Genomic DNA, 57671 nt, shown 5'->3' with positions numbered 1-57671 from the left:
GTGCAAAGCCACCTCGATAAAGACCCGCGCACGGGAGAAAATGACTGGCTAAAAGTCACTGCGTGGTTACGTCAAGGCATGTTACCTGCGGGTATTGATATGTATCGTGAAGATATGGATAAACTCAATACCAAACGCCCTGTAGTCCTGTTCTCCAATGACTGCCATACGCTATTAGCCAATAGCCGAGCGCTCGAATTATTTGGGATCACTAAAGACACCCCTGAGCCGCCAGATGGCAAAATTGGTAAGTACGAGAATGGTGAACTCAATGGTATTCTCGAAGATGCTCCAGCCATGCGTGCTGCCGATAGCATCCCATCGATCCGCGATGAACAAGCAGTAGAAGTCGCTGAGTTAGTTCAAAAAGTATTAAACCAACAAGGTGTCACGATGGTGATGGATGCCCGTGTTTCTGAGCAGCAATTAGATGCATTCCACCAACTTCAACAACGTGGCGAACTGACATTACGTTTCCAAGCTGCGCGAGAAATCACGCCTGATGATACGCCAAATGTTGCTGCGGTTGCCGCTGCGGTTGATAAAGCTGTTGCTTTCGCCAAAAAATGGCACCAAGCCGAATGGACGCCAGCACCTGGCATCGGATTACGTAACATCAAAATGTTTGTGGATGGCGTGCTGCAATATCCAACCATGACCGCATCATTGCTACAGCCATATCGTGTGAATAAAGGCACCGATGGCGCCCCTAATTGGGTTGAAACCGATAACTACGGTGACCTCTATTTTACCGCTGAGATCCTCAATGAACTGCTCGAAAAAATCGCTGCGGCAGGTTACGATCCTCACTTACATACTGTAGGAGAAGGTGCCGTTTCTATCGTGTTAGATGCGATTGAAAAAATGCGAGCTGCACATCCTGAAAAAGATATTCGCCCAGGACTCGCTCACAATGAGCTGGTTGACGCTAAAGACTATGCGCGTTTTGCACGTCTAAACACTATCGCCTGCTTATCATTCCAGTGGGCTGCTCCAACACCTGAACTGGCTGCATTCGAGAAAAACATGCTCGGTGAAACCCGCTTCCAGCAACTAGAGCCTATTGCTAAGTTTATTGATGCAGGTGCCGTGGTTGCTTTTGGTAGTGACTGGCCAATCGATGATTTTGACGAATGGTATGATTTGAAAGTCGCAGCCACACGTCGTGGACGCGATATTAATGGTCAACCCGCGCCAAGACTCGATAATGATCGGGACATGACTGTGATTGAAGTTTTGCGTTCTGCAACAATAGATTCCGCTTATGCACAGCATCGTGAAGATGTTGTCGGATCCCTTGAGGTGGGTAAATTTGCAGACATGATCGTGTTAGATCGCAATGTATTTAAAATACCTGCTGATGACATTGAAAATGTGAAAGTCTTGCGCACTATTGTTGGCGGTAAAACTGTTCATATTGCTTCGTAGTTTTTTAATTAGTTAAAATAGTAAAAAGTGCCCCAATTATATTGGGGCACTTTAGTTTGAGTGCTTGATATCCCAACCGGTAATAAGAAAGAAGAAAGAGTGGGGAATTCATTGTCATTAAATTGAATTAATTAAAATTCTCTCCCCACTCGGTGATTAATTGATTTCGTAATCCAATTTCACCTGAACGACTGTATTGTCATTATCAATATGCAAATAGCTTAATCTATCCTTTATTAAAAATGAGCAACCCAATATTGTTACGCAAATAGAAACTACAGCTATCATTGCGTACTTTGTCATTTCTCCTTGACCTCTCTTTTATTAAGAGGCACACTCCCGATTGTGTGGTTGGGAGTGCAGCCTCGTTGGTGAATATCACTAACGGGGCTTTTTCTTTCCCAGACCAAAAATAAATGCTTGAACTGAGCAAGATCAAGCACCCAGCAAAAGAGTAGCAAAGTTACAATAGCGAAAATATACCTGTTTGCACTTATCTTAATGAAATATTTTAATAATATTCAAATCTGTAATTAAATATCAATTTTCGTTTTGGATTATTATTTATCATAAAAATAATTAATTTCTAATTTATTAATTACTTTAGGATAAAGATTAATTTTACTTTTTTCCTCTTTTCTCTCTTGCAAAAGAAAAAAGTTCCCGTTAATATCCGCCGCGTTTTCATTCATTCAATCAATTCACTGCAAGGAGGTTCATCATGACAACAATTAATCAAACTCTTTGCGGGCAGACCCAGAAATAGTCTTAAACGTAAAAATAATCTTAAACGTTAGTCCAGCTATCTTCTCAAAACTTGCCTGCTAATTACCTTATTTTTCACTTTAGAAATGAGTCAATAGCTTATGGGCAATACCCTTCATTCTGTGAGCGAACATGTTAATTACATCGCTACAGAATCTACATGGATTGAAAGTAAAGCAATCCAACAATTACAAACAACAGCAAATTTACCCAACATGCTTGCCGTCGTTGGTATGCCAGATTTACATCCTGGTCGAGGTTATCCAATTGGTGCCGCATTTTTCTCAGAAAAACGCTTTTACCCTGCACTGGTAGGCAATGATATTGGCTGTGGAATGAGCCTATTCCAAACAGATATTAAGCGAGCAAAAGTTAACTTAGATAAGCTAGAAAAGCAGCTTTCTGATATGACTGACCACGCTTCCCAAGAATGGCTAGATGAGCATGTGCCTGACAAAATGAAATCCCACCGTTTTATGGCGTCACTTAGCTCGATTGGTGGTGGTAATCATTTCGCAGAATTTCAAGCCGTTGATAAGATTTTGAACACTGAGCTGTTCGAGCAAAGCGGTCTTGATAAACAGAAATTACTCTTGTTAGTACACAGTGGCTCGCGTGGTTTAGGGCAGTCTATTCTGCGCCAACATGTCGAACAACATAGTCACAACGGGCTCGATGAACATTCCGATGAGGCCGCAACTTACCTAAATGCTCATCAAGATGCATTGGATTTTGCGCAGCTCAATCGCCAGTTAATCGGGCTACGCATGATGCAACAAGTGAAAACGTCAGGCGAACAATATTTGGACTTGAATCATAACCTTGTAGAACCTTGTCGTATTCATGAGACAGATGGCTGGTTACACCGCAAAGGCGCAACCCCCGCTGATCGTGGTATGGTGATTATTCCCGGTTCTCGAGGTGATTACAGCTATTTGGTCGCACCCGTAGCTAATGAAATTAGCTTGAATTCCCTCGCGCATGGCGCCGGTCGAAAATGGATGAGAACTGAGTGTAAAGGGCGATTATCTCACCGCTACACGCCACTCCAATTGTCTCGAACATCCTTAGGTAGCCGAGTCATTTGTGCCAATAAGCAATTGATTTATGAAGAAGCTCCACAATCCTATAAATCAATTGATACCGTGATAGACAGTATGGTTGATGTGAGGATTATTCAAGTCATCGCACGTTTAACCCCCGTAATCACCTATAAAACCAGCGGAGACTGCGAATGATCTTATTACAGTTTTCTTCTGCTCAAGGTCCTGAAGAATGTTGCATTGCAGTAGAAAATGCATTTGCATGTTTTGTAAAAGAGGCTGCTTTACTCAAGGTGAATGCCGAATTACTAGAGTCATGCCCATCTAAGCAAGGGCTAAAATCAGTGCTGATTGCTTTAGACGGTATACATGCCGAAAAAATGGCAGAACGTTGGAGTGGGACGATTCAATGGCAATGTCAAAGCCCGCTGAGACCACGCCATAAGCGCAAGAACTGGTTCATCAGTGTGATGATGTTTACACCAATACAACCTTTAGAAGACAGTGAAATCGAATATGAATTTACTCAATCTCAAGGTGCAGGGGGGCAGCATGTGAATAAAACATGTTCCGCCGTTCGTGCCAAACACGTAGCAACCGGAATTAGTGTCAAAGTACAATCGGAGCGTAGTCAACATGCTAATAAAAAATTAGCCAAGGAGCTCATCCATTGGAAGCTTTGCGAATATCAATCTCAACGGCTAAACACGTTAGATAAACAACGCCACCTTTCTCACTACCAGATTGAACGAGGAAATGCGGCATTAATTTTCACCGGCAAAGAATTTAAGCAAATGAACTAAAAACAGGGGCGCCACACTATTGCGTGGCACCCCATGATTACGCATTAAGCACAAACAGGATAACCAAGATAAATATCACAAGTAGGATACGTCGAGGCAAATGAGCTGATGGTATTATTACCCATAAAGCTGCTATCAGCAGAATCCATCGCTGTGATCTGCTCAACTAATCGTGTTGCACGTGAAGAACCAAAGCAATCAGGTAATTGAGGTTCATTCAACGCATCTAGCTCTGCGCCCACCGTCTTAGAAAAACGAATACGCTGCGCCTCTAACGTTGCGAATTCTCCATTTATCCATTGATTTTGGATATATAGCGATATTACCGCATGGCGCACAAAGGGTGAATCTGAAGGGATTACTGAAGGGAATGGGGATTCCGTATTCGAAAATGACGCCAAACTCAGCTCTAGCGCATTAATACTGTCCATAACTTTATCAAAGTTGTCTGCATCACCAATAGTATTAATATATTTTTCTATTTCCACGATGTTATTTTTAATAATTGAAAGTTTTTCTTTATTATTATGTAAATTCATCTTTTCCTGATATATGAACTTATCGGTGGGTTTAATCTCCCGGGTTGTTAACGTATCTAAACTTCTGCCTGTATGTTCTCTTAAAATATTAATATTTATTTCCAGCTCTTTTTCATAAACCGCAAACTTTGCACTATAATCTTCAAATTTCAACTTAAACGAATTGAACTCGATTTGTGACTTAAATTTATCATTTAAACTCATTATATAATTCATCCTTTATTTATATTTTGAAATAGAAAATAAACTCATCTGATTTTCATTAGAAATCAAAATTAAAATAATCTAAAATATGAAAAATGACAAAATCATAGTTTATATACTACGTTTAGTTTTATTATTATGATGATTATATAACAACCAGCCCCCTAACGGGGGCGGCATACAAGGAGAACGTTAAAGTATTTTTTCAGTTAAAAACCAACCCGCTATACTTTCACGCTTATTTTCTGTGGGTAAGACTTCATGAGGAAAATTTTCTGACATAAAAAAGATCATTCGCCCTGCAACGGGTTCTAACTTAAACAAATGATTATCTTCATGGTCATAAACAACCAATTCTCCACCATCTTGAGGCTGCCATCGCTCATTCATATATAAAACCGTTGTGATTTTACGACGTCCAACCCCTCGCGGGTTATCAACATGTTTTTTATAGAATCCGCCATTGGGATAGCGGCAAAAATGGGTTTCAAAATCACGTAAACCAAGATAAAGCTGGCGATTTAATGCTTGCCTGATGTGCTCCATCTTATCCATATAACGAGCAACAGCATCTCCCATCTCGGGTTCTAACCAAATTGTTTGGTCGCCACGAATACTTTTATTGCCCTGCAATGAATCACGATGCCCAATGCGGGCGTCTTGTAATTTATCGGGGATACAATCTTTAATGGTATGAATCTCTGACAGATTCAGAAAATCGTCCCACACATACCAACCTTGTGAAGCAAGTGAATCAATAAGTTGATCAATCGACATGATGAATTTAAGAGTGATTACTAGGTAAGATTTTATACTTTATTAGTGGAAAAATTTAAAATTAAAAACTCAAATCCTAATGATTCAATAACCCTATCAATGCGAATCACTAAAACATTATGATTGCGAGAGTAAAATAAACAACTCCTTTTATATCATTAGCATAGAAAAACTGGAAACAAAAAAAGGACTTAAACAAGATTAAGTCCCTTATCTCATCAGCGAGAAATTAGTTCACTAATTGTAAAACTATTTAAAATTAAGCGCACATTGCTGTTCGACCAACACCGCCACAGTCACAGAAAGGAATTGATGCTTTCATAGAATTTATAGGCATAGAATTGATTGGGTTCTCTGCTGAAAAATAGCCTTCATTCGTGGGTTCAAAGCCTGACTGCTGTTCGGAAAGCATATCCAATAATGCAGGTTGTACATCTAATTGTACGGGATCTTTCATTGCCTTAAGCGTATCTAACTCAATATTCAAACGTTCTTCATTTATCTTTTTAACTAAAACGTCAATTTCATAGCGCACTTTGGCTAGTTCATTATTTTTTTATTAAAATGAGCAATAGGCGTGAAAATCAGCCCTTTCAATCCGTCATGATTAGTGAAGTCTATTTTTTCAAAATTATTTTTTTGGCTGATTCCAAATTTCATTATTCTTTAAATCTTGTTGAGCTTGTTTAATATAAAAATCAATTTCATTTTGACTATAAAATACATTATTTTCTTTCAAATCAGTAAGGATGGATTCTTGTTCCAATAGGGTATTATGGCTTAGGCTTACTTTATTCACTTGCTCACGCAAGCTATTATTTATTTCATTCTTAACTGCATCCATAGTTTGTTGCATTTTATTAACACCATGCCTTCCAGATATTAATAATTTTTCACTCACAGAATTCATATTCTCTATGGCTGCATTGGCTCTATCATTTAATTCAGCCAATAATTCTTTACTTCTTTTTATTTTCACTCTAAGTAAATCTAATTTTTATCTAAATTAACAAATCTGTCCATTTCCATATGATAAATCTCCATTGATTATTTTGATTAATTAAAATTCAATCGGAGACTATAGTAATTTAACATAGAAAAAAATATTTTAATATTATGTTTTTAATATAAAAATAAAGAGAATTTATTATAATTTTGGGGGATTTACTTTTGAGTGAGCACCGCGATTCTTTGCGGTGCTATATTTAATCTGGATCTACAACATTTCTAACCGAGCATAAGATGCTACCAGCCATTTAATACCTTGTCCCTGAAACGCAATTTGTAATCGGCAATGCTCACCACTTCCCTCAAGGTTAATGATGGTGCCTTCGCCAAACTTTGCATGTCTGACTCGCTGCCCTAATGCATAACCTGAATCATTCTGGCTGATTGGCGTACCAAGACGTTGATGACTGACAGGACGAGAAACTGTCGCTCTTAAACGTACCTCTTCCACACATTCTGTTGGCAACTCACCAATGAAGCGAGAAGGACGATGATAAACTTCTTTACCATATAAACGACGGCTTTCTGCATAGGTAATCGTCAGCTTTACCATCGCACGAGTAATCCCTACATAAGCCAGACGACGCTCTTCTTCAAGGCGGCCGCTTTCGTCCATAGACATTTGACTTGGGAACATACCTTCCTCCATTCCCACGATAAATACCACAGGAAATTCAAGCCCTTTAGCAGAGTGCAGCGTCATCAATTGAACAGCATCTTGGTTGACATCAGCCTGTCCTTCACCAGACTCTAATGCAGCATGAGATAAAAACGCCTGTAATGGCATTAAATCTTGGTCTTCATCTTGATAGCTAAAGTCACGTGTCGCGTTGACTAACTCTTCCAAGTTTTCAATTCGAGCTTGGGCTTTCTCACCCTTTTCTTGCTCATACATTGCTCGTAAACCGGAATCATTGATCACTCGGTCGGCTTGAACATGTAATGGCATCTCTTGGGTCTCTTTCGCTAATGCTTCGATTAACTCAAGAAAACGTTCAATTGAACTCGCAGCCCTGCCGCCCAAGACCTGTTCGCGAAGTAAGTACTCACAACTCTCCCATAAAGTCAGTTGCTGATCCCGAGCAGTTTGACGAACTGTATCCAATGTTCTCTCACCAATGCCTCGCGTTGGTGTGTTCACCACACGCTCAAAAGAAGCGTCGTCATTACGGTTAGCAATCAATCTCAAGTATGAGAGCGCATCTTTAATTTCTTGGCGCTCAAAGAAGCGCTGGCCGCCGTAAATACGGTATGCCATCGCACCTTGAATTAACGCTTCTTCCATGACACGAGATTGGGCATTACTTCGGTAGAGGATCGCGCAATCTTGTAAAGCACCACCGTTTTCATGCCATTGCTTGATGCGTCCAACCACATAGCGGGCTTCATCAAGCTCATTGAAGGCACAATAAAGGGAAATAGGTTCGCCATCGCCGCCCTCTGTCCACAAATTTTTACCGAGTCGGTCACTATTATTGGCGATGAGCGTATTCGCTGATTTCAAAATATTATTGGTTGAACGGTAATTTTGCTCAAGACGGATAGTTTCAGCGCCGGGAAAATCATTCAAGAAACGCTGAATATTCTCAACTTGTGCACCACGCCAACCATAAATTGATTGGTCATCGTCCCCCACGATCATCACTTTGCCCGTATCGCCAGCTAATACCCGAATCCAAGCATATTGAATGCTGTTGGTATCTTGGAATTCATCCACCAAGATATTAGTAAAACGCTCACGGTAATGCTGGAGAACATGAGGCTTGTTCAGCCATAACTCATGAGCACGCAACAGTAATTCAGCAAAATCCACCAGCCCAGCGCGATCACAGGCTTCTTGATAGGCTTGGTATACCTTCAACCACGTCGCCTCTACTGGATTACCATAACTTTCAATATGCTGAGGACGCAGCCCTTCATCTTTTTTACCGTTGATGTACCACATACCTTGGCGAGGTGGCCACTGTTTCTCATCGAGATTCATAGCTTTAAGTAGACGGCGGATCAAACGATATTGGTCGTCACTGTCTAGAATTTGAAAATCTTGTGGCAAATTGGCATCTAAATAGTGCTGACGGAGTAAGCGGTGTGCTAAACCGTGGAAAGTACCAATCCACATTCCACCTTCGCTGGTTCCCACTAACTGATTAATACGATGACGCATTTCTGCGGCAGCTTTGTTGGTAAACGTCACAGCCATAATCGAAAACGGAGACGCATTTTCCACCGACATTAGCCAAGCAATGCGATGTACCAACACACGCGTTTTACCGCTCCCCGCCCCAGCGAGTACCAGTAAATTAGTTCGCGGGGCGGCAACCGCTTCGCGTTGTTTGTCATTAAGACCTTCGAGCAGATATGAGACGTCCATAGTTACCATCAAAGCAAAAACAGTGACTTGCACCACTGTGGGGTTACTGACAAAGAGGGAGTAAAATGTGGTTTTTTCACTCTTTGTGTTATTAGGCGAAAATCAATAAATGATTTTCCTCGTTTATTTTCATAAACCCAAGAAGCCATTTCAAAACCCGATGGATTTGGAAATAGTTTAACAGTGGCTTACACCACTGTATTTTTATACAGAGAAAGGATTATACCAATGACAAAAGAGAATCCAACCGACAAATTTCTACGTGAGGTAATAAATGCCCTTCCTTCTCGTTCATCAACGTTGAATGGTCCACGTTAAACCAGCAAGCTTGCATTCCACTTTTGATTGCCCCTTCCACATCCGTTAGTAGGTTATCCCCAATATGTAAAATTGCGCTAGGCTCAATGTTTAAGCGCTGAGAGGCTAGATGGTACATATCACAATACGGTTTTGAGCGCCCATCAGGACCTGCTTTTAAGACAAACTGGAAATATTGCCCTAACCCACACTCTTGTGGTTCTGCATTACCGTTAGTGATGGCTACCAGTGGTAATTTTTCGGCTAATTTTGCTAACGTTTCATGTGTTGATTGCGGCACATCGATTTGGTTACGCCAGTAAGTAAAGTGCGACATAATCTCATCCGCACCTTTCAGAGCATCTTCTTTACTGTAACCATAGTGGCATAACATCATTTTCGACGATAACCAGCGCCAACGGGTAATATCATGGCGAATATTGGGTTCTTGCTCTTCAACTAAATAACGAAATGCATAAATATCATCGTTAGTAAAATGATGAAAACGCGGGTCATATTCACGGATAAACCGTAAAACTTCCTCTTCGGTTTTATCAATTACTGGGTGGTTGTCGTACAACGTATCATCCAAATCAAACGTCATCGCTTTGATGGGTGATAACGGACGGTAAAAGTGCATTAAGATTTCTCCCTCTTCGCTCGCGGATGCGCCACATCATAAACATTTGCGAGATGTTGGAAATCAAGGTGGGTATAAATTTGGGTTGTTGAGAGATTGGCATGACCCAATAACTCTTGTACCCCGCGTAAATTACCACTTGATTCGAGAATATGCGTTGCAAAAGAGTGGCGTAATTTGTGGGGATTGATATGGCTATTCACCTCTTGTTTGATTCCCCATTGTTCGAATCGCTTTTGCACATTACGATTCGAGATACGTTTACCACTTTGCGTCGAAATAAATACCGCACCATCAACTGGCTCATACAATTCACGCATTTCAAGCCAGCGCTTTAACCAGCTTACCGCTGTTTTTCCTAGGGGAATTTTACGTTCTTTGCTACCTTTCCCCATCACCCAAACCTCGCCTAAATCGAGATCTAGATGCTTCACATCTAAGCCAACTAACTCAGATAGACGTAATCCTGCGCCATACATCACTTCTAACATCGTCCTATCTCTCACGACGAGAGGGTCACCACTGTCCATATTCAATAATTGAGAGATTTCATCCACATCCATATTTTTGGGCAGACGTTTTTTGGCTTTAGGTGCATGGAGAGTTTTCACCGGATTTGCAGGTAGCTCCCCTTGCTGCACCATCCAATCACAAAAACTGCGAAGGGCTGAAAGCCTTAGTGCCATACTCGCGGCTTGTAAGCCAGTTCGACGGCTTTTCGCCGCAATACTGCGCCCTAAGGTAATATCCAGTTTTTGCCATTGATTGACTTTTAGCTCACCCAAAATTTGGCACACGACACTTAATTGACGACGATAATTGGTGATAGTCACTGGACTTAACCGCCGTTCGACGCGCAGATAGCGAAGAAAGGCTTCGACTTGGATCATCAGCCCTTCTGGCTGAACGTCTACAGACGCTCTATCCATTGACATAATAACCTCGGTAGGATTTGAGCCACTTTTTCCAGCATCACTGTTCCCATACCATGTTGATAGTGTTCACGGTCGCGGCTACTAAAAATAACCATACCTGACTCACCATGATGACCAAACAGTGAAATCGCCACTGAACCTACATTTTGTGCATCAGGCAGTAAAAGTTGAAGTTCAGGACCATTAAGACGACCAAGATAATTGAGGCGATCCCCAAAACGCTGAATACGTACAGGCTCGAAAATACGACGCGGAAGCACTAATTCGTGAGCATCTAATGGGGCGGATAACCGCCAACTGTCACTAAACAGACGTACTGACGCGCCTGATAAACCCAGTTTTTTTGCCCAACGGTTTAATGAAAATAACATCTCCCGCAAACTGTTTGCAGAAGACATCTCAATCACAAGATACAGAAGTTCATCGAACAGCAGCCCATTTTCATGCGCCTGTTCCACCATGAAGCGAATATCCTGTTCAAGATTTTTAATTTTTTGACGTTGACGACTCATCACGAGCTCAGGAAGCGAAATAGCCTCCTGAACAACGTGAGGAACCTTGATTTGCTCAGCAAGAGATACATTGCGAATAAAGAAATAAGGGTTCTGTTTTAAATATTGCACCACATCCTGCTCATCCATTCGCTGAGCAATCTCTGGCACCGTTTCACGCTTATCCATTATTCCCCTCTTTGCACTCAATCAAGATTAAATTTGGATCACTCCATCATAGACATGGGTTGCAGGTCCCGTCATGTATAACGGCGATCCGGGACCATCCCAACTAATATCCAGAGAACCGCCTGGTAAATCCACGCGAACTCTGTTCGCTAACAACCCCTGCCCAACACCGACGGCCACAGCCGCACATGCCCCACTCCCGCATGCTTGGGTTTCCCCTGCACCACGTTCATAAACACGCAGACGAATGTAATCCGCACTGACAACCTCCATAAACCCGATATTGGCACGTTCAGGGAAGCGCTCATGGCTTTCTAGTGCAGGACCTAAAACTTCCACTTCAGCGGTCTGTACATTATCGACTTGTACAACACAATGGGGGTTTCCCATCGAAACAACCCCCGCAAACACTGTACGTTCTTGTGCTCGAATAATATAGGTTTTTTCCGCTTTCACGGCGCGAAATGGAACGTTTTGTGGCTCGAAATCAGGCTCGCCCATATTCACGCAAACATCATCATTTTCATTAATGGTAAGAGTCATGCGCCCTGATTGAGTGCTCACTTTAATTTTTTGCTTGTTCGTCAGTCCTTTTAAGCGCACAAAGCGGGCAAAACACCGTGCGCCATTGCCACATTGTGCCACTTCGCTACCATCCGCATTAAAAATACGATAATGGAAATCAAGATCGGGGTCATAAGGGGCTTCCACCAGCAAAAGCTGATCAAAACCAACGCCAGTATGTCTATCTGCAAGGCGGCAGATCAGCTCTGGTGAAAAATAGACGTTCTGTGTGACGCCATCTACCACCATAAAATCATTGCCTAGACCATGCATTTTTGAGAACTGCAATTCACGTTCCATAGCAGAGGCTTACTGTTTATTCGCAGCAGGCTCTTTGTTTGAGCTGCTTGGAGCTTTAGGTTGCACGTCAGATTTAGCAGGCGCAGCTGCATTGTCTTCAGGCGGAAAATACAACGGACCTTTTAAGCCACAGCCTGAAAGGGTAAGTAAAACGAGGAGTGCACTAAGCCCAAATAAACTTTTTTTCATTATGTTTCGCCTGTAAGACTAAATTTTGCAATCTGATATTTCACACAGTAACAGGAGTCGCTTTTCAAATCACGCCTGTTTATCAAACATATTAATATTATATACGTTAAATAATTCAAATGGCATCTCACATCTGAGATGTGAGCCGTTTGACCCCTGAACACATTCAACCCTATAATTTCGCCTAAATAAAAGTATAAACAGGAAATACATCATGAACGATAGCGAATTTCATCAGTTGGCAGAGCAATTGCTTAGTTCGATTGAAGAACATTTAGATAATTACGATGGCGATGCAGATATTGATAGTGAAATTAATGGCGGCGTCATGACATTGAGTTTTGAAGATGGCAGTAAGATTATCATCAACAAACAAGAAGCGTTCCACCAGATCTGGTTAGCGACAAAACAAGGTGGCTATCATTATGATTACAAAGATGGAAAATGGATTTGTGACCGCTCAGGTCAAGAGTTTCTGTCTATGTTAGGCAATGCAATTACCTTCCAAAGCCACTTCCCTTTTTCGTTCTAAACACGCACTGATTCTAAAACCACAGGCAGAGGCAATAATATACTCTGTCTGTCGTTTATCACGATTAAAACCAATAATCATATTACGCGTGCTGTTTAGATAGGCTTAGCGGCTCAGGCGAGCTTAATGGTGGTGCAGAGGGGTAATCATCATTATCTTCTTCGTCTGCAGTAAATGGCCAAGTCGCATCAGAAAAGACCATGACTTGCTTTTTGCCTGCCTCTTCTACAATTTGATAAAACTGAGGTAAATTGAAATTAATAAAGTTCGCACCGTAAGTAAAACGGTCATGGGAAGATGAGTAAAATTTACTCACATCACGCACCAATTCTTCTTTTGAACCTTCGCAGTGAGAATAGATTTCCACGCGATTGGCTTCATCCAACACGTAAATATTAAAGCCAGTGTTGTCGTCAGTATTTTCAAAGAAAAACTGCACAATACCTTCACTTGCGTAGCCATCAACAACCGCAGGAAGATGATTATCCCCCTTCGCTTGTAATTTTACTGGCCAACCATGCAATTTGTTATGGGAGATAGCGCCATAGAACTCAACCGCATTTTCAAGCTTTTGCACAGAAACGTTTAAACGTTCAAAGAACAGACCCCATGTTTGCCCAGCGATACGCAGAGCCTTAAAGCGCCCTGGCTCATTATGGTTACTGGATAAACGCAGCTCAATACACTCTGATACCAACTGTTGGACACGAGTACGAATAAGACCGCGTAAATGTTCGCTATAACAAAATACTTCAACTGCCTCTGGCGGCGCCGCGTCTTGGTGCATTTTGCCAAGGATGGTTTTCAGCGCTTCTAACATACACTGCTCACCACTGAAATGCAGAGTACGAACCTCATTCCATGAATTACGGTACAGCAGGTCAATGCTGCTAATCAGGCATTTTTGTGATTCACCAAAGCTGAAAATATCTAGCTTTCTAAAATCCACATGCACCACTTGCTCAGAGTAAACCTGAGTCGGGTCTTTCTCCAAGTTAACAATAATGGCTAAGTGGCGGATTTCACATGGGCTATACAATGCTTTAGGGGTTGGAGCTGGCAATCTTATTGGGAAATGGCTCGATACATCATGCATTAATTCCAATAACTTACGCTCATCGCATTGGGACTTGCCATGATGCATATGGACTTGCGTATTTTCAGTCAGTAACCCATTAAAATAGGCCCACGCCACTAACTTATTCAAATAGCGGTTATATTCTAAAGGTTGATGACCAATAATGGTGTCAATTTGCGGTGCTTGGTTATACAGGTACCAACCACTGCGATTTGCACGACCTTCAGGGACATAAATAAACGTCAGATGCTCTTCACTGAGGTCTGGCGAAATCTGAGGGTTAACCAGAGTCACTTTCCCTGGTAGCGCTTCAAAGGCCGCATATAACTTACGGGTTAATACCCCAATATCTTGTGGGCTAGCACTAACACTTAAATTATTACGGCGCGCAAACCGAATTAAATTACGGTAACTTTGCATCATCGTATCGAGCAGCTCATTATGCGCTTCACGTACTCGCTCAATTTTCCATTGGTTACGCGTATCCAATAATGCCAAACGCTCTGAACTCCATCCCCACGATTCCACTAACTGAGACAACACATCACGACGCCAACCTGAACACGAATTACCTTCATCTTCAGACAGTTTTTCACAGACTTTGAGATAGAAACAGCGGCGAATTAAATCTAAACGTGTTGAGTCGTTAATTTCAGTCAAATAACGAGTAACACGTTCCAACATCAAACAGTATGAATCCAGCCCGTAACAGACAATTTCGCCCGCATGTAAATGACGTTTGAATTCTAACGCTAATAATTTACCGTGTGGATAATCCCAAGAATAGGATTCCAGTAAAATGCTTTTTAATACCGCTTTATAAGGAGAATCGACACTTTTATACAGCTGCCACAGGCTCGCGCCAAAGTATTCCGCAGCTGAAAGTTCACCAAGGCCCCCTAAATCTAGCCATTCGTTTGGTGTCAGAACGCCTTGCGCATAGAGTCCCATGACATATTCGTCATAGTGTTGCTCTTCCTCAACAGGGACCATCGTCCACAATAAGCGTTTTCCGGCCATTCTTACCGCAGTACGGTAAAATTCATCCAGCAGTAAAATATGTTGAGTAGAACCGCAATCTTCACCACCGATATGTCCACTCGCATTATGGCGAAAACGGTTTTCATCAATTAAAAAAATCGTGACATCAATCCCCAGAGAAGTTGCCCACTGTTCGATTAATGTGCATTTTTTCTGTAGGAATCGTTTCTCTTCGTTATCTAACCAAGAAGGATGACAGACCCAAACGTCAATATCTGAACAGTGACTTTGGCCCACTGAAGACGTACTTCCCATCGAGTAAATGCCCGTAATTGGCAATTCACCATTCGCTTGGTTTTTGGTGGGTAAAAAACGTTCTAAAGGTTGTAACCATTTGAGTTGTTCTGCATCGGGAGAAAAGAAACAGACACCATGAGGGACGTTGCCTTCAATATAACCTGGCATCATTGGATGATGATAATGAAACAAAACCGGCAACAAGTTGTAAACCTTCGAAAAGGTTTCACTCATAGAAGCCGTCGCGCGTTCCAACCGCAGTTGGTTTATCGCATCAAGTCTTTGCTTTAAAGTTTCAATATAGAGGTACAAAGGTTACGCCTGACTGAATGAATGTAATGACAAACCTGGGGGAATTTTCCCAGCACCCAACAGATAGAGAAAAACTTAAATTACTTTTCAAAGGGATTGTCGGAAACGTGATCAATTTAACACCTTGGAGCAAAAGGGTAAAGTAGATCACAGAATTTTTCCCGTCTATTTTTAGTACAAATTATTTTTCAACATATTGTATAAAAAGACTTTTTATTTTTGCATCACGGAAATATCCCTTGTTTTTCAATGGAATAATATCAGTGCCGTCGATTGTCTAACAAAAAGGCAGCCATAATCTAAATCCAGCTTAGTGCTGTCCGGCTCTACGCTTACTCGCTTCAACAAAAATCGCTTAATCCGCTCTCCATTTTATTTTAAAAAAAGCACGAATAGCTAAAGAATTTTGTTATGTAGATCCTTTTTTTACCCGTTTTTCTTCACTCTCTGCCCCAAAAAGATGTAAAAAAGCGAACGTAAGATTATTCACTCTCTCTGCACACTCACTGAATATCGTTCATTCTGCGACCAACTGGAAAAATGGCCGCTAACATGTTAAAACTAACGCCAATTGTATGGTTAATCTGCGGCAATATTCGCCTGAGAAAACAGTGAAATGACATCAACAAATATCGTACGCATCGCGACGCGTAAAAGCCCTCTCGCTCTATGGCAAGCTTATTTCGTCAAAGCGAAACTCGAGCAACTCCACCCAGGTTTACAGGTAGAGTTAGTTCCAATGGTCACCAAAGGGGACATCATTTTAGATACCCCATTAGCAAAAGTGGGTGGAAAAGGATTATTCGTCAAAGAGTTAGAGTTGGCTTTACTCGAAGGGCGTGCAGATATTGCCGTTCACTCCATGAAAGACGTCCCCGTTGAATTTCCTGAAGGGTTAGGTTTAGTCACCATTTGTGAGCGAGAAGACCCACGGGATGCATTTGTTTCAAACCATTATGCCAATATTGATGCGCTTCCTGCGGGTAGCATCGTCGGAACATCCAGCTTACGTCGCCAATGCCAATTAAGAGAATTACGCCCGGATCTCGTTATCCGAGACTTACGCGGCAACGTGGGTACCCGCCTATCCAAGCTTGATAATGGCGAATATGATGCCATTATCCTTGCAGTCGCTGGTTTAAAACGCTTAGAGCTCGATGAACGTATCAAAACCGCGTTGGAACCAGAACAATCTCTACCTGCGGTAGGACAAGGCGCGGTAGGCATTGAGTGCCGTTTAAATGATCAACGTACTCGCGATTTATTGGCAAAATTGAACCATGATGCAACATCGATTTGCGTTCTCGCGGAACGTGCAATGAATATGCGCCTCGAAGGGGGTTGCCAAGTCCCTATTGGCAGTTACGCCATCTGGCAAGGCGATAAAATCTGGTTACGTGCCCTTGTGGGAGCGCCAGATGGTAGCCAAGTCATCCGTGGTGAGCGTTTAATCGCACCTGCGGATGCAATCCAAGCCGGTATTTCTCTCGCGGAAGAGCTGCTTAATAAAGGCGCGCGCAAAATTCTAGCTGAAGTCTATAAAGGAAATGCACCAGCATGAAGGTCCTTGTTACTCGCCCTGAGCCATCAAGCTCAGCGTTGATAACAGCCATTAATGCAATAGGGGCACAAGCTTATGCTGCCCCCCTAATTACGATTGAAGCTGGCGCGGAACTGAATACGTTAATCCCACGCTTAGATGGATTATCGAAAAACGACCTCGTCTTTCTTTTGTCCAAAAATGCCGTCTGGTATGCAAATTTAGTGCTGCAACAAGCAGGACGAGACTGGTCAGATAAGTTATCCTATTATGGTATAGGACAATCGACAGGACACTATTTTCAACGGTTAACTGGACAGACTATCCATTGGGCTGAAGCGGGTGAAACCAGCGAAGTGTTACTCACTCACCCTGACCTACAAAATTTAACCGGAAAATGTGCCATACTCCTGCGAGGAAATGGTGGGCGTGAGCTTCTTGCCTCAACATTGCGCGCACGAGGTGCCAATGTTGATTACTGCGAATGTTACGCAAGACGCCCTGTGCCGTATGATAAAACTGAGTTTAACCAAACTTGGTTTAACGCTGATATCACTGACATCGTCATCACCAGTGGAGAAATGTTAACGTTGCTTAATGATTTGCTCTCTGAAGAGATGAAACAATGGTGGTATTCCCGCCGACTACTGGTTGTCAGCGAACGAATTGCAGAAAAAGCCCACCAAAGTGGGTGGCGTCGAGTCTGCGTAGCAACTAGCGCAGAGAATAACGCTTTACTTGAAGCATTAATTTCAACCGATATGGGATGCTAATTTATGACGGAACAAGACAAAATTACCGATACTGTTAATGATGAAGTGGTCACCGAGAAGCAAAAATCTCGCCAGCCTGCACCTTCATCCAAGCAGAAACGCTCTGGTCTTGCAGTCAGTGCGATTGCTATCGCAATCCTCGTCGTCATGGGCGGCGGGATGTACTACTTTACTCAACAAAGCAATGCGCAATTAGTTCATGATAACAATCAACTGAAACAGCAAGTTAGTGAGCTAGTTGAGCAACAAAATGCCGATAGACAACGTGTTGATGCGCTCATTGCCACCAATACCGAACTGAAAAACCATGCTCGTGATTACGAAGATCAACTCAATCGTCGCATGCAAGAATTACAAGCCCATGTCACCGCACTTTCCAGCTCTGATGTAAAAAACTGGCTGATCGCACAAGCTGATTTTATGGTGAAAATGGCAGGTCGAAAATTATGGAATGACCATGACCCTGTTACAGCAGCGGTCCTCTTAAAAAGTGCGGATACCAGCCTGGCGGAAATGAATGATCCGAGCCTACTCGATATCCGTAAAGCCATCGCTAATGATATGAATCGTTTAGCCGCTATCAATCAAATTGATTATGACGGTATTATTTTGCGCCTGAATCAATTAAGTAATGACGTTGATAACTTGCGTCTTGCTGATTTAAATAATGGTGATGCGCCAGAAGAAACTGGAACAGATGTTAGTGAGGACATCGCTGACTGGAAAGATAACCTCGCGCGCAGCTGGAAAAGCTTCACGAGTGATTTCATCACCGTTCGTGCTCGTGATGGCTCTGAAGCCCCACTGTTAGCGCCGAATCAAGATATCTATCTACGCGAGAATATCCGTTCCCAACTGCTTATTGCGGCACAAGCAGTACCTCGTTATCAAGAAGAGACCTATAAACAGTCCCTTGAGCAAGCCTCAACATGGGTGCGGGCGTATTTTGACGTGGATGCTCCAGCAACTAAGGCATTTTTGACTGAGCTTGATGATTTAATCAATCAACCTATCGACGCAGATATGCCTGAAGCCTTAGAAAGCCAAGCTAAGCTGGAAAAAGTGATGCAAACGCGAGTACGTAATTTGTTATCTCAAAATCCAGAACCAACTGGTGCCTCCGAAGATGCCGCGCTTGAGGCGGTAAAAGAATCTGACAAAGCCGCCCAAGAGGCAACGGCTCCTGCGGATACGCAAACCAACAAACCGGACGTTGCCGTCGAAGCTCCTGTAACGGATGCGGCAAACGCCCCTGAGCATAAGGGGTGATCATGATTAAAGTCTTTGTTCTGTTTATCGTTCTGATTGCTGGCATTATTTTGGGTCCCCTGCTCGCTGGACACCAAGGTTATGTGTTTATTCGTACCGATAGCTACGATATTACGACCAGCGTCACTAGCCTTGTGTTGTGCTTTATCTTGCTGCAATTTGTCTTGTTATTCTTAGGCTGGTGTTACCGCCGTTTTATGAGTACTACCTCACGGACAAAGGGTTGGTTTACGGGTCACAAATACCACAAAGCCCATACCCAAACCCAAAAAGCGTTGCTCAAATTAGCGGAAGGGGATTTAGAACAAGTTGAGAAGTTGATGAGTAAACATGCTGATTTCTCGCAGCAACCCGTCATTAACTACTTGATGGCTGCAGAAGCAGCGCAACAACGTGGTGATAGCTACCGTACTCATCAATATTTAGATAGAGCCGCCGAAGCCGCAGGAAAAGACCAACTCCCTGTCGATATTAGCCGCGTTCGAATTCAGCTAGCAGAAGGTGAAATTCATGCTGCGCGTAATGGCATCGATAAATTACTCGACCAAGCACCACGCCACCCTGAAATTTTACGCCTAGCAGAGCAAGCTTACCTTGGTACTGGCGCATACCAAGCATTAATCGAGCTGCTACCAATCATGGCGAAAGTTCAATTACATAGCGAAGATGAGCTTGAAGCCCTAAAACTCAAAGCTTACAAAGGGCTAATGAACCAGTGCATGGCTGAAGGTGGAAGTGATGGGCTAAAAACGTGGTGGAAAAACCAGCCTCGTAAAGTCCGCCATGAAGTCCCTCTACAATCATTCCTCGCTGAACATTTAATCGAGTGTGGGGATGCCCGTAGCGCAGAGAAAATGATTATTGAGGGATTAAAACAGCAATATGATGAGCGTTTACTCCTCCTGATCCCAAAATTACACAGTGATCAGCCAGAAGCTATTGAGAAAACGTTACTAAGCCTTGTAAAACAGTCTGGCGCAACGCCATTACTAAATAGTACATTGGGCATCCTTGCACTACAGCATGCCCAATGGGAAAAAGCAGAAACCTACTTTAAAGCTGCATTAGCACAGCGTTTCGATGCCTATGATGCAGCTTGGTTAGCGGACGCTTATGATAAGCTACATAAACCACATGAAGCGGCGAAGATTCGCCAAGAAGCGCTAACGCACTCTCTGAAACAAGAGCGAACATAGTCTTAAATTTCTACGCATACCTATTTAAAAACGCCTCCTAATCCGAGGCGTTTTTTTGTGATTAAAATCGAGTCATCTTTAAAAGATAATCGTTCTAGGCGTCATTTTTAGGCAATCGAGGTAAACCGCATATTGCTATGTTATAAAAGAGACACATAGTGTATAAATGGTCGTATACATTTTCGTTTTGAATGGTTTTAGGATAAAGATATGAATGTAGTGAAAACTCTCTGGCGTTGGATTGTAGCGAGTCAAAATCGTTTACAGATCTTTTTTGACCTGCTACTTCTGATTTTATCTCCATTTATTTTTATTTCGATCATTGGATTCAATACCGCCGATCTGAATAAAGATATCTTTATTATTACCTTTATTATTATTGCCTACACATATGTAACTCGCTGGATCAGCAAGTGGTTAAGCAAAGAGAAAAAAGCGTAAGTACGATAATGACTTTTCTTTCCTAATGCTAATCAGGTTAGGAAAGAAAATAAAAACGCAGATTAATACCAAAAAAAACACCTGCCGAAGCAGGTGTAAATACAATCAGGTCTACAGACGGATGGTGCCTCACTCAACGTTTCGCCCGTTCGCTGATGGTAAGAGGATTAGCTCTTGATCATCTAAATTGGACAATAGGCACCGATAATCGGCTTTGCGTCATCCCTGGGTTTATGAAGCTAGGCTGTCATAATAAGTGGGATGAGCATCTACATAATAGATAATGCAGAATACGTGCCAACTTTTCTCACTCCTGCATTCTTTCTTTTCACTTCCCGTATCTGTGCTATTTTAAACGAGATTTTTATCTCTTACTCTTTGTGATTCTTTCATACTCATTTCATACCAAATCATCTTCTGTTCGATTCAGCAATTTTGTCTCAATTTAGAGACAGCTTATCATCACTATCACTTTCTCTATATAAATCAAACAGTAAAATGTCTCTTTTTGACGACATGAAAATAGGGGTTTGTATCAGATCTGAGACAACCTTTTTTATCCATTAAAAACATAGCATTACAAATATCATTAGATACGAATCATTATTATTCGATGACCCTCAACGAATCCCCGAAATAAAGATAATGAAATACTCAATGAAAAAGAAAAAAGGAGGGAGTGAACAAGAAATTGGAATGAGGATTTTTACGAGTGACAGAAAAGCAAAAACCCCACTCGATTGAGCGGGGTTCTTTAAATTGGTCGGCGAGAGAGGATTCGAACCTCCGACCCACTGGTCCCAAACCAGTTGCGCTACCAAGCTGCGCTACTCGCCGAAATTTAACTGCTTAAGGCAGTAACTCGACATCATTTTTTTCGTGGTGCGAAAGGGGGGACTTGAACCCCCACGTCCATAGGACACTAACACCTGAAGCTAGCGCGTCTACCAATTCCGCCACCCTCGCAATATCACAAAAAAAATGGGGTGGCTAATGGGACTCGAACCCACGACAACTGGAATCACAATCCAGGGCTCTACCAACTGAGCTATAGCCACCATAACTTCACTTATTTCAAAGCGTTGTTATACTACTACATACAACCTTGTTTTGCCACCGTAGCTTGTCACCTTTTGATGGTGCGCCCGACAGGATTCGAACCTGAGACCTCTGCCTCCGGAGGGCAGCGCTCTATCCAGCTGAGCTACGGGCGCTTAACGCCGTTGCGGGAGAGGATAGTACGGATTTATCCCCCTGCTGTCTAGTCCTTTTTTCAATAAAATTATCGATTGCTTGCCTTTTATCCATTTCGTCGAGAAAGAGAGCATTTTTTCCCTCTTCCTCGCTTATTTTGATGTTTTTTACTCACAAAATATTTTTACGATGGGCTTTTTTCATTGCGCCTAAAGCAACGGATCACAAAATATAACCCAGAAACGGTCAATAAAAAGATAGCGCCGACAATCAGTGACAATCGCGTCTCAGGATTAATTGCCATTCCGACCAGTACGCAGGCTAAAAATAATAACGTCGCATAGTTAACCCATGGAAATAGAATCGATTTAAACGTATGCCCAGCCATATGTTGCTGGTTCTGCTTACGAAAACGTAGCTGGCTGGTTAAGATAACTAACCAAGGCACCATTCCGGGTAAGACACTGGCGCTATACACATACACGAAGACTTGTTCTGGGTTTGGAATGATGTAATTCAAACTTGAACCTGCCACTAAGCATAAGATAGTAAAACCGACACAACGCGCTGGAACGCCATTTTTCGTCAGTTTTAATAGTGAGCTAGGTAACTGTTTATTTTGAGCCAGTGCATACAGCATGCGCCCGCCGCTATACATTCCGCTATTACAACCAGATAATGCTGCCGTCAGAACAACAAAGTTAATCACCGCAGCCGCAGAAATAATACCCACTTTAGCGAAAGTCATGACAAACGGGCTACCTTGTTGCCCAACTTCTGTCCACGGGAATAAGGTCACAACAATAAAAATTGCCCCGACATAGAAAATTAAAATTCGCCACAAAATATTATTGATGGCTTTTTTCAACGTTACTTGTGGATTTTTTGCTTCGCCCGCGGTGATCCCAACTAACTCAACACCTTGGTAAGACGCCACCACAATACACAGCGCAAACAGGAAACCTTTCCAGCCCCCCGCAAAGAAACCGCCATGCTCTGTTAAGTTGGCAAGCCCAATCGGCTCAAAGTTATTGCCAATCCCAAAGAAAATCAGCCCCAGACCAATCAAAATCATCACGACAATCGTGGTGACTTTGATCATCGCAAACCAAAACTCTAATTCACCATATAATCTCACTGCCGCGAGGTTTGCCAGTGCCACTAAGGCAACCGCAATCATCGCAAATATCCATTGGGGGACATCAGGGAACCAATATTTGGCATACTCCCCTATGGCTGTAATTTCTGAAATGCCAACAGCCACCCACATAAACCAGTAGCCCCAAGCCGTTAAGCACCCCCAGAATGGGCTTAAATACTTATAACCAAATGACGCAAATGACCCCGTGACGGGCTCAAGAAATAACATTTCTCCCATGGAACGCATGATGAAAAAGACAAACAATCCCGCAATGATATAGGCTAATAACACTGACGGACCGGCCCACTTCAACGTACTCGCTGAGCCCATAAATAGCCCAACCCCAATTGTTCCGCCCAAAGCAATCAGCTCAATATGACGGGCTTCTAGCCCTCGCTGAAGACCTTGCTGTGGCTTATCCATAATTTCCCCTGTCGATAATAATCATTCGATATTCGCAGCTTTAATTGCAATAAACTTTTTAGTAATCGCGGCTTGTTATCGAAAATAAGATAAAAAATACAATCCCCCAAGATACCGTGAGATCCCTTAGGTTGCATCTATTTTTGAAAAATTGTAGGTATATTTGAAGACAGAATAAAGCATCATTGATATAAATAAACCCGCATTGCGCGGGTTTATTCAGTTAAAAAGAGGCTTAAAGCTTACCACCGTAATAGTAGCCTAAAAACTTCAACAACTTAAACTGTCGTTTGATTCGAGTTGGCTGCGAAAGCAAGCGATACAGCCATTCTAATCCTAAGTTTTGCCAGACTTTTGGTGCACGCTTAACGTGTCCAGTGAACACATCATAAGTGCCACCAACACCCATATACAGTGCATCTGGATGGACTACACGGCAATCACGCATAAATATTTCTTGCTTAGGAGAGCCCATCGCTACCGTGACAATTTTTGCGCCACTCGCATGAATACGTTCAAAGAGCGCATTGCGATCTTCCGCTGTGAAGTAACCATCTTGAGAACCGGCAATATTCACATTCCATTGCGCACGTAACTTCGCTTTAGTTTGTTCAAGAATTTCAGGCTTTCCCCCCACCAAAAACACTGGCGTGCCTTCTTTTCCTGCGCGTTCCATCAAGCCTTCCCATAAGTCAGCCCCTGCCACGCGGGAAACGTCTGCTTTGGGATATTTACGGCGAATCGCACGCACAATGCTAATCCCATCAGCATAAAGATATTCTGCCTGCCCCAACAAAGTATTCAGTGCAGTATCTTGCTCAGCAATCATCACTTTTTCTGCGTTGATAGCGACAAGTGTGCCGGTTTTAGTCTTACCGTCAGCAAATAGATAGTCCAAGAAATGGGACATATTTTTAAAGCCCCAAATGTTATGACCTCTGATGCTATATTGAGGAATTGACGACTGTTCCATAATGCTCCTTTTAACGGCTTTCCCGTTGACCACTTTTGAAATAGGAAGTGGCTTTAATACGAATAAGACCGGCACTTTCAAATAACCAGTACAGTAATTTTGCTAACACTAAACATAGTCCGAAGACTAAACAGAAAAAGACCACGCGCGAGACAAAGGAATCAACTCCTTCACGGGCTAGGACGATCATATTGAAGATGGCACCGAAACAAAATGCCTGCATGATAGCGGCTTTATAGCGGTTAGATTCTTTCAAACTCAAACCATAAATCCAGTCAAACCATTTAATAATCAAACCAACTACGATGGCACCTAATGGGATAAACAGGACACCGCCCATCACCACCAGCGAGCCAATTAAGGTCGGAGAAATGGCTAACCCAGAATGGTTATTGAGCACTTCCCAAGTAAAATAGTTAGCCGAATTTAATACGGTATCTGGACGTTCTGGCCATACCCATGATGGAATAAACACATAGAAATCACGGATAATCGGCGCTAAGCCTTGGAAATCCATTTGGTCATAGTAACTGAGCAGTAACCCGAGGTTTTCCCACGGAGAGAACGTATCGCGGGTTAGATACAAGAAAGTGTAAAATGCCTCCGCACCGCTCACATCAAGACCGTAACGCTTGAGAGCTAACCAGAACATTCCAACAATACTCGCCACACCCGCTGCTGCCAGCATCCAAAGTGTAATCCAACCGCGAACAATCCCAATAAATAAAAACAGCGCAAAAGCCAAAATAATATTCGCGCGCGTTCCACCGACGATCACATAGGTTAAAAAACCAAATGACACGGTACTGACGAGGAAGAAAATCCAGCGTTTTTGCGTTGGCTTCAGGAAGTAAACAATCAGCATGGCGGGGATAAAGAAATAGAAGAAACGCTTCAACGCCACGCCGGATACCTGACTCGAGAATATCTGACTATAAGACTTCAACTTAAACAGTAAGAAGCCATTGTCCATGAAGAAAATGCCCACGGTTACCACAGCAACTGCGATTAACAATAAGCAAGTTAAGTTGGTTTCCACTTTATTCATGCTAAATACCGCACGACGCTGAACATCAACGCGCTTCGTTAAGCGGGTTTTGTACGTCACATAGTAAATAGCATAGAAGCTTGTTGACGCTAGCATGGCATACATCAGGTAATCTGCGGGAACTATCGCCACATCAAACTGGAAAACCAATGCACATGTCAGAGGAAAGCCGAAATAAAATGTCAATAAATACAACAAAGTAAAGAAAATATTAAAATTAAAGCGCACACGAAGAAACTCTTTGTACATCAGTGTGCCAATAAAAATAATGGAGATCAGGTAGATCAGTGATAATCCCCCCAATTCAAGCAATGTCATACTTTCGCCTCCGCAATGCTGAGGATCTGTTTCCAGCCATCAGTAAAGTTAGGTGCAAAGAATTCAATATCTTGCTTATTAAGGGTATTCATTTGACGCTGAGCTTCATCCACTAACGGTAGTGTGAGCTTGTCACCATAGAAAAAGACCGGGACATTCTGTGCCGTTAAATCTTGCCAGAAGGTATTTTGACGGCTAATGACAAAAGGAATAGAGAACTGGATAAGCAAACAAACCGTTCCAACCCCTTGTTGGCGATTAAAAATAAAGTAGCCAAGGTCGCAGGTTTTCAGCAAATTCAGGTAATCATCGAACGCCATACGTTCTTTAAGAATATCCACCTGCCCCTGAGGGAATTCACTTTGTGCTGCTTGTTCGACTTCCGCAATATAGTTTTGGTTATTGGCAGGGTAGCCCATTGGCACTATCACCTTAACGTTATCACCAAACTGCTGTTTAATCGCACCCAGTGCTTCCACATGACGATTAGAACGATCCCCCGAGTTACCAAGCAATATTGTTAATTGCTCGCTCTCACGAGGCTCTCGTTCACTTAATGTCAACGCAGGGTCCATACGTGTTGGGAAATAGAGCACCGACGATTGCACATTCGGATTCGACTGATGAAAATAAGACAGGTCTCCCCGAGTGGCACACACATGCCCTACTTTCTTTTGCGCCAAGCGACGTAAAATATAAAATAGCTTAAATTTCAGTGAACTAGACTCTTCATATAAGTCTGCTCCCCAAATATGCCACCAAAATTGATGGGATTTTATCTTACCAAAGAGCAGCGCTAACCAGATTGGCGCATTAAATTGCCCATGGAAGAAAAAGCGCGTGCGGCGCTCTGCTTTAGCGCGACGAATAACACTATCGGCAATCGATTTTTTGCTGTTAAAAACTTCAATTTCGAGCTTTGGATAGGCAGCAGCTAGCTGCGCATCTTGGCTCACCACCATAAAATGCGGCTTTTGAGACGGTGCCATTTCTTGGCAAATAACGTCATTAAAAAACGTTAAAACCGTCTGATTATGATGCGGGAGGTCAGATCCCAGTACATGTATTAAGGTTGTCATGCTCGCCTACGGTAGATCAAAAATACGCAACAACAGAGAGTAAAATATACGATATACGTTGCCATATAGGCTTGTGTTGCCCCGACTGCGCCGTGTTCAGGAATAAACCAATGGGCAAAACCTGTTAACAGAACAAATTGGCTAACTTCCGTGAGAACATAAAAGCGCAATGCCGCTTTCGCGATGACTAAATAACCAAAAACGTAAGCACCCACTTTCAATACATCGCCGACCAGCTGCCAAGCAAACAGGTCTCTCATCCCTGTAAACTCTTTTGAAAATAGCAACCAAATCGCAAAATCACGCAGTAACCATACCGTAAAGCTCACGGCAGCAACCGCAGGTAAAACAAACTTCAGCGCCTTAATAATTTCGGCAGAAATTTCATTTTTATGCTGTAAACGCGACAACGTTGGCAATAAATACACTGAAAACGTTGCGGTGATGAATTGTAGATAAGCGTCCGAAATGGTTGTCACACCCGTCCATAATCCAACTTCATCCCAGCTATAGGTTTGTGCCAATAAGTTTCGCATCATGATATAGGCAACAGGCAGTGTGATTGCCGTTAACATTGCCATGATGGTGAACTTACCGAGATTGGTGGCTATCGCTTTGTCCCATGCAGGCTTTAAGGATGACAACGCAAATTGCTTACGTCGTATAATCAGACCTGCGGCGGGCAACACCACCAATGCGGGAACCAATGCAAGCCCCGCCAACGCACCGTCATACCCTCCCATGAGATAGCATAAATAATAGGCGACTACACCGATTATGCTACCAAAAATGATGGCCGTCGCATTCCCAGCTGCATCTCGGTAACCCTTTAAAATCGCCAAAAAATAGTTCGCATATGCGATACCCATCTGAATTAAGGCGACCATACGGATCACAGAGCTATATTGCTCAGTATCAAATAACGCGGCACTAATAGGCGCGCTGCATAACAAAAAGACAATGGCCAGTAACGTCGAGAACCCAAGAATAATCGTTGAAGACGTTCCCAGCACGGCTCGTAATTTTTGAGGATCTTGATGGTGCTCTGCCACATATTTTGTGACGCCATTGAAGATCCCTGCGCCAGATAAAACACCTAGCACGGTAATTAATTGACGAAAATTTCCCGCCAGCCCAACACCGCTAGGGCCAAATGAGACTGCAAATAATTTCACGATCAACAGGCCCACCCCGATTTTAATCAGGGTAGACCCAGCAGTCCAAACCGATGCTTTAGCTAATGACATTAGGCAAAGAACGCTTTAATTCGCTCAATGACCACTTGCTGCTCGTCATCTGTCATGTTGTAGAACATCGGCAGACGCACTAAACGGTCACTTTCAACCGTGGTGTATTTATCTTCACCGTGGAAATAACCAAACTCCATTCCAGCTGGGCTGGTGTGCAGTGGCACGTAATGGAAAACAGTTAAAATACCGTGAGATTTCATATAGTCATTAAACGCTGTACGCTCTTCCACATTTTTCAGTTTGATATAGAACATATGCGCGTTATGTTTCAAACCGTCTGGTACAGTTGCTAATACTAAACGACCCGCAGTAACCAGAGGTTGTAACGCTTGATAATAGCGATCCCACAGTAATAAACGGCGTTCATTAATTTTGTCTGCTTCTTCTAACTGAGCCCATAAATAAGCCGCTTGTAAGTCGGAAAGCAGATAACTTGAACCGATGTCACGCCATGTATATTTGTCAACTTGACCACGGAAGAATTGGCTACGGTTAGTACCTTTTTCGCGGATCACTTCTGCACGGTTAATCAACGCTTTATCATTGATTAACGTTGCTCCACCTTCACCACCTGAAGAGTAGTTTTTGGTTTCATGGAAGCTGTAGCAACCAATGTGACCGATGGTTCCCAATGCTTTGCCTTTGTAAGTCGACATCACACCTTGCGCAGCATCTTCAATCACAAATAAGTTGTGTTTTTTCGCAATCGCCATGATGGTGTCCATTTCACAAGCCACACCTGCGTAGTGAACAGGAACAATTGCACGTGTACGATCAGTAATTGCAGCTTCAATTTTGGTTTCATCGATATTCATGGTATCTGGACGAATATCCACAAACACAATTTTAGCGCCACGTAACACGAATGCGTTAGAGGTCGATACGAAGGTAAAGCTCGGCATGATGACTTCATCGCCCGGCTTAATATCAATCAGGATCGCGGCCATTTCTAATGAAGCGGTGCAAGACGGCGTTAACTGGACTTTCGGACAGTTAAAACGTTTCTCCATCCACTCTTCACAACGTTTAGTGAAACCACCATCACCGCACAGTTTGCCACTTGCCATAGCCTGCTTCATATACTCAACTTCAGTGCCTACAACGGGTGGTTTATTAAATGGAATCATGTTGTCCCCTGTATAACCAATATGCTGTGCTGGCAATCGCCGCACCGCTGCGTGAATAAAGATTTAACGCCGCAACATTACTCATTTGCGTGGCAACATTTAACTGTCTTTTTTGGTGTTGCACACACCATTGATAAGCCGCTGACATTAATTTCCGACCGATACCGCGCCCTGTTGCATTTGGTATTGCCGCTAACAACCCAATTCGCGCTGTATCAGCATCAAGACTACGTAGGCTAACGAAACCTAAAATATCACCTGCTTGATCTCTAAGGAGTAAACAGGTGTGGTCAAATGTCCCAAGAACCGCTTTTTCTATCCATAATGCATAAAACCGACCGCTATCCCCTTCTCGATACCAAGGCGTACGAAAGCGGCTGTTACTAAACACAGCTGCCGCGGTGTCGCGCAGAAAAACAATATCCCCTGTTTGTGCGACAACCACATTATCCGTCTCTGATAACGCTGTGTTTAGATAAGCATTTTCTGTGCCAACCGTTAACGCAAAATCGATTTCACCTTCAACAAAACTGAATCCCATACTGGCAAGATTATCAATTCTCGCAGTCTCAGATGCCGCAACTTTCGCTTGCACAATTTCAAACTTATCCAGTTGATAAGCTAAGATAATTTGCGCATCTGTTGCGGCGAAATCCAGTTTCGCCGTAGAACGTTTAAAAAAATCAGATTCCCAATCTAAGGGATCAATATTGGCGCGGACGGACACGAAGTAAGTCCTCTAAGTATTTGCCATAACCTGTTTTATTCAGGCGAGCGGCGGCGTCTTTAACTTGGTCATCAGATAACCAGCCATTGCGCCATGCAATCTCTTCTAAACAAGCCACTTTGAAACCTTGGCGTTTTTCCACAGTTTGAACAAAGGTTCCTGCTTCAATCAAGCTGTCATGGGTACCCGTATCTAACCAAGCAAATCCACGACCGAGTAGCTCAACGCTGAGCTCACCACGTTCCAAATACATTTGGTTGATAGACGTAATTTCTAATTCACCACGTTCAGAAGGCTTTACTTGTTTAGCAAAATCAACCACTTGATTATCATAGAAATATAAACCCGTCACCGCCCAATTAGATTTTGGCTGCTTTGGCTTTTCTTCAATAGACAACGCTTTAAAGTTGTCATCGAATTCCACGACACCAAAACGTTCTGGATCCATCACTTGGTAACCAAAGACCGTCGCACCTTTTTGACGCGCAGCAACTGACATTAATTTAGGGCTAAATGAATGACCAAAGAAAATGTTATCGCCAAGCACTAAGCAACAGGAATCCCCATTGATAAACTCTTCACCAATGATGAATGCTTGCGCGAGCCCATCTGGAGATGGCTGCTCTGCATAACTCAGTTCAATACCAAATTCATGACCATCACCCAATAAACGCTGGAACATCGGCAAATCATCGGGCGTCGAAATGACCAAAATTTCACGGATCCCTGCCAGCATTAATACCGACAGCGGATAATAAATCATTGGCTTATCATAGATAGGCAGCAGCTGTTTTGAGATACCGCGTGTAATCGGATGTAGACGCGTTCCCGAACCACCAGCCAGAATAATACCTTTCATGCTTCCTCCTAGCTACCTAAGCCCAGACGCTCGCCTGCATAGGAGCCATCTTGCACACGACGCCACCATGTTTCGTTGTTTAAATACCACAGTACCGTTTTACGGATACCAGATTCAAACGTTTCTTCAGGTGTCCAGCCTAATTCACGCTGGATTTTATCGGCGTCAATGGCATAACGCATATCGTGACCAGGGCGGTCTTTCACATACGTAATTAAATCACGGTAATGCGTCACACCTTGAGGTTTCTGCGGATGCAACTCTTCGAGTAATTCACAAATTGTTTCAACAACTTGGATATTACGGCGTTCGTTGTGCCCACCAATATTGTACGTTGAGCCCGGTTGCGCTTGAGTGGCAACTAAATGCAGTGCTCGAGCATGATCTTCCACAAACAGCCAGTCGCGAATTTGTTCGCCCTTGCCATACACTGGCAGTGGCTTACCAGAAATCGCGTTCAAAATAATCAATGGGATCAACTTCTCTGGGAAGTGATACGGACCATAGTTGTTCGAGCAGTTAGTGATCATGGTGGGTAAGCCATATGTTCTTTGCCATGCTCGGACTAAATGGTCGCTCGATGCTTTTGACGCTGAATATGGGCTACTTGGCGCATAAGGTGTTGTTTCTGTGAAGAAACCTTCTGGCCCGTCCAAATCTCCATACACTTCATCAGTTGAAATGTGGTGGAAACGAAAAGCCGCTTTTTGGCTCTCTTCAAGTGCAGACCAATAATGGCGTGCTGCTTCTAACAGTGTATAAGTACCCACAATGTTAGTTTCGATGAATGCCGCAGGACCATCAATAGAACGGTCAACATGGCTTTCTGCGGCTAAGTGCATCACCACATCTGGTTTGTGCTCAGCAAACACTTTATCCAGTGCTGTGCGGTCACAAATGTTTACTTGTTCAAAGGCATAGCGTTCGCTATTAGCAACTCCCGCTAATGACTCTAAATTGCCCGCATAAGTCAAGCAATCAACCACAATGGCATGGTCTTGTGTATTCTCAATCACGTGGCGAACAACGGCGGAGCCGATAAAACCGGCACCACCTGTAATTAAAATGCGTTTCAACGCCATACTCCTTTTGTATCCACAACCCATTTTTGAGGGATAGCAGAACCTTGGATACCTTTAAACAGGTTATGGTCAACCAACATTAGGATCACATCAGCTTCGCTAACCGCTTTTTCAATTGAAACCAGTTCAGCAATGCCTTTCAGCGCTGTTGGTAACTCATCAATGTGCGGTTCAACTGCAAAAGTCTTACCTGGGTTCCAATTAGCAACCATCTTAGTGATGTGCATTGCAGGGCTTTCACGCAGGTCATCGATATTTGGTTTAAATGCCAAACCAAAGCAGGCGATTTTGATTTCGCTCGCTTTTTTACCTGTTTCCGCTAAGCAGTCTGCGACAGCTGCTTTCACTTGATCCACCACCCAAATTGGTTTGCCATCGTTAACTAAACGCGCAGTGTGGATTAAACGAGATTGTTTTGGACTTTGCGCCACGATAAACCATGGGTCAACTGCGATGCAGTGACCACCCACGCCAGGACCTGGTTGCAGAATGTTCACGCGAGGATGACGGTTCGCTAAGCTGATCAGTTCCCAGACATTGATATCTTGTTCTGCGCAAATCAGAGATAATTCGTTAGCAAATGCGATATTCACATCACGGAAGCTGTTTTCCGTTAGCTTACACATTTCAGCCGTTCTTGAGTTAGTGATTACACACTCACCTTCTAAGAAGATATTGTACAGCTCGCTCGCACGCAGAGATGATTTAGGCGTCATACCGCCGACAACACGGTCGTTTTTGATCAGCTCAACCATCACTTGACCTGGCAGTACACGCTCTGGGCAGTAAGCCACATCGATATCAGCCTGTTCACCTGCTTGGTGAGGAAAAGTTAAATCAGGACGTGCATCCGCTAACCACTGGGCCATCTGCTCGGTAGTCCCTACTGGAGAGGTTGACTCAAGGATCACTAAGTCGCCTTTCTTCAGGACTGGCGCGATAGACTCAGCTGCCGCTTTCACGTACACCAAATCAGGCTCGTGTTCACCTTTGAATGGTGTCGGAACGGCAATCAGGAATGCGTCTGCAGGTTGTGGCTTCGTGAAGGCTTTTAAGTGACCTTCTTCAACCGCTTTTTTCACCACTACGTCCAGCTCAGGTTCCACAATATGGATTTTACCTTGATTGATAGTGTCAACCGCATGCTGGTTAACATCTACGCCGACAACCTGCTTCTTACGAGATGCGAAGGCTGCCGCTGTTGGTAAACCGATATAACCAAGGCCGATAACAGAAATAGTTTCAAAACTCATAATTTCACCTGATTGCTTTTTAATGCTGCAAGAATACGCTGACAAGCATGACCATCACCATAAGGGTTATGTGCGCGGCTCATTTCGTGATATTCCGCTTCATCTGTCAGTAACCGATTAACTTCATTTACAATGGTTTGTGTATCTGTACCCACTAAACGAACTGTCCCTGCATCAACAGCTTCAGGGCGTTCGGTGGTATCTCTCATAACTAAAACAGGTTTGCCTAAAGATGGCGCCTCTTCTTGAATACCGCCGGAATCCGTTAAAATCAGATACGCGTGGTTCATCAAATAGACGAACGGCAGATATTCCTGAGGACTAATTAAGATAATATTATCAATGCCATGCAGAATTCGTTTTACTGGTTCACTCACATTTGGGTTCAAGTGAACAGGGTAAACCACTTGAACATCAGGATGCGCTTGAGCGATATCCGCTAAGGCATGGCAAATACGCTCAAAACCACCACCAAAGCTTTCACGACGGTGACCCGTTACAAGGAGCATTTTTTTATTTGGGTCGATAAATGGGTAATTTCCGGCTAATTCGGCCATCATATTTTGGTTACCCATCACCTTCTCTTTCACCCACAACAGCGCATCAATGACTGTATTGCCAGTCACAGAAATATGGCTATCGGGAATAGATTCGTTGAGTAAGTTTTGGCGCGAGTTTTCTGTCGGCGCGAAATGGTACTGAGCAAGGTGCCCCGCAATTTTACGGTTACCTTCTTCTGGCCATGGCGAATAGAGGTTTCCTGTGCGCAGTCCAGCCTCAACATGCCCTACAGGGATGCGATGATAGAATGCCGCAAGGCTAGTTGCCATCGTCGTTGCAGTATCGCCATGAACAAGGACAACATCGGGTTGGAAATCTGCAAATACTGCCTTTAATCCTTCCAAAATACGGCAAGTAATGTCGGTTAAATCCTGACCTGGTTTCATAATATTGAGATCGTAATCGGGAGTGATCTCAAATAAGTTCAGTACTTGATCTAGCATTTCACGGTGCTGAGCGGTAACACACACTTTCGCTTCAAAATCTGCATCATCAGCAAGTGCATGAACCAATGGAGCCATTTTAATAGCTTCAGGTCGTGTGCCGAATACAGTCAATACTTTCACAGTGACTCTCTTATATTTTCTTCGCAGTTTACTGCTTTATTTAGTTTTAATGATGCAATCTCGCCACCGACCTTTCCGTCAGTGGCGAGTAAGACATTACGATGGGCGACGGCGAGACAGTACCACTCCGGCACCTACTAACACACCAATTGCACCCCACAGAACCGCAATGAATGCTCTGCGCGGACTATCGCGTTTGATTGGATCTTCAGGAGTTCGCAGATAACGATACGCGTGAAAATTATCTTGAAGAGCTGGACCAACATCCAGTGTCGCTAGCATCGCGACATTTTGGTCATAATCCGTATCAAAATCAGGACCTGTTGCTTTTAAAGTCTCGATTTGAGCTTGCAGTAATGGAACCCCTAACATGAACATTTTTGAGTCAGGAATTTCATCTACTGGCGCAGTCGTTTGATTACGAGAGATACCTTGTTTTTCAGCAACTTTAAGTGCTTGCTCAAGGCTGTTTAGACGACGATCATACGCGGCATTTGCCACCATGGCTTCACGCTTGACCAACGCTTTCATAGATTGGGTTTTTGTTGCCCAAGCCCCTTTCAACTCATCATTCAGGTTGGTGGTTGCACGTTGATTAGCAAACTCAATATATTCGCGTAATAGCTGATTAGAATCAGTCGCTGTTTCAGCCACTAACTTCACACTATCTGTTGGGTTTTTGAGTGCATCTGCCGGTGTATACTCAATGTTGTTGATCAATTCATCCAACAAGGCAGCATCTGCTTTCGGGTCATTTTCCAAACGTTGCTTATAATACTCAGTACCTAACCAAAACTGGCGACGAGTATCGTAAGAGCCTAATTGTTTGGTAAATTCTTCATAAGCTTCTTTCGCAATGGTGGGTAACTGTCCTTCTTGCCCTACGACATTAATGCGAGAATCAAGGTTGCGCAGAAACTGTTGCTGAGAATAATAACTTCCCAGATTGTTCACAGTTGGTAGATCCGTGATAGCCGTTGTACTCCACTTCGGCTGCATAAAATAGGATGCTCCCAGTGCAACCGCAGCAAAAATCACTGCACATGCGACGATCCAAATTTTACCCTGCCATAATGAACGGCATAAATCACGAATATCTAACTCCGCTTCAATCGGAGTTTGATGCTGACTAGGTTGTGTTTCTGAGTTATTCACTGCACAGAACCTCTATAGTTCGTTTGTCTTTACCGGACCGCACTCTTACGCGCACGACGTCTAATTCGTTTGATAAAACGGGCGACTTTCCATGCTCGTTTGATGCAGTAACCATACATCATAAATACAAGCAAAAATAATGCCAACATTACCCATTCTGGGATGAATGATAGGCGTTCGCCAAGAATACCAATGCACGCAAGTATTGCCGCAGCCAATGTGATGATTACAAATGCCCCTTTCGGGGTAAATCCTGAACGCATAATCAAGTGATGAATATGCTGACGATCCGGTGAAAATGGACTCATCCCTTTACGAATACGGCGGTACATAATTGCCACCATATCCATAAGCGGAATAGCAATAATCCATAATGCAGTCACAGGATTAATTGGATGAACATCTTCTTGCGTCGATGCAACCAAGATCCAAATAATGGTAAAACCAATCAAAGTACTTCCCGCATCGCCCATGAACACTTTAAATCGACGACCTAAAACACCTAGGTTCAGCAGGATATAAGGAAGAATAGCCGCTATAAACGCAAAACACCAAAACGCTAACGCGTAGTTACCATTTTGATACAGTAAGAAACCTAAAGCACCGAAAGAGACCGAAGACAGGCCGCCTAACAGACCATCAATACCATCAACCATGTTGAAAGCATTGATTGCAGCCCAAACAGCAAATAGGGTCACAATGTAACCAAATGGTCCAAGCACCAGTTCCCAAGGGCCGAATGCATGCCCCAGTGACTCTAATGAGAGCCCGCCTGCCGTCATCATCACGACAGCAACAATAGCCTGAACGCCAGCGCGTAATTTCACGCTAATGTCGAATCTATCATCCAGTGCACCAACGAACACTAAGAGCCCAGCACAAGCGATATATAACCACTTATGGGGAATGTATTCTTCCGTGATCATAAACGCGAAGCAAACGCCAAAGAAAACAGAGATCCCTCCAACGAGAGGTACCAATCCTACGTGTTTCTTCCTGAAATTCGGTTTATCAACCAAGCCAATTTTTTTTGCCACAATACGTGCGACAAAAATAAAAGCTAAGGTAAACAAAAAGACATAGAAGAGATTACTCATAAAGTGTGTGCTATCCACTGTTCTACTCTCTTATATTTCTATCTAACTTTTAAACACTAACAATCTGGGTTGCTGTGATAAAGTACCGCGCCAACATAGTATCCGAGCAAAAAAATCGTACACTAAAACAGAATCATTCTTTTTTGATATGCACAAAACATGCCGAAAAGTACAATAAGGCGTAATATAGTTTTGCGTTACAAACTTACCTTAACGATTTTATCCTTTAACATTGCAAGATGCATGCCATAAAAAACAATCTCAACCTGATTAATCGACCTTTACCATCAATTTTTATCTAACCGAGTAAATATCAATCATTGAGTAAATTTAAGTATAAAAATTAATCTAGAAAATACCATCTTCTTATGAATAATCTAGCATCCGTTTATTATTTCATTTTACTCATGAATAAAGTAATTTGTGCTCATATTGTTAAATAATAAAGACTATTATTTTATGAGCGTTAATAACATACGGATAAAAAAATAGGCGCCCTATTAGAGCGCCTATTTCTATACTTATAATCCTAACGATTATGCTCTTTTCATGAAGTCAAAGAACTCTTCGTTAGTTTTTGTCATTGCTAATTTGCTGATGAGGAATTCCATCGCATCGATTTCGCCCATTGGGTGAATAATCTTGCGTAGAATCCACATTTTTTGCAGCTCATCTTGGGAAGTGAGCAGCTCTTCTTTACGTGTACCTGAACGATTGTAATCAATTGCAGGGAAGACGCGTTTTTCAGCAATTTTACGAGACAGGTGTAATTCCATGTTACCTGTTCCTTTAAATTCTTCGTAGATAACTTCATCCATTTTCGAGCCAGTATCAACCAGCGCGGTTGCGATGATAGTTAAACTACCGCCTTCCTCAACGTTACGAGCAGCACCGAAGAAACGTTTCGGACGATGTAATGCGTTTGCGTCCACACCCCCCGTCAGAACTTTACCAGATGAAGGCACAACGGTGTTGTATGCACGAGCAAGACGAGTAATGGAATCCAGTAAGATGATAACGTCTTTTTTATGTTCAACTAGACGTTTCGCTTTCTCGATAACCATCTCAGCAACTTGAACGTGGCGTGCAGCTGGCTCATCAAATGTTGAAGCAATCACTTCACCTTTAACAAGGCGTTGCATCTCGGTAACTTCTTCCGGACGCTCATCGATCAGCAGAACCATCAATACACAATCAGGATAGTTGTGAGCAATGTTAGCCGCAATATTTTGCAGTAACATTGTTTTACCCGCTTTCGGTGGTGCAACGATCAGACCACGTTGTCCACGACCGATTGGTGCGGCTAAATCTAATACACGAGCGGTTAAATCTTCAGTAGAACCATTACCACGTTCCATGCGCAGACGATTATTAGCATGTAACGGAGTTAAGTTTTCAAAAAGGATTTTGCTGCGGGCGTTTTCAGGTTTGTCGAAGTTAACTTCGTTAACTTTTAAGAGGGCAAAGTAACGTTCACCTTCTTTCGGGGGACGGATTTTTCCTGAAATGGTATCGCCTGTGCGTAGGTTAAAACGGCGAATTTGACTAGGAGAAACATAGATATCATCAGGACCTGCGAGGTAAGAACTGTCTGCTGAACGGAGGAAACCAAATCCATCCTGCAATATTTCCAGTACGCCATCGCCGAAAATATCTTCTCCACTTTTAGCATGCTGCTTCAAAATCGAGAAAATAATATCCTGCTTTCTCATACGGGCTAAGTTCTCTAGCCCCATGTTTTCGCCTAACGTAATCAGTTCTGATACTGGCGTATTTTTTAATTCGGTAAGATTCATAATGGTGGGTTCTTTAACTCGGGGTATTTCTCGAACTATGAACGTAAATTGGAGGCAACTTTTATAGTGAACCTATGAAGTATAGTGAACCTATGAAGTGCCAGTTTAACTTTATAGTGCCCTGTTGATAGATATGGATTCATAACCAACAACAATGCATTAAAATCTGTGCTAGCTACAACTAATATTGCTGTGAAGGTGCTGTGACTAACGAAAGCGTTATTATCATCGAGATGATATGCTGCATATTATTAGAAACGTAATCAATATTAGCAATAGTTTTTTATACATTTTAGGACAACATCTTATCCCTAATACAGACCATTTACCTTATTCAAGACTTAAGTCACAGTGATACAACCATGGATTTATCAACTTTAGATTAGTCATAAGTCACGCTAAAATTGTCACTGAACAGAACTGTAAGCTAGACGGTTAAGAAAAGAGCAAAGGAAAATAAGGTAAATCTTATGGGTACTCTATGAGGAATGCGGATAACTTATCATGCTTAAATGGGGACGTCTAGCGGCTCTCTATATAAAATAAATGCGCCGCTAAACGTTTTGGCTTATATAAAGCTATAACTTACAGATTTTCGTCTAGAAATTCTTTCAGTTGAGTTTTAGATAATGCGCCAACTTTAGTTGCTGCTACACTACCGTTTTTGAATAATAGAAGTGTAGGAATACCACGAATACCAAATTTTGGTGCCGTTGCTGGATTATTATCAATATTCAGTTTTGCGATGGTCACTTTGCCTGTATATTCTTCAGCAACTTCATCCAAAATAGGTGCGATCATTTTACAAGGACCACACCATTCTGCCCAGAAGTCTACCAGAATTGGTGAATTTGCATTTAGAACGTCTGATTCAAAACTCGCATCAGTAATATGTTTAATTTTGTCGCTCATGTTGTACTCCAAAGGATCATTTTTACAGACATAGTGTAACATTAATTGGCGGCAGTATGCTTTATTTCAAAAGATACACTTTCGTAAACCAACCGATAACTGATATTCTAACATACTATGAGTAAAGCACACTTGACAGAAAAGAAGTTTTCCGACTTCGCATTGCACCCAAAAGTCATTGAAGCACTTAACAAAAAAGGCTTCAACTTTTGCACGCCTATTCAGGCGTCTACCCTGCCTTATACTGTCGAAGGCAAAGATGTTGCGGGGCAAGCGCAAACAGGTACAGGTAAAACGTTAGCATTTCTAACGTCTACATTTCATTTTCTCTTAACTCACCCAGCTATTGAAGGGAAAAAAACCAATCAGCCACGTGCGCTGATCATGGCTCCTACTCGCGAATTAGCGGTGCAGATTTATTCCGACGCGAAAGAATTAGCAGAGTACACCGGTTTAAAAATGGGTCTAGCCTATGGTGGTGATGGCTACGACGAACAATTACGCGTATTACAAGACGGCGTTGATATTCTCATCGGAACAACAGGTCGTCTGATTGATTATGCCAAACAAGGTCACGTTGATTTAGCGGCTATCCAAGTTATTGTATTGGATGAAGCGGACCGTATGTATGACCTTGGTTTTATTAAAGATATTCGTTGGTTATTCCGTCGCATGCCTAGCGCAACGGATAGACTAAATTTACTGTTCTCCGCAACACTCTCTTACCGCGTGAGAGAATTAGCATTCGAACAAATGAACAGTCCAGAATATATCGAAGTTGAACCGCTGCAAAAAACAGGTCACCGCATTAAAGAAGAACTGTTTTATCCATCCAATGAAGAAAAAATGCGTCTGCTGCAAACGCTGCTTGAAGAAGAGTGGCCTGAGCGCTGTATTATTTTCGCAAATACCAAGCATCGTTGTGATGATATTTGGGCTCACCTTGCTGCCGACGGTCACCGTGTAGGATTACTCACAGGTGATGTCGCACAGAAAAAACGCCTGCGTATTTTAGAACAGTTCACCCAAGGTCAGATTGATATCTTGGTTGCGACTGACGTTGCCGCTCGCGGACTACACATTCCATCAGTAACTCATGTCTTTAACTATGATTTACCTGACGATTGTGAAGACTATGTACACCGCATCGGACGTACTGGTCGTGCAGGTGAAAGCGGAAACTCCATCAGCTTAGCTTGTGAAGAATACGCACTGAATTTACCTGCAATTGAAGAATATATTCAGCACTCCATCCCTGTCAGTAAATACAACAGTGATGCACTCCTGAGCGACCTACCGGCACCGAAACGCCGCCATCGTCCGCGCCCAAGTGGTCCACGCCGCAATTCAAATGCACCGCGTCGCCATAATGGTCCACGTAATAACCATAAACGTGCAGGCTGAGTAAATACCCTATGCTGAAATCTTCTTCTCTGTATGCTGCTATCGATTTGGGTTCCAACAGCTTTCATATGCTGGTTGTTCGTGAAACCGCCGGTAGCATTCAGATTATTTCTCGGGTTAAACGAAAAGTTCGTCTGGCTGCTGGCTTAGATAAAAATAATATTTTATCTGAGCAAGCCATGGAGCGAGGCTGGCAATGCCTGCGCCTTTTTTCTGAACATCTGCAAGATATTCCTAACTCGCAAATTCGAGTTGTAGCAACCGCAACGTTACGCCTTGCTAAAAATGCCGATGTTTTTATTGAAAAAGCCAGCCAAATCCTCGGTAATCCCGTGAGAGTCATCCAAGGAGAAGAAGAAGCTCGCTTGATTTATCAAGGCGTCGCCCACACGACTGGGGGACCAGAACAACGCTTAGTGGTTGATATTGGCGGCGGTAGCACTGAACTTGTCACCGGTACAGGCGCCAAAGCACAGTTGCTCTATAGCCTTGAAATGGGCTGCGTCACTTGGCTTGAACGTTATTTCAGCGATAGAACGCTGACAGAAGAAAATTTTGCTCAAGCAGAAGCGGCGGCTCAACACGTTGTTGCGCCTATCGCAGATGCGCTTAAAAATCACGGTTGGAAAATTTGCGTCGGCGCATCAGGTACGGTACAAGCAATTCAGGAAATCATGATTGCCCAAGGAATGGATGAACTCATCACCCTCGGGAAATTACAGCAGCTGAAACACAAAGCTATCCAATGTCATAAGTTGGAAGAGCTTGAAATCGAAGGGCTCACTTTTGAACGCGCCCTCGTTTTTCCAAGCGGTTTATCTATTTTGATCGCTATTTTCAAAGCCCTAAATATCGAGAATATGACGCTAGCCGGTGGTGCTCTTCGTGAAGGGCTAGTATATGGCATGCTTGAACTGCCTATTGAGCAAGATATTCGTGCTCGCACACTGCGCAACATTCAACGCCGCTTCCTTGTTGATATCGAGCAAGCTGGTCGAGTACGCCAGCTCGCTGAACACTTTTATCTTCAGGTTGCCAAAGAGTGGGAATTAGATAGCCGTTGCCGCGATTTATTATCCAGCGCTTGTGCATTACATGAAATCGGGCTGAGTGTTGATTTCCGTAAAGGTCCTGAGCATGCGAGTTATTTGATTACTCATCTTGATCTTCCGGGCTTCACCCCTGCGCAAAAACGCTTTCTTGCTGTTCTTCTCAAAAACCAGCAAGGTCAAATTGACCTTTCATCTTTGAGTCAACAAAACGCACTCCCAATTCAGCAAACCTATGCATTGTGTCGTTTATTACGCTTAGCCATTATTTTTGCGAGCCGTAGGCGAGACGATACATTACCAGCATTGCGCCTGAATGCGGACGGTCAAAATTTAACAATTGCTCTGCCATATCGCTGGCTTGCTGAACATCCTCTACGTGCAGAAAATTTACAGCAAGAAGTTCAATGGCAAGGGTATGTAAATTGGCAATTAGCACTAGAAGAACGCAATAGCTCCAATTGATAACACGATGTTCCCACCAGCTCGTGGGAACATACCCGTCATGAATCCGTTTTCTTATTCAATCCTAAACGCGCTTTAATATCAGCCAGAGCAGACTGACCTTTTTGCATTCGCTCCTCGGCAGTCACCACTTTTCGTTGTTGTTCCCACACCAAATCGTCTTGTGGTAATTCCATCAAAAAACGGCTTAATTCAGGGCGGATCAGCTCACCATATTGTCGACGTTCACGGCTATGCGTAAAAAATAATTCTCGCTGCGCTCGCGTGATCCCCACATAAGCTAGACGACGCTCTTCATCAATATTATTTTCGTCAATACTACTTTGGTGAGGTAATAATCCCTCTTCCATCCCTACTAAGAAAACATAAGGAAATTCAAGACCTTTCGACGCATGTAACGTCATCAATTGAACCTGATCTGAATCTTCATCATCTTCCCCACGCTCCATCATATCGCGCAGCGTAAAGCGCGTGACAACCTGATTGAGCGTCATTGGATCATTCAGATCATCCCCTTCAATCATTTCGCTCATCCATGTAAACAATTGATTGACGTTTTTCATTCGCATCTCAGCTGCTTTAGTGCTGGTCGACGTTTCGTATAGCCAGCTCTCATAATCCATTTCTCGCAGTAAATCTCGAACTGCGATCAACGGCTCGCGCTCAGAAGTTTTAACAATGCCATCCATCCAATGGGTAAAACGTTGTAATGCCTCCAAACCTTTACCGGTTAGAGTCTGCTCTAGACCTAAATCAAAGCTGGCTTGATATAAACTTTTTCCGCGCTGATTCGCCCATTCACCCAATTTTTGAATAGTTTTAGGTCCAATTTCTCGACGTGGTGTATTTACGATACGCAAAAAAGCACTATCGTCTTCAGGATTAGTCAGCACGCGTAAATACGCCAACAGATCTTTAATCTCAGGACGAGAAAAAAATGAAGTTCCTCCCGAAATCCGGTAAGGAATTCGGTTTTGCATCAGCATTTTTTCAAAAATTCGTGATTGATGATTACCCCGGTATAAAATCGCATAATCTTTATATTGGGTTTTATTAATGAAGTGGTGAGCAATTAATTCACCAATCACACGTTCCGCTTCATGGTCTTCATTATTGGCTGTCAGCACCTTTAATGGCGCACCATAACCCAGTTCAGAAAATAATTTTTTATCAAATACATGAGGGTTATTCGCGATCAAAATATTTGCCGCTTTCAAGATACGTCCAGATGAACGGTAATTCTGCTCGAGCTTAATCACATTCAGCTTAGGAAAATCTTGGCTGAGTAACACCAAGTTTTGCGGTCTAGCGCCACGCCAGGAATAAATCGATTGGTCATCATCGCCAACGACCGTAAAACGTGCACGCTGCCCCACCAGTAATTTCACCAACTGATACTGACTGGTATTGGTATCTTGATATTCGTCCACCAGCAAATAGCGAATTTTTTGCTGCCAGCGCTCTCTCACTTCTTCATTATGATAAAGCAATAGCGTTGGCTTACTAATTAAGTCATCAAAATCCAGTACATTACAACTTTTTAGATGCAGCTCATAACGGCGATAACACTCGGCAAAATGGTGCTCTTTTTCCGTTTTTGCTTGCCCAATAACTTGCGGTGGAGAAATAAGATCATTTTTCCAATTTGAGATCGCAGAGATCAGCTGTTGAAGAAGATCTTTATCTTCCTCAAGCAGATCAAATGTGAGTTCTTTGAGTAACGCTATTTGGTCTTGGTCATCAAACAAAGAAAAATTGGCTTTGATCCCTAACGCTTTATATTCGCGTTTGATAATTTCCAGTCCCAAAGTATGGAATGTGGAAATGATTAACCCTCGGGCTTCTTTTTTACCTAATGTTTGCCCCACACGCTCTTTCATTTCGCGCGCGGCTTTATTGGTAAATGTCACCGCCGCAATTTGCCGAGGCTGATAACCACAATGGCGGATCAGATGCGCAATTTTATTGGTAATAACCCGTGTTTTACCTGAGCCTGCCCCTGCCAAAACAAGGCACGGACCATCTACATATTCAACTGCCTGTTGCTGGCTAGGATTTAATCGCATGGTTTCTCTGTATCACTTAGTTATTCAAAAAGGAATTCGCTACAGATTGTAGCAGAAACCGACCCAACTCTTGAGCAACGATCCTGCCTATTTATAAAAAAACAAAAAACCGTATGACAAAATGCCATACGGTTTTGATTTAGCGATTTTTCATTCTTATAAAACGTATTTTTCTAAACTATTCGCGTTAGAGGAAGGCCGCAAAGGAGGTTATCCTATGGGGCATACATTAGTATGTGACTTAGGTAACCGAGTGTAGCCAACGCTCCTATCACACGAAGAGTGACGAAAAATTATTGTGCGCTAGAAATCTTCTTCATATCCGTCATATAACCACGCAAAGTCTTACCGATTTTCTCGATAGGGTGGTTACGAATGGCTTCGTTGATATCACGTAATTGCGCATTATCCGTTCCGTTATCTGCAACTGATTTTGCTAAATCACCCGCTTGTAACTTGGTCATAAACTCTTTCAGCATTGGCACGGCTGCAAATGAGAACAGGTAGTTACCATACTCTGCAGTATCTGAAATAACGACGTTCATTTCATATAAACGCTTACGTGCAATAGTGTTCGCAATCAGTGGCAATTCATGCAATGACTCATAGTAAGCCGATTCTTCAAGAATGCCGGCTTCTAACATGGTATCGAACGCCAACTCAACGCCTGCTTTAACCATTGCAACTAACAGAACACCATGATCAAAATATTCTTGCTCAGAAATTTTACCTGCAAACTCAGGGTAGTTTTCAAAGGCAGATTTCCCTGTCTCTTCGCGCCATGTCAGCAAGTTTTTATCATTATTCGCCCAATCTGCCATCATTGTTGATGAAAACTCACCAGAAATAATGTCATCCATATGTTTTTGGAACAGTGGCGCTAAAATAGTCTTCAGTTGTTCCGACAGTGCATAAGCACGGATTTTCGCAGGGTTAGACAGACGATCCATCATCAGGGTGATACCGCCCTGTTTCAGAGCTTCCGTAATGGTTTCCCAACCAAACTGAATTAATTTACCTGCATAGCCTGGCTCAACACCATCTGCAACCATTTTGTCGTAGCTCAGCAACGCGCCAGCTTGCAACATACCGCACAGAATAGTTTGCTCCCCCATCAGGTCAGACTTAACTTCTGCAACGAATGATGATTCCAGAACACCAGCACGGTGACCACCAGTTGCTGCTGCCCATGCTTTAGCAATTGCCATTCCCTCACCTTTCGGATCATTTTCTGGGTGAACAGCAATCAGCGTTGGAACACCGAAACCACGTTTATATTCTTCGCGAACTTCTGTACCTGGACATTTTGGTGCTACCATCACAACAGTGATGTCTTTGCGAATTTCTTCACCCACTTCAACGATGTTAAAACCGTGAGAGTAACCCAGTGCAGCACCTTGCTTCATCATTGGCTGAACAGCACGAACAACCGTAGAGTGTTGTTTGTCTGGAGTTAAGTTAACCACTAAATCCGCTTCAGGGATCAGTTCTTCATAAGTACCAACTTTAAAACCATTTTCTGTCGCTTTACGCCATGATGCACGTTTTTCCTTGATCGCTTCTGGACGCAGAGCATAAGCGATATCTAAGCCAGAATCGCGCATATTCAGACCTTGGTTTAGACCTTGAGCACCACAACCAACAATGACGATTTTTTTACCTTTCAGGTATCCTGCTTCATCCGCAAATTCATCACGATTCATAAAGCGGCATTTACCTAATTGAGCTAACTGCTCACGCAAGTTCAGTGTATTAAAATAATTCGTCATGGTCTTACTCCATTATTCGGTCAGTGTTCTGTTGTGTTCGTATTATCAGGCAAGTTGATTATCGTTACCTGTTGCTCATTATTGAGCAGTTATGTATTCACTATATGCGATGCTTGGCATTGCTTAAATTGATATATTGACAATATAATGTTGCAATATTTGCAACGAAAATCAGCGCGTAACCTGAGGGCAATATGGATATTCGTGATCTACAACTATTTCTGCATCTAGCAGAAAGCTGCCACTTTGGGCGCACGTCCAAAGCCATGCATGTCAGCCCGTCAACATTATCAAGGCAAATTCAGCGCTTGGAAGATCAATTAGGGCATCCACTCTTTATTCGCGATAACCGCTCAGTGAAACTGACCCAAGCGGGAGAACATCTCAAACAGTTTGCTCAACAGACATTATTGCAATATCAGCAGCTAAAACATGCCCTAAACCAACAAAGCCCTTCGTTGAGCGGTGAGCTGCACTTATTCTGCTCAGTCACTGCGGCATATAGCCATTTGCCACAAGTGCTTGATAAGTTCCGCGCATTGCATCCACTAGTCGAAATAAAACTTACAACGGGGGATGCCGCTGATGCCGTTGATAAAGTTGAAACCAAAGAAGCTGATTTAGGCATCGCAGGTAAACCTGAAAAATTACCCGACAATGTACGATTTGCTAAAATTGGTGAAATTCCACTTGTACTCATTGCACCGTCATTACCTTGTGCAGTAAGGAGCATGGTCACCGAAGATGATCCAGACTGGTCCTCAGTTCCCTTCATCCTTCCTGAGCATGGTCCATCCCGTAAACGAATTGAGTTATGGTTTAAGCGTCATCACATCCATAATCCGGTGATTTATGCCACCGTATCGGGTCATGAAGCTATTGTTTCCATGGTAGCGCTAGGCTGTGGGATCGCGTTGATACCCAGCGTTGTCGTCGATAACAGCCCAGAACCTGTGCGTAGCCGTATATCGCAATTAGATAATATTTCGATGGTAGAACCATTTGAGCTAGGCGTTTGCTTACTCAGCAAACGCCTAAGTGAACCATTAGTTAAAGCATTCTGGGAATTGCTCCCTGAACACTCAATCTAACGTTTGTTTGCTACCTTGCGGCGCTAAGAAAAAACGAAAAGAGGGATTTCCCGTTTCATCATGATATTCATACCCTAGTGCATCAAGATGGCGATCAAAACGCACTTCTGGACCGGATAACTCAAATGCTGCCAGCACTCGCCCGTAGTCAGTTCCATGACTACGATAATGGAATAACGTAATATTCCAGTGCGTTCCTAATGTTTCCAAGAACTTTAATAATGCCCCCGGAGATTCAGGAAATTCAAAGCTATACAACTTTTCATCCAATGGCTTCGATGGGCGACCACCAATCATATAGCGCACATGCAGTTTCGCCATTTCATCATCAGACAAATCCGCCACTTCATAATCATTATTTTGTAATTCTTTAATGATATCATGACGTTCTTGCTCGCCACCATTTAACCGAACCCCTACAAAAATACAGGCTCGTTCAGGATCAGCATCCGTATAACGATAATTAAATTCCGTGATCGAACGATTACCTAGCAGCTGGCAAAAACGTAAAAAGCTGCCTTTCTGCTCGGGAATTGTCACCGCAAGCAATGCTTCTCGCTGCTCACCTAATTCACAACGCTCAGAGACATAACGTAAGCCATGGAAATTCATATTCGCGCCAGACAGAATATGTGCCAGCCTTTCGCCCTTAATGTTATGCTGCTGAACATATTTTTTTAGCCCTGCTAGCGCTAGCGCTCCCGACGGCTCAGCAATCGCACGGACATCTTCAAAAATATCTTTCAACGCGGCACAAATCGCATCGCTATCCACGGTGATAACATCGTCAACATATTGTTGGCACAATCTAAATGTTTCATCACCAATACGCTTAACGGCAACACCCTCGGCAAATAAGCCTACACGAGGGAGATCCACTGGATGACCTGCTTCTAATGCCGCTTTTAAACATGCAGCATCTTCCGCCTCTACACCAATGATCTTGATTTCAGGCATAAGCTGTTTGATTAATACCGCTATCCCTGCGATCAATCCACCGCCGCCAACAGGTACGAAAATCCGATCTAAATGTGCATCTTGCTGAAGAAGCTCTAACGCAATCGTTGCCTGCCCTGCGATCACTAATGGATGGTCAAAAGGCGGAACAAAGGTGGAACCTTCACGTTGTGCCATCGCAATCGCGTGAGCTTTAGCTTCATCGAAATTCGCACCAAATAAAATTGCCTCACCACCAAAACTACGCACCGCATCCACTTTGATATCCGCGGTTGCTACTGGCATAACAATTTTCGCATTGATCCCTACACGGTTAGCGGATAATGCGACACCCTGCGCATGATTTCCGGCAGAAGCCGTGACGACACCTTTCGCTTTTTGTTCTTCCGTCAAACCTGCAATCATTGCATAAGCGCCGCGTAGCTTAAAACTATGTACTGGCTGCCTATCTTCACGCTTGACCAAAATTGTATTGCCCATACGTGAAGAAAGTTTATTCATTTCTTGAAGCGGCGTCACCTGAGCGGCTTCATAAACTGGCGCACTTAATGCAGCCTTCAGGTAATCAGCACCCGTCGGTGCTGAAGGTAATGGTTTTGCTGCTGCCACAATTAGCCTCCTAATTTAGACTTATCGCGTACAGCACCTTTATCTGCACTTGTCGCTAAAGAAGCATAAGCACGTAAAGCGAAAGAAACCTCACGCTGACGGTCACGTGGCGTATAGGCTTTATCTCCACGAGCTAATTCTGCTTCATGGCGTTTGGTCAGCTCGCTTTCGTCCACATCCAACTCAATAGTACGGTTTGGAATATTGATGTCGATAATATCTCCATCCTGCACTAAAGCCAGTAACCCACCGCTTGCTGCTTCTGGCGAAATATGTCCGATTGACAAACCGGAGCTTCCACCAGAAAAACGCCCATCAGTGATCAACGCACAGGCTTTTCCTAGTCCCATCGATTTCAAATATGATGTTGGATACAACATCTCTTGCATGCCAGGTCCACCTTTAGGACCTTCATAACGGATCACAACAACGTCACCAGCAACAACTCTTCCGCCTAAAATTGCGTCTACTGCATCATCTTGGCTTTCATACACTTTTGCAGGTCCACGGAAAATTAAGCTACCTTCATCAACACCTGCGGTTTTTACAATGCAGCCATCCTCGGCGATGTTGCCGGCAAGAACTGCCAAACCACCATCCAAGCTATAAGCGTGTTCAAGATTACGGATGCAACCATTTTCACGGTCAGTATCCAGTGATGGCCAACGGCAATTCTGAGAAAAAGCTTGAGTGGTACGAATACCTGCAGGACCTGCGGAAAACATGGATTTTACAGACTCATCCTTCGTCAGCATGACATCATACTGTGCCAGCATTTCGGGTAATGAAAGCCCTAAAATATTCGTTACATTTTCTTGTAATAGACCCGCACGACTCAATTCACCAAGAATACCAATCACGCCACCAGCACGATGCACATCTTCCATATGGTATTTCTGAGTACTTGGTGCCACTTTACATAAGTGAGGAACTTGTCGAGATAAGCGGTCAATATCATCCATCGTAAAATCAACTTCTGCTTCTTGTGCCGCCGCCAATAAATGCAGAACTGTATTTGTTGAACCTCCCATCGCAATATCCAGCGTCATGGCATTTTCAAATGCCGCTTTATTCGCAATATTACGTGGCAGTGCGCTTTCATCGTCTTGTTCGTAATAACGTTTTGTCAGCTCAACAATGCGTTTCCCTGCATTAATAAATAATGTCTTACGGTCCGCATGGGTAGCTAATAATGAGCCATTACCAGGCTGGGAAAGACCCAACGCTTCCGTTAAACAGTTCATCGAGTTCGCAGTAAACATACCGGAACATGACCCACATGTCGGGCATGCGGAACGCTCAATTTTTTCACTATCTTCATCACTGACATTCGGGTTTGCCCCTTGGATCATCGCATCCACAAGGTCAAGTTTGATAATCTGATCTGAAAGCTTGGTTTTCCCTGCTTCCATTGGTCCACCAGAAACGAAGATGACAGGAATGTTCAAACGCAAAGATGCCATCAACATACCTGGGGTAATTTTGTCGCAGTTGGAGATACACACCATCGCATCCGCACAGTGCGCATTGACCATATATTCTACTGAATCAGCAATCAGCTCACGAGAAGGTAAGGAATACAGCATGCCGCCATGCCCCATCGCAATCCCATCATCCACAGCAATAGTGTTAAACTCTTTCGCGACGCCGCCCGCTTGTTCTATTTGTTCTGCGACGAGTTTACCTAAATCACGTAAATGTACATGACCCGGAACAAACTGAGTAAATGAGTTTACAACGGCAATAATTGGCTTACCAAAATCATCATCGGTCATACCTGTCGCGCGCCATAATGCTCGCGCACCTGCCATATTACGGCCATGAGTGGTTGTTGCTGAACGGTACTTAGGCATATCTTAACTCCCGAGTTTTAAAACAGGCGGGGAACGACCGCCTGTAATTTATAGTATTTAATTATTGAGGGTTTACTGGATCTAACCAGCCCCATTTATCTTCTGTTGTACCGTTAAATAAACCAAAGAATGCTTGCTGAATTTTCTTCGTCACAGGACCACAACGACCGATACCAACTTGGATACCATCAACACTGCGAACTGGAGTGATTTCAGCAGCTGTTCCTGTCATAAAGACTTCATCCGCTAAGTACAGAGATTCACGAGACAGCGTTTGTTCACGCACTTCGATTCCCATATCTTTCGCCAATGTCAAAATGGCATCGCGGGTAATCCCCGGTAATGCAGATGAAGTAAATGGAGGCGTATACAGAATGCCATCTTTTACTTCAAAAATATTTTCACCTGCCCCTTCGGACAGATAACCATGAACATCTAATGCAATCCCTTCTTGGTAGCCATGGCGACGAGCTTCACTCCCAACCAGTAATGAGGATAGGTAGTTACCACCTGCTTTTGCACCAGTAGGGATAGTATTTGGTGCCACACGATTCCATGAGGAAACCATCGCATCAATACCTTGGTCTAATGCTTCTTCACCTAAATAAGCCCCCCATGGAAATGCAGCCAAAATAACATCTGTACTGTAACCATCTGGTGGGTTAACACCCATACCTACATCACCAATGAAAACTAATGGACGAATGTACGCACTGACTAAATTATTTTTACGCAAGGTTGCACGGCAAGCTTCCATTAACTCATCGACGCTATAGCTGACTGGCATACGGTAAATTTTTGCTGAATCATGTAAACGCTGCATGTGCTCACGATGACGGAAAACAACAGGACCTTTGTGAGAGTCATAGCAACGAACGCCTTCGAATACGGAAGTCCCGTAGTGCAGAGCATGAGACATAACATGAACTTTTGCATCTGCCCATGGAGTCATTTCACCGTTAAACCAAATAAAGTCAGCTTTCTTAGTCATTTTATTTATTCCTTACATTGCACTCTGTGTGCGTAATAGTCGTGATTCTTGTTGTTTTATTTCAACTTCCGTGATGTCAGCGAGCTTCGTTAACTGCGCACATAGCTGCGTTAACGGTCTTTGGCTACTGACAGTTAATTCAATACTTACATTATCACTATCTGATAATTGATCCACATTCATAGAACTAATCCGAAATCCACGATGGCGAGTCACGCGCAAAATACGCTCTAAAACCTCGGGACGGAAACGGGCTAATATCGAGAGTTGGTGCTGCATCATAAAGGTTTCTCCATCATTTTTTCGTTGCTAGCCCCAGGTGGAACCAATGGCCAGACATTTTCTAATTCATTAATTGATACCTGTAATAAAAACGCGCCATCACTTGTCAGTAATTCATCCAGTGCGGCATCCACTTCAGACTTGCATGTAATACGACGACCTTGAATACCAAAGGCACTTGCTAAGGCAACAAAGTCTGGGTTGTCAGTTAAAATAGTTTCACTGTAACGCTGTTCAAAAAACAGCTCTTGCCATTGGCGTACCATTCCTAATCGTTGGTTATCTAACAATAAAATCTTAACAGGCAGCTGCTTACGCTTGATGGTACCCAGCTCTTGAACATTCATCATGAAGGAACCATCGCCGGATACGCAAACAACCGTATCTTCAGGGCGAGCTACTTGAGCTCCTACTGCCGCAGGGATTCCAAAGCCCATTGTCCCTAGCCCGCTGGAAGTCAAAAAGTTCTCTGGTCCATCAACTGCGATATGTTGAGCTGACCACATCTGGTGCTGACCAACATCTGTTGTAACGATAGTGTTCGGCTTCATTTTGTCTGATAGCTGCTTCAGTAATAATGGCGCATAGATAGGTTCCCCTGGATGGTCGTAGCGCCATTCAAACTCTTGTTTTAGTTGCTGAATCTCTTGCTGCCAATCCGTAATATCTTTCACTACCATCAATTGAGGTAACAACGCTTTCGCATCTCCCAATAACGCCACATGGGTTTGGCGTAATTTATCCAATTCAACATGGTCAATATCGATATGAATAACCTTAGCATTAGGTGCAAAAGTGTTTAATTTTCCTGTTACTCTGTCGTCAAAACGCGCACCAACCGCGATTAATAAATCACAACGTTGCACCGAAATATTGGCAGCTTTCGTACCATGCATCCCCAACATACCGAGGTAATTTTTATCCGATGGCTTCACTGCACCTAGGCCTTTCAATGTCACAACTGAAGGGATCCCTGTTTTCTCGATAAACGATCTCAGCTCAGTTACAGCCCCTGACATTCCAACCCCACCACCAATGTATAACATCGGTTTTTCTGACTGCTCCATCAGCTCTCTTGCTTGCTTAATTGCAGCATCTGACGTGGATTCTTGCTGATCAACAGGCATTAAATAAGGGGCTAAATCTGCGTGTTGCAGCTGAATATCTTTCGGAATATCAATCAGTACAGGTCCAGGACGTCCACTATTTGCGATTGCGAAAGCTTCAGCAAGGATACGAGGTAAATCGTCGATCGACTCCACTAAAAAACTGTGTTTTGTACAAGCAAGAGATAAGCCTAAAACATCGATTTCCTGAAACGCATCTGTGCCAATAAACGCAGATGCAACTTGGCCGGTGATTGCAACGACGGGCACAGAATCCAACAACGCATCCGCTAATCCTGTAATAACGTTTGTTGCTCCCGGACCAGATGTTGCAATACAAACCCCCGTTTTTCCTGTTGAACGGGCATAGCCAATGGCAGCAATGACTGCGCCCTGTTCATGCCGACACAGTAAATGTTCAACACCACCATCGTACAGAGCATCATACACTGGCATGATAGCCCCGCCGGGATACCCAAAAACTGTATCAACACCCTGTGTTCTTAATGCCTGCACTAACCACTGTGCTCCGTTCATTCTCATCTCCTGTCTATCATCTATACATTTGTATTTATTGTTTTTTTCTTATTTTTGTTGGTTTGCTAGAATTTTATGTCAAAAAAAACCCCGCGCCTTTCGGTGCGGGGTTCTCGTAAGATTTAGCTATTATTTCAGCTTTCGTCGTCCAAGTGCAGCCCCGCACGGTGGGATAATAATCACCACCACGCTAATAATTAGGCTAATCACTTGGATGAATTTGTTCATGAGTTTAATCTTTTCAACTTTAATCGTTATCTTTATTAAAGAGTTATCATTTTAAAATTACTTTGACAACCGTTATTTACTTTTTTGATGATTAAAATTTTAATTCTATTTAAATTCAATAGATTAAAAACAATTCAGATTAAACCACTACTTTTTATGCAGAGATATAGCTAATAGTCATAACATCCACCCATGATACAGCTAAATTCTCTAGTGAAAATTCACCCAAAAACAATTAATTAAACCTAACTAAAAAGTTAATCTTACTTAAGTAATTTCCTGTCAAAGCTATTCTCACCCAAAAGAAAAAGTGTGTATAACCACTAAAAATAAAGGCTACAAAGCCCTTTGAGAAAAAATGTAACACCTCTGCAATTAAACAATTTAATTATCGAGTCGCTTCGCAAATATCAAAGTAAGGACAAGAAAAAAAATCGAATTGCTTTCAGCATATTATGCTAGTAAATAAAGAGGGCGGTTTATGACATTAGCTATTGTTTATACGAGAGCATCAATTGGGTTAGATGCTCCATTAGTCACTGTTGAAGCACATATTAGTAATGGACTTCCGGGATTAACTTTAGTGGGGTTACCCGAAACAGCGGTCAAAGAAGCTAGAGATAGAGTACGCAGCGCTCTAGTAAATAGTGGATTTGAATATCCAGTGAAAAAGATGACTGTAAATTTAGCACCAGCTGATTTACCTAAAGAAAGTGGTCGTTATGATCTAGCTATTGCTGTCGCCATACTTGCCGCATCAGGACAAGTACCGCACCAACTATTAGAACTGCATGAATTTCTTGGTGAATTAGCACTTTCAGGTGATATACGTTATGTGAATGGTGGGATCCCTGCTGCTCAAGCGGCTATTACGCAAAATAGGCGGCTGATCCTTTCTCAAGATAACCAACATCAGCTCAGTTTATTGGCAGATAACAGCGTTAATTTTGCAACATCCTTACTTCAACTTTGCCATTACCTACACAAAAAAAATACGTTACCTAATAACCAACAAATTACTCAAAATCCAAGTCCACAAAATCATCAGAATGATATTGGTGATATCATCGGGCAAGAACAAGGAAAACGTGCATTAGAAATCTGTGCAGCAGGCGGGCACAATTTGTTACTACTTGGTCCACCAGGAACAGGTAAAACTATGCTAGCTAGCAGGCTAATGACTTTATTACCCTCTTTAACCCCCCAAGAAGCCCTTGAAGTTACTGCATTACATAGCCTGAACCAAACAATCAAAATTGAAAATCAATGGCCTACGAGACCATTCAGATGTCCTCATCATAATACATCGGTCACTGCTTTGATTGGGGGAGGATCATTGCCCAAACCAGGAGAAATCTCGCTCGCTCATCATGGTATTCTATTCCTAGATGAACTACCAGAATTCGCACGTTCTGTATTAGATGCCCTACGAGAACCTTTAGAATCCCATCAAGTTATTATCTCAAGAGCTAAAGCTAAAGTTTGTTTTCCTGCTAGTTTTCAATTAATTGCTGCTCTTAATCCTAGTCCTACAGGTCACTATCAAGGCGAAATGAGCCGCTCCTCTCCCGCAAAAATTTTACGATATTTATCAAAGGTTTCAGGCCCATTTCTAGATAGATTCGACCTTTCAATTGAAATTCCACTACTTCCTTTGGGAACACTCAGCCAGCAAACTAGCCAAGGAGAAAATAGTGAGCAAATTCGATTGCGCGTCATTGAAGCTCGAAAACAGCAAATTGAAAGAGCTGGCAAAATCAATAGCCTACTGACTCCCAGAGAAACAACAAAAATCTGCCAACTCACCACTGAAGATGCTCTATTCTTAGAGAATGCACTGAATAAACTTGGGCTGTCTATCCGAGCTTGGCATCGAATCCTCAGAGTTTCACGAACAATTGCAGATTTGGGTTCTTCACAAAAGATACATAGAGAGCATTTATTAGAAGCACTAGGATATCGAGCTATGGATAAGTTATTGCTTCATTTGCAAAAACAAGTAAGCTGAGGGCATTAAGAGGGTGTTTATAACACTGCATAAAACAAAAGGGACCTAAGTCCCTATTTGTTTTAACGCTTATATTGTTCTAATACTAATGAAATTAATCATCCGTATCGGTATAGTCTTCCGATGGGTCTATCTGTGGTTTGCCACCTGATAGTGTATGGAAGCGCTTTGGACGATTGATTCGACTAGAATATTTCACCCATACCTTTTCTTCAGGGGTTACAGGTTCGCGCTCTCCACGGCAAACAGCGACGAATAATTCTTCTTCTTCTGTTTGCGCTGCGCGTTTTCCTGTATCAAGCTCATTGAAAGCTTGGCCATGACGTTCTAGCAACTGAGCTTCTTTAATGGTGAAATCACCATGACGAGAAAAGCCACGTGGGTAATGTTTATTATCAAAAAAACGATTAGTCGTGATGAAGCTATCTGCCATCTGACACACTCCTAACTGATTACGGTCAACTCTATATGGCGCGGAGTATTAGACAGCATTGACAATCTGTAAAACAAAACATTTAAATCATCACGACAAAAATTATTGGAGATGCGTGTGGACAGCGAGTTATTAAGAACTTTTTTAGAAGTCAGTAGAACCAGACACTTCGGCAGAGCCGCAGAATCTCTCTACTTAACGCAGTCTGCCGTTAGCTTTCGTATCAGACAGTTAGAAACACAATTAGGCACCAGCCTATTTACAAGGCACCGGAATAATATTCGTTTGACTGCAGCGGGGGAACGTTTAGTCCCTTATGCTGAATCATTAATGAATACATGGCTTCAGGCTAAAAAAGAGATCTCACACGCATCCCAACACACAGAACTTTCTATTGGTGCAACAGCATCCCTGTGGGAAAGCTATCTGACAAATTGGCTTGAAGTGCTATACAACCAGCATGATGAGCTGAGATTAGAAGCTCGAGTGTCAACACGCCAATCCCTCGTAAAGCAGTTACACTCCCGAGAATTAGATTTATTGATTGCAATTGAGCCACCAAAAATGGATGAGCTTGAAAGTACCATCATCGGCTCAATTCAACTCCAGCTAATGGCATCACAAAAGAATATCGCACTGACTCAGTATAATTTTATCAAATTGGAATGGGGGGCTGATTTTCATCCCAAAAACGAGCCAGCTCTACTCCAAGATGACACCCCTGTCATGATTACGACATCCGCTGAGATTACACGCCAATTATTGCCTGTATCGCTTTCTGCGGCATTTTTACCTACTCATTGGCTCCAACATTATCCAACATTAAAAACGCTCTCAGATAACGTTATTACTAAGCCTTTATATGCCATTTGGCTGAAGAAAAATGATCAGCAAATTCTAATTAATCAACTTATTAAAACACCAATACCAAACACACAATAAGCATTGATAGATATAACAATTGGGCGAAATATCGCCCTTTTTTATTGCAAAACATAGGTAGTTAATTGAAATATTAGATACTAGATGAACATGAAAAAAGAGTTTGGGAGTTTGGGAGTTTGGGAGTTTGGGAGTTTGGGAGTTTGGGAGTTTGGGAGTTTGGGAGTTTGGGAGTTTGGGAGTTTAAGCTAAAAATCAGATGCTACAAAAAGAAAAACCCGATTAATATAATCGGGTTATCAATAGATACTTCTTTTATTATTACTTAATTGGTAACTGGCAGGGGCGGAGAGACTCGAACTCCCAACACCCGGTTTTGGAGACCGGTGCTCTACCAATTGAACTACGCCCCTAAATT

49 protein-coding genes and 5 tRNA genes (1 of these 54 running past the window's edge) are annotated in these 57671 nt (G+C 42.9%); 14 read left to right on the top strand and 40 right to left on the bottom strand.

Annotated elements, in window-relative coordinates:
- The 3 genes from PR795_RS05360 to prfH form a co-directional block, all read left to right on the top strand.
- Positions 1 to 1428: the 3' portion of an amidohydrolase gene (locus tag PR795_RS05360; RefSeq protein ID WP_181480361.1), read on the top strand. Its footprint begins 294 nt before the window's first position; the window shows 1428 of its 1722 coding nt (coding positions 295-1722); its start codon lies beyond the left edge, outside the window; the stop codon is at positions 1426 to 1428.
- Between the two features lie 866 nt (positions 1429 to 2294).
- Positions 2295 to 3431 carry an RNA ligase RtcB family protein gene (locus PR795_RS05350; RefSeq protein ID WP_272516707.1) on the top strand — a complete coding sequence of 379 codons (1137 nt, stop codon included), beginning with the start codon at positions 2295 to 2297 and terminating at the stop codon, positions 3429 to 3431.
- The gene (gene prfH / locus PR795_RS05345) at positions 3428 to 4039 is read left to right on the top strand and encodes a peptide chain release factor H (protein WP_036967696.1); all 612 of its coding nucleotides are present in this window, start codon (positions 3428 to 3430) and stop codon (positions 4037 to 4039) included. The genes PR795_RS05350 and prfH overlap by 4 nt, the downstream gene beginning before the upstream one ends.
- 44 nt (positions 4040 to 4083) lie before the next feature.
- Here prfH and PR795_RS05340 read toward each other — a convergent pair whose 3' ends face one another.
- From PR795_RS05340 to lptM, 10 genes are all read right to left on the bottom strand, one after another.
- Positions 4084 to 4782 carry a hypothetical protein gene (locus tag PR795_RS05340; RefSeq protein WP_232373736.1) on the bottom strand — a complete coding sequence of 233 codons (699 nt, stop codon included), beginning with the start codon at positions 4780 to 4782 and terminating at the stop codon, positions 4084 to 4086.
- A gap of 192 nt (positions 4783 to 4974) precedes the next feature.
- Positions 4975 to 5559 carry a 2OG-Fe(II) oxygenase gene (locus PR795_RS05335; RefSeq protein ID WP_006662367.1) on the bottom strand — a complete coding sequence of 195 codons (585 nt, stop codon included), beginning with the start codon at positions 5557 to 5559 and terminating at the stop codon, positions 4975 to 4977.
- A 259-nt stretch (positions 5560 to 5818) separates the two neighbouring features.
- Positions 5819 to 6046 (bottom strand): hypothetical protein, encoded by a 228-nt coding sequence (locus PR795_RS05330; RefSeq protein ID WP_232373737.1) that lies wholly within the window; start codon positions 6044 to 6046, stop codon positions 5819 to 5821.
- Between the two features lie 144 nt (positions 6047 to 6190).
- The gene (locus PR795_RS05325; protein WP_272516706.1) at positions 6191 to 6538 is read right to left on the bottom strand and encodes a hypothetical protein; all 348 of its coding nucleotides are present in this window, start codon (positions 6536 to 6538) and stop codon (positions 6191 to 6193) included.
- A gap of 237 nt (positions 6539 to 6775) precedes the next feature.
- Positions 6776 to 8938 carry a DNA helicase II gene (gene uvrD / locus PR795_RS05320; protein WP_006662365.1) on the bottom strand — a complete coding sequence of 721 codons (2163 nt, stop codon included), beginning with the start codon at positions 8936 to 8938 and terminating at the stop codon, positions 6776 to 6778.
- Between the two features lie 220 nt (positions 8939 to 9158).
- Positions 9159 to 9875, bottom strand: coding sequence for a 5-amino-6-(5-phospho-D-ribitylamino)uracil phosphatase YigB (gene yigB, locus PR795_RS05315; protein ID WP_006658185.1), 717 nt, complete (start codon positions 9873 to 9875; stop codon positions 9159 to 9161).
- On the bottom strand, positions 9875 to 10804 hold the full coding sequence (gene xerC / locus PR795_RS05310) for a tyrosine recombinase XerC (protein ID WP_006658186.1): 930 nt from the start codon (positions 10802 to 10804) through the stop codon (positions 9875 to 9877). Before xerC ends, yigB begins: the two co-directional genes overlap by 1 nt.
- Positions 10786 to 11490, bottom strand: coding sequence for a DUF484 family protein (locus PR795_RS05305; protein WP_006658187.1), 705 nt, complete (start codon positions 11488 to 11490; stop codon positions 10786 to 10788). Before PR795_RS05305 ends, xerC begins: the two co-directional genes overlap by 19 nt.
- Positions 11491 to 11517: 27 nt before the next feature.
- Positions 11518 to 12342: a diaminopimelate epimerase gene (gene dapF / locus PR795_RS05300; RefSeq protein ID WP_006662364.1), complete on the bottom strand. Its 825-nt coding sequence runs from the start codon at positions 12340 to 12342 to the stop codon at positions 11518 to 11520.
- 21 nt (positions 12343 to 12363) lie between these two features.
- Positions 12364 to 12543, bottom strand: coding sequence for an LPS translocon maturation chaperone LptM (gene lptM, locus PR795_RS05295; protein ID WP_006658189.1), 180 nt, complete (start codon positions 12541 to 12543; stop codon positions 12364 to 12366).
- A gap of 214 nt (positions 12544 to 12757) precedes the next feature.
- Here lptM and cyaY point away from each other — a divergent pair, with 214 nt between their 5' ends.
- Positions 12758 to 13075, top strand: coding sequence for an iron donor protein CyaY (gene cyaY / locus PR795_RS05290; protein WP_006658190.1), 318 nt, complete (start codon positions 12758 to 12760; stop codon positions 13073 to 13075).
- Between the two features lie 82 nt (positions 13076 to 13157).
- Here the strand turns inward: cyaY and PR795_RS05285 are convergent, their stop codons facing one another.
- On the bottom strand, positions 13158 to 15743 hold the full coding sequence (locus tag PR795_RS05285) for a class I adenylate cyclase (protein ID WP_272516705.1): 2586 nt from the start codon (positions 15741 to 15743) through the stop codon (positions 13158 to 13160).
- Between the two features lie 616 nt (positions 15744 to 16359).
- Here PR795_RS05285 and hemC point away from each other — a divergent pair.
- The 5 genes from hemC to PR795_RS05260 all read left to right on the top strand — a co-directional run bounded on the left by hemC (position 16360) and on the right by PR795_RS05260 (position 20962).
- Positions 16360 to 17304: a hydroxymethylbilane synthase gene (gene hemC / locus PR795_RS05280; RefSeq protein ID WP_272516704.1), complete on the top strand. Its 945-nt coding sequence runs from the start codon at positions 16360 to 16362 to the stop codon at positions 17302 to 17304.
- Positions 17301 to 18056: a uroporphyrinogen-III synthase gene (locus PR795_RS05275; RefSeq protein ID WP_006658194.1), complete on the top strand. Its 756-nt coding sequence runs from the start codon at positions 17301 to 17303 to the stop codon at positions 18054 to 18056. Before hemC ends, PR795_RS05275 begins: the two co-directional genes overlap by 4 nt.
- Before the next feature lie 3 nt (positions 18057 to 18059).
- Positions 18060 to 19325 (top strand): uroporphyrinogen-III C-methyltransferase, encoded by a 1266-nt coding sequence (gene hemX, locus PR795_RS05270; protein ID WP_181480364.1) that lies wholly within the window; start codon positions 18060 to 18062, stop codon positions 19323 to 19325.
- 2 nt (positions 19326 to 19327) lie between these two features.
- Positions 19328 to 20521: a protoheme IX biogenesis protein HemY gene (gene hemY / locus PR795_RS05265; RefSeq protein WP_006662360.1), complete on the top strand. Its 1194-nt coding sequence runs from the start codon at positions 19328 to 19330 to the stop codon at positions 20519 to 20521.
- A 210-nt stretch (positions 20522 to 20731) separates the two neighbouring features.
- The gene (locus tag PR795_RS05260; protein ID WP_006658197.1) at positions 20732 to 20962 is read left to right on the top strand and encodes a DUF4014 domain-containing protein; all 231 of its coding nucleotides are present in this window, start codon (positions 20732 to 20734) and stop codon (positions 20960 to 20962) included.
- A gap of 760 nt (positions 20963 to 21722) precedes the next feature.
- Here the strand turns inward: PR795_RS05260 and PR795_RS05255 are convergent.
- The 19 genes from PR795_RS05255 to trxA all read right to left on the bottom strand — a co-directional run bounded on the left by PR795_RS05255 (position 21723) and on the right by trxA (position 39523).
- Positions 21723 to 21799, bottom strand: a tRNA-Pro gene (locus tag PR795_RS05255).
- Between the two features lie 43 nt (positions 21800 to 21842).
- Positions 21843 to 21928, bottom strand: a tRNA-Leu gene (locus PR795_RS05250).
- A 16-nt stretch (positions 21929 to 21944) separates the two neighbouring features.
- Positions 21945 to 22020 (bottom strand) — tRNA-His (locus PR795_RS05245).
- Positions 22021 to 22099: 79 nt separating this feature from the next.
- Positions 22100 to 22176 (bottom strand) — tRNA-Arg (locus PR795_RS05240).
- Positions 22177 to 22340: 164 nt separating this feature from the next.
- Positions 22341 to 23720, bottom strand: coding sequence for a bifunctional threonine/serine APC transporter ThrP (gene thrP, locus PR795_RS05235; RefSeq protein WP_006658198.1), 1380 nt, complete (start codon positions 23718 to 23720; stop codon positions 22341 to 22343).
- Positions 23721 to 23955: 235 nt separating this feature from the next.
- Complete coding sequence (gene wecG / locus PR795_RS05230) at positions 23956 to 24693, bottom strand: lipopolysaccharide N-acetylmannosaminouronosyltransferase (RefSeq protein WP_006658199.1); 738 nt, start codon at positions 24691 to 24693, stop codon at positions 23956 to 23958.
- Positions 24694 to 24703: 10 nt separating this feature from the next.
- Entirely contained in the window at positions 24704 to 26059 is a 1356-nt protein-coding gene (gene wzyE, locus PR795_RS05225) for an ECA oligosaccharide polymerase (protein WP_006658200.1), read from the bottom strand.
- A complete protein-coding gene (locus PR795_RS05220) occupies positions 26056 to 27138 on the bottom strand; it encodes a TDP-N-acetylfucosamine:lipid II N-acetylfucosaminyltransferase (protein ID WP_036963197.1) in 1083 nt (360 codons plus the stop codon). The genes wzyE and PR795_RS05220 overlap by 4 nt, the downstream gene beginning before the upstream one ends.
- Positions 27135 to 28385 carry a lipid III flippase WzxE gene (gene wzxE, locus PR795_RS05215; protein WP_006658202.1) on the bottom strand — a complete coding sequence of 417 codons (1251 nt, stop codon included), beginning with the start codon at positions 28383 to 28385 and terminating at the stop codon, positions 27135 to 27137. Before wzxE ends, PR795_RS05220 begins: the two co-directional genes overlap by 4 nt.
- On the bottom strand, positions 28385 to 29515 hold the full coding sequence (rffA, locus tag PR795_RS05210) for a dTDP-4-amino-4,6-dideoxygalactose transaminase (RefSeq protein WP_006658203.1): 1131 nt from the start codon (positions 29513 to 29515) through the stop codon (positions 28385 to 28387). Before rffA ends, wzxE begins: the two co-directional genes overlap by 1 nt.
- Positions 29502 to 30242 (bottom strand): dTDP-4-amino-4,6-dideoxy-D-galactose acyltransferase, encoded by a 741-nt coding sequence (gene rffC / locus PR795_RS05205; RefSeq protein ID WP_006662358.1) that lies wholly within the window; start codon positions 30240 to 30242, stop codon positions 29502 to 29504. The genes rffA and rffC overlap by 14 nt, the downstream gene beginning before the upstream one ends.
- Positions 30220 to 31101, bottom strand: a complete 882-nt coding sequence (gene rfbA / locus PR795_RS05200; RefSeq protein WP_006658205.1) for a glucose-1-phosphate thymidylyltransferase RfbA — start codon at positions 31099 to 31101, stop codon at positions 30220 to 30222. Before rfbA ends, rffC begins: the two co-directional genes overlap by 23 nt.
- An 8-nt stretch (positions 31102 to 31109) precedes the next feature.
- The gene (gene rffG / locus PR795_RS05195; RefSeq protein WP_006658206.1) at positions 31110 to 32183 is read right to left on the bottom strand and encodes a dTDP-glucose 4,6-dehydratase; all 1074 of its coding nucleotides are present in this window, start codon (positions 32181 to 32183) and stop codon (positions 31110 to 31112) included.
- Complete coding sequence (wecC, locus tag PR795_RS05190) at positions 32174 to 33436, bottom strand: UDP-N-acetyl-D-mannosamine dehydrogenase (protein ID WP_006658207.1); 1263 nt, start codon at positions 33434 to 33436, stop codon at positions 32174 to 32176. The genes rffG and wecC overlap by 10 nt, the downstream gene beginning before the upstream one ends.
- The gene (gene wecB, locus PR795_RS05185) at positions 33433 to 34563 is read right to left on the bottom strand and encodes a non-hydrolyzing UDP-N-acetylglucosamine 2-epimerase (protein WP_006658208.1); all 1131 of its coding nucleotides are present in this window, start codon (positions 34561 to 34563) and stop codon (positions 33433 to 33435) included. The genes wecC and wecB overlap by 4 nt, the downstream gene beginning before the upstream one ends.
- A 96-nt stretch (positions 34564 to 34659) precedes the next feature.
- Positions 34660 to 35718, bottom strand: coding sequence for an ECA polysaccharide chain length modulation protein (gene wzzE, locus PR795_RS05180; protein WP_181480365.1), 1059 nt, complete (start codon positions 35716 to 35718; stop codon positions 34660 to 34662).
- A 29-nt stretch (positions 35719 to 35747) separates the two neighbouring features.
- Positions 35748 to 36815 carry a UDP-N-acetylglucosamine--undecaprenyl-phosphate N-acetylglucosaminephosphotransferase gene (gene wecA / locus PR795_RS05175; protein WP_006662354.1) on the bottom strand — a complete coding sequence of 356 codons (1068 nt, stop codon included), beginning with the start codon at positions 36813 to 36815 and terminating at the stop codon, positions 35748 to 35750.
- Between the two features lie 536 nt (positions 36816 to 37351).
- On the bottom strand, positions 37352 to 38611 hold the full coding sequence (gene rho, locus PR795_RS05170; protein WP_004915469.1) for a transcription termination factor Rho: 1260 nt from the start codon (positions 38609 to 38611) through the stop codon (positions 37352 to 37354).
- Positions 38612 to 39196: 585 nt separating this feature from the next.
- Positions 39197 to 39523, bottom strand: coding sequence for a thioredoxin TrxA (trxA, locus tag PR795_RS05165; RefSeq protein ID WP_006662353.1), 327 nt, complete (start codon positions 39521 to 39523; stop codon positions 39197 to 39199).
- Between the two features lie 117 nt (positions 39524 to 39640).
- Here trxA and rhlB point away from each other — a divergent pair, with 117 nt between their 5' ends.
- Together rhlB and gppA are read left to right on the top strand one after the other, a co-directional pair.
- Positions 39641 to 40927, top strand: coding sequence for an ATP-dependent RNA helicase RhlB (rhlB, locus tag PR795_RS05160; protein WP_006658212.1), 1287 nt, complete (start codon positions 39641 to 39643; stop codon positions 40925 to 40927).
- An 11-nt stretch (positions 40928 to 40938) separates the two neighbouring features.
- A complete protein-coding gene (gppA, locus tag PR795_RS05155) occupies positions 40939 to 42441 on the top strand; it encodes a guanosine-5'-triphosphate,3'-diphosphate diphosphatase (protein WP_006658213.1) in 1503 nt (500 codons plus the stop codon).
- 38 nt (positions 42442 to 42479) lie between these two features.
- Here the strand turns inward: gppA and rep are convergent, their stop codons facing one another.
- Positions 42480 to 44507, bottom strand: a complete 2028-nt coding sequence (gene rep / locus PR795_RS05150) for a DNA helicase Rep (RefSeq protein WP_181480367.1) — start codon at positions 44505 to 44507, stop codon at positions 42480 to 42482.
- A 293-nt stretch (positions 44508 to 44800) separates the two neighbouring features.
- Complete coding sequence (gene ilvC / locus PR795_RS05145; protein WP_006658216.1) at positions 44801 to 46276, bottom strand: ketol-acid reductoisomerase; 1476 nt, start codon at positions 46274 to 46276, stop codon at positions 44801 to 44803.
- A gap of 194 nt (positions 46277 to 46470) precedes the next feature.
- On the opposite strand from ilvC, the gene ilvY reads away from it, so the two are divergent.
- Positions 46471 to 47367 (top strand): HTH-type transcriptional activator IlvY, encoded by an 897-nt coding sequence (gene ilvY, locus PR795_RS05140; protein WP_006658217.1) that lies wholly within the window; start codon positions 46471 to 46473, stop codon positions 47365 to 47367.
- Here ilvY and ilvA read toward each other — a convergent pair.
- From ilvA to ilvL, 6 genes are all read right to left on the bottom strand, one after another.
- The gene (gene ilvA / locus PR795_RS05135) at positions 47359 to 48933 is read right to left on the bottom strand and encodes a threonine ammonia-lyase, biosynthetic (RefSeq protein WP_036963177.1); all 1575 of its coding nucleotides are present in this window, start codon (positions 48931 to 48933) and stop codon (positions 47359 to 47361) included. The two genes, ilvY and ilvA, sit on opposite strands and share 9 nt — an antisense overlap.
- Before the next feature lie 2 nt (positions 48934 to 48935).
- On the bottom strand, positions 48936 to 50786 hold the full coding sequence (gene ilvD / locus PR795_RS05130) for a dihydroxy-acid dehydratase (protein WP_006662350.1): 1851 nt from the start codon (positions 50784 to 50786) through the stop codon (positions 48936 to 48938).
- Between the two features lie 61 nt (positions 50787 to 50847).
- Positions 50848 to 51777, bottom strand: coding sequence for a branched-chain amino acid transaminase (locus PR795_RS05125; protein ID WP_006658220.1), 930 nt, complete (start codon positions 51775 to 51777; stop codon positions 50848 to 50850).
- Between the two features lie 12 nt (positions 51778 to 51789).
- A complete protein-coding gene (ilvM, locus tag PR795_RS05120) occupies positions 51790 to 52059 on the bottom strand; it encodes an acetolactate synthase 2 small subunit (protein ID WP_006658221.1) in 270 nt (89 codons plus the stop codon).
- Positions 52056 to 53702 (bottom strand): acetolactate synthase 2 catalytic subunit, encoded by a 1647-nt coding sequence (gene ilvG, locus PR795_RS05115; protein WP_006662349.1) that lies wholly within the window; start codon positions 53700 to 53702, stop codon positions 52056 to 52058. Before ilvG ends, ilvM begins: the two co-directional genes overlap by 4 nt.
- Before the next feature lie 129 nt (positions 53703 to 53831).
- The gene (ilvL, locus tag PR795_RS05110; protein WP_108478773.1) at positions 53832 to 53930 is read right to left on the bottom strand and encodes an ilv operon leader peptide; all 99 of its coding nucleotides are present in this window, start codon (positions 53928 to 53930) and stop codon (positions 53832 to 53834) included.
- Between the two features lie 481 nt (positions 53931 to 54411).
- Here ilvL and PR795_RS05105 point away from each other — a divergent pair, with 481 nt between their 5' ends.
- Positions 54412 to 55938 (top strand): YifB family Mg chelatase-like AAA ATPase, encoded by a 1527-nt coding sequence (locus PR795_RS05105; RefSeq protein WP_006662348.1) that lies wholly within the window; start codon positions 54412 to 54414, stop codon positions 55936 to 55938.
- A gap of 94 nt (positions 55939 to 56032) precedes the next feature.
- Here the strand turns inward: PR795_RS05105 and PR795_RS05100 are convergent, their stop codons facing one another.
- Entirely contained in the window at positions 56033 to 56371 is a 339-nt protein-coding gene (locus PR795_RS05100; RefSeq protein WP_006658224.1) for a DUF413 domain-containing protein, read from the bottom strand.
- A 111-nt stretch (positions 56372 to 56482) separates the two neighbouring features.
- On the opposite strand from PR795_RS05100, the gene hdfR reads away from it, so the two are divergent.
- Complete coding sequence (hdfR, locus tag PR795_RS05095) at positions 56483 to 57313, top strand: HTH-type transcriptional regulator HdfR (RefSeq protein WP_006658225.1); 831 nt, start codon at positions 56483 to 56485, stop codon at positions 57311 to 57313.
- A gap of 277 nt (positions 57314 to 57590) precedes the next feature.
- Here hdfR and PR795_RS05090 read toward each other — a convergent pair.
- A tRNA-Trp gene (locus PR795_RS05090) sits at positions 57591 to 57666 on the bottom strand.
- Between the last annotated feature and the right edge of the window lie 5 nt (positions 57667 to 57671).

The sequence above is a fragment of the Providencia sp. PROV209 genome, from assembly GCF_028479485.1.
In the GTDB taxonomy this organism is placed as follows: Bacteria; Pseudomonadota; Gammaproteobacteria; order Enterobacterales; family Enterobacteriaceae; genus Providencia; species Providencia alcalifaciens.
The sequence above is the reverse complement of the archived record's forward strand: the minus strand, read 5'-3'. Positions and strand labels throughout refer to the sequence as shown.

Excerpts from the sequence above, each read along its gene's own strand:
- PR795_RS05350 (WP_272516707.1), top strand. The coding sequence starts at position 2,295 with ATGGGCAATACCCTTCATTCTGTGAGCGAACATGTTAATTACATCGCT.
- prfH (WP_036967696.1), top strand. The coding sequence starts at position 3,428 with ATGATCTTATTACAGTTTTCTTCTGCTCAAGGTCCTGAAGAATGTTGC.
- PR795_RS05340 (WP_232373736.1), bottom strand. The coding sequence starts at position 4,782 with ATGAGTTTAAATGATAAATTTAAGTCACAAATCGAGTTCAATTCGTTT.
- PR795_RS05335 (WP_006662367.1), bottom strand. The coding sequence starts at position 5,559 with ATGTCGATTGATCAACTTATTGATTCACTTGCTTCACAAGGTTGGTAT.
- uvrD (WP_006662365.1), bottom strand. The coding sequence starts at position 8,938 with ATGGACGTCTCATATCTGCTCGAAGGTCTTAATGACAAACAACGCGAA.
- yigB (WP_006658185.1), bottom strand. The coding sequence starts at position 9,875 with ATGCACTTTTACCGTCCGTTATCACCCATCAAAGCGATGACGTTTGAT.
- xerC (WP_006658186.1), bottom strand. The coding sequence starts at position 10,804 with ATGGATAGAGCGTCTGTAGACGTTCAGCCAGAAGGGCTGATGATCCAA.
- PR795_RS05305 (WP_006658187.1), bottom strand. The coding sequence starts at position 11,490 with ATGGATAAGCGTGAAACGGTGCCAGAGATTGCTCAGCGAATGGATGAG.
- lptM (WP_006658189.1), bottom strand. The coding sequence starts at position 12,543 with ATGAAAAAAAGTTTATTTGGGCTTAGTGCACTCCTCGTTTTACTTACC.
- cyaY (WP_006658190.1), top strand. The coding sequence starts at position 12,758 with ATGAACGATAGCGAATTTCATCAGTTGGCAGAGCAATTGCTTAGTTCG.
- hemC (WP_272516704.1), top strand. The coding sequence starts at position 16,360 with ATGACATCAACAAATATCGTACGCATCGCGACGCGTAAAAGCCCTCTC.
- PR795_RS05275 (WP_006658194.1), top strand. The coding sequence starts at position 17,301 with ATGAAGGTCCTTGTTACTCGCCCTGAGCCATCAAGCTCAGCGTTGATA.
- hemX (WP_181480364.1), top strand. The coding sequence starts at position 18,060 with ATGACGGAACAAGACAAAATTACCGATACTGTTAATGATGAAGTGGTC.
- hemY (WP_006662360.1), top strand. The coding sequence starts at position 19,328 with ATGATTAAAGTCTTTGTTCTGTTTATCGTTCTGATTGCTGGCATTATT.
- PR795_RS05260 (WP_006658197.1), top strand. The coding sequence starts at position 20,732 with ATGAATGTAGTGAAAACTCTCTGGCGTTGGATTGTAGCGAGTCAAAAT.
- thrP (WP_006658198.1), bottom strand. The coding sequence starts at position 23,720 with ATGGATAAGCCACAGCAAGGTCTTCAGCGAGGGCTAGAAGCCCGTCAT.
- wecG (WP_006658199.1), bottom strand. The coding sequence starts at position 24,693 with ATGGAACAGTCGTCAATTCCTCAATATAGCATCAGAGGTCATAACATT.
- wzyE (WP_006658200.1), bottom strand. The coding sequence starts at position 26,059 with ATGACATTGCTTGAATTGGGGGGATTATCACTGATCTACCTGATCTCC.
- PR795_RS05220 (WP_036963197.1), bottom strand. The coding sequence starts at position 27,138 with ATGACAACCTTAATACATGTACTGGGATCTGACCTCCCGCATCATAAT.
- wzxE (WP_006658202.1), bottom strand. The coding sequence starts at position 28,385 with ATGTCATTAGCTAAAGCATCGGTTTGGACTGCTGGGTCTACCCTGATT.
- rffA (WP_006658203.1), bottom strand. The coding sequence starts at position 29,515 with ATGATTCCATTTAATAAACCACCCGTTGTAGGCACTGAAGTTGAGTAT.
- rfbA (WP_006658205.1), bottom strand. The coding sequence starts at position 31,101 with ATGAAAGGTATTATTCTGGCTGGTGGTTCGGGAACGCGTCTACATCCG.
- rffG (WP_006658206.1), bottom strand. The coding sequence starts at position 32,183 with ATGGCGTTGAAACGCATTTTAATTACAGGTGGTGCCGGTTTTATCGGC.
- wecC (WP_006658207.1), bottom strand. The coding sequence starts at position 33,436 with ATGAGTTTTGAAACTATTTCTGTTATCGGCCTTGGTTATATCGGTTTA.
- wecA (WP_006662354.1), bottom strand. The coding sequence starts at position 36,815 with ATGAGTAATCTCTTCTATGTCTTTTTGTTTACCTTAGCTTTTATTTTT.
- rho (WP_004915469.1), bottom strand. The coding sequence starts at position 38,611 with ATGAATCTTACCGAATTAAAAAATACGCCAGTATCAGAACTGATTACG.
- trxA (WP_006662353.1), bottom strand. The coding sequence starts at position 39,523 with ATGAGCGACAAAATTAAACATATTACTGATGCGAGTTTTGAATCAGAC.
- rhlB (WP_006658212.1), top strand. The coding sequence starts at position 39,641 with ATGAGTAAAGCACACTTGACAGAAAAGAAGTTTTCCGACTTCGCATTG.
- gppA (WP_006658213.1), top strand. The coding sequence starts at position 40,939 with ATGCTGAAATCTTCTTCTCTGTATGCTGCTATCGATTTGGGTTCCAAC.
- rep (WP_181480367.1), bottom strand. The coding sequence starts at position 44,507 with ATGCGATTAAATCCTAGCCAGCAACAGGCAGTTGAATATGTAGATGGT.
- ilvC (WP_006658216.1), bottom strand. The coding sequence starts at position 46,276 with ATGACGAATTATTTTAATACACTGAACTTGCGTGAGCAGTTAGCTCAA.
- ilvY (WP_006658217.1), top strand. The coding sequence starts at position 46,471 with ATGGATATTCGTGATCTACAACTATTTCTGCATCTAGCAGAAAGCTGC.
- ilvD (WP_006662350.1), bottom strand. The coding sequence starts at position 50,786 with ATGCCTAAGTACCGTTCAGCAACAACCACTCATGGCCGTAATATGGCA.
- PR795_RS05125 (WP_006658220.1), bottom strand. The coding sequence starts at position 51,777 with ATGACTAAGAAAGCTGACTTTATTTGGTTTAACGGTGAAATGACTCCA.
- ilvM (WP_006658221.1), bottom strand. The coding sequence starts at position 52,059 with ATGATGCAGCACCAACTCTCGATATTAGCCCGTTTCCGTCCCGAGGTT.
- ilvG (WP_006662349.1), bottom strand. The coding sequence starts at position 53,702 with ATGAACGGAGCACAGTGGTTAGTGCAGGCATTAAGAACACAGGGTGTT.
- ilvL (WP_108478773.1), bottom strand. The coding sequence starts at position 53,930 with ATGAACAAATTCATCCAAGTGATTAGCCTAATTATTAGCGTGGTGGTG.
- PR795_RS05105 (WP_006662348.1), top strand. The coding sequence starts at position 54,412 with ATGACATTAGCTATTGTTTATACGAGAGCATCAATTGGGTTAGATGCT.
- PR795_RS05100 (WP_006658224.1), bottom strand. The coding sequence starts at position 56,371 with ATGGCAGATAGCTTCATCACGACTAATCGTTTTTTTGATAATAAACAT.
- hdfR (WP_006658225.1), top strand. The coding sequence starts at position 56,483 with ATGCGTGTGGACAGCGAGTTATTAAGAACTTTTTTAGAAGTCAGTAGA.